This window comes from Burkholderiales bacterium, assembly GCA_015075645.1.
GTDB lineage: Bacteria > Pseudomonadota > Gammaproteobacteria > Burkholderiales > Casimicrobiaceae > VBCG01.
Map to the genome: position 1 here is coordinate 286,696 of JABTUF010000004.1, position 57,671 is coordinate 344,366.

A 57,671-nucleotide genomic window follows, 5' to 3' on the forward strand; every position below is an offset into this window, starting at 1 on the left:
CTCAACAAGACGCTGCACGCCTCCGTCGCCCTGGACGAAGGCATCGGGCTGCTGCTGTGCGTCAATCCGCTCGTGCCGTTCGACGCGCCCGGCGCGTCGCGGCGCGGCCGGCTCTCGGTCGACAAGCTCGACCACGGCGGCCTGCCGCTCGTGCTGTCGCAGACCTTCCGCGCGGTGATCCACTCGCGCATGAAGGTCGGCATGGAGAAGTACCACCGCCAGTATCCGGGCGCCGACGTCGTGCTGTTCGAGCCCGACCGCGAGGACGTCGACATGTTCTTCGCGAACATCTTCAGCTACTCGCAGCGCAAGCGCCTGTGCGCGACCGCCTACGCGACGACGCGCCAGAACCTCCGCGCGCGCGCGACGTCGCTCGCGCCCCTCCTCGCGCGCCACGGCATCACGATCCGCGAGGACCGCCTCGCCGACGCCGGGCGCGACGTGCGCGCCGCGCTCGTCGATCCGCGGCCGATCCGGGCGGATCCCGCGGCGCGGCGTTCGGTGCGCTCGACCGCGCGCGAACTCGAGCACACGCTCGACCACCTCGAGCGCTGGATGCGGGCGGGGCGGACCGGAGCGCGGTAGCGGCTCGAACTTCCGGCGTGGCGGAGCCTCTCCGGCCTTCGCGCCGCTGCGCTACACTTCCGGCAGTCCGGAGACGCGATGGCCGAGAAAAAACGTCCGCGCCGCACGCGCGAGCGCATCCTCGAGACCGCGCTCGCGCTGTTCAACCTCCACGGTGAGCCCTCGGTCACGACGGCGCACATCGCGGACGAGATGAACATCAGCCCGGGCAACCTGTACTACCACTTCCGCAACAAGGACGAGATCATCGGCGAGCTCTACGCCGGCTACGAGGCGGAGGTCGCGCCGCTCTTCGCCGCGCCGCCCGACCGGGCGCCCGACGTCGAGGACCTGTGGCTGCTGCTCCACCTGCTGTTCGAGCGAATGTGGGCCTACCGCTTCCTGTTCCGCGATCTGGGCGAGATCGCGTCGCGCAACCGTCGCGTCGCCACGCGCTACGCGGAACTCGCGCGGCGCGGCGAATCGACCGTGATAGAGTTGTGCAGGGGGATGGTGGCCGCGCGCGCGATGCACGCGAGCGAACGGGAGATCGCGACGCTCGCGCGAAACGTCGTCGTCGTCGCCACCTACGCGCTCGCGTACCAGGGGATCGGCGCGGGCGCGGCGGACGCGCCTCCCCGACTCGACCATGCGGCCTACCAGGTCCTCGCGCTCGTCGCGCCGTACCTGGCGAACGACGGACGAGCGCTGATCGAACGGCTCGGCGAGCAGTATCTCTGAACGGGAGAAGCGTCATGGCGAGGAAGTGGACGAAGTTCCCCTACCCCGACAAGTCGATCGATCGGGACGACGCCGCGGTGAAGAAGGCGTGGGCGCGATTGCATCGCGGAGACGCCGAACCCGCGCCGAAGGACGCCGCCGTACTCGCGGCGTGGACCGCGTTCCACGCCGGGCGGTTCGCCGACGCGGTCGAGGCCGGCCTCGACGCGGGCGACGCGGGGATCAACGCGGCGGTCAAGGCGCAGGTCGTCTACGCGAGCTACCTCGAGAAGAGCGAGAAGGCGAAGGTCACGCTCTACGAGGAGGCCGCGGGCTGGGCCGAGGCGCGGCGCGCCAAGGCGCCGAAGGACGCCAACGCGCACTACCTCTACGCCTACGCGCTCGGCCGCTACAGCCAGGGCATCTCGGTCGCGAAGGCGCTCGCGCAGGGCTACGGCGGCAAGATCAAGGACGCGCTCACCACCGCGATCAAGCTCGAACCGAAGCACGCCGACGCGCACATCGCCTACGGCGCCTACCAGGCCGAGGTGATCGACAAGGTCGGCGGCATCGTCGCCGGCGTCACCTACGGCGCGAAGAAGGATTCCGCGGTCGAGCACTTCCAGAAGGCGATCAAGCTCCATCCGGATTCCGCGATCGCGCGCATCGAGTACGCGAACGGACTCCTGCTGCTCTACGGCAAGGGGAAGATCGCCGACGCCGAGAAGCTCTACCGGGAAGCGGCGAAGATCGCGCCCGCCGACGCGATGGAGCGGCTCGACGTCGAGCACGCGAAGGCCGAACTCGAGTAGCGGGAAGCCCAGCGCGACGCCGCAGCGCGCGGCCTCGCGGCCGGGACTCAGCCGCGGTAGCGCACCACCATCTCGGGATAGTGGACCTGGCACGCGTAGTCGGCGTAGCCGGGGATGCGCGGGCCGCGCTCGCCGTAGCGGTTCCCGGCGAACGACCGCTCGACGTTCGTGAACGGCAGCGTGCGCTCGGCGATGCCCTGCGTGAGTTGGTCTAGGCCGCGTGCGGCGACCGCCGCCATCGCGTCGAACTGGTCGGCGCAGATCACCTGCAGCGCCGGCTCGGGAAAGTCGTACATCGGGCACCAGAACACGGTCCAGCCGGCGTCGAGCGCGTTCACGTGGTCGACGATCTTGCGCGAGAGCAGGTACGCGTCGGACTCGACGTGGACGATGCGGGTGAAGTCGAGCGCGCGCGCGATCGCGAGCGAGTGCAGGAAGCTCCGCCACCAGCCGCGATGGCCCTTCATGCCGGTGCGCCCCTCGCGCTGCGCGAACCGGTAGAGCCACGCCGCCGGTCCGGGATCGAGCGCAGCGGGGATCGCGTCGATCACGCGGAGGTCGGGGTCGGGAGCGAGGTACGGCGACGCGTCGTCGATGATGAAGATCGCGTCGCGCTCGAGCGGCACGCCGAGGTGGTAGTCGAGCCAGCGGCGCGCGCGCACGCGCCACTGCCCTTCGTTCTCGACGTAGGACGTGCAGAACAGCAGCGTCCTGCGGCCGCCGGCCACCGGACTCAGCCGCCTGCGCCGACCGCGCGCGCGACCTTGCGCGGATCGAGGTCGCCTTCGATGCCCCACGGGCACATGAGCGCGGTGAGCACGAGCGATTCGAACTCGCGCCCGAACCGCTCGATCACGCGCCCGGGGTCCGGGCAGAGCCCGCGATCGGCGATGAGGCCGAACTGCACCTTGCCGTCGTAGGACAGGATCGACGCGCCGATGCCGATGTCGCCGGACTGCGGCACCCAGAACATCAGGCTGTCGATGCGCGCGCCGGCGAGCCACAGCGGCTGCTGCGGACCGGGCACGTTGGTCATCACCGCGCTCGCGTTGCGAGCGAGGATCGACAGCAGCGTTTCCTGCAGGATCTTCGGGCCCGCGCCCATCGCCGCGAGGATGCCGAGCGCGAGCACCGGCTGGAAGCTCCCCTTCAGCGCGGCCATGTTGTCGCGCACCGCGTAGAGCCGCTCGACCGGATTGCGGATGCCGATCGGCAGGTCGAGGAACACGAGCCCGAACTGGTTGCCGAGCTTGTATGCCTTCTCCATCGGCCGCAGGTTCACCGGCACCAGCGCGCGCAGCGTCACGCCGTCGGTGTCGTCGCCCTTGTCGCGCAGGTAGTGGCCGAGCGCGCCGGCGACGCAGGCGAGGAGCACGTCGTTGACCGAGCCGCCCAGCGCGCGCCCGATCGTCTTCACTTCGTCGAGCGGCAGCGCTTCGGCCCAGGCGACGCGCTTGGCGATCGCCGGCTTGCCCTTGAAGCGGGTCGGCGAGTCCTGCTCCATCAGCGTGAGGTTCGCGATCTCCGCGGTCATCGCGCCGCCCTGGTTCGCGAGCGCGAGCGCCTTCGACGGATCGGTCCACAGCTCGACGCCCTTGTCGACCAGCGTGCCGCCGATCCAGCGCGCCGTCGCGAGGACGCCGGCGAACGGCTCCAGCAGTTGCGCGACCGGGTCGTCGTCGGGGGCGGCGCGCTTGCGCGCGGGCGGCTCGAACGGCATCGCCGGAGGACCGTGCTCCGCGGCGTCGGTCATCGACAGCATGACGCGCACCAGCGCGATGCCGTCCGCGTAGCAGTGGTGGATGCGCACGATCACCGCGCTGCCGCCGTCGAGGTTGTCGACGAGGTGGAACTGCCAGCGCGGATGGGCGGGATCGAGAGGGACGGCCGCGAGGCGGGAGACGAGCGACTGCAACTCGCGCCGGCCGGCAGGCGCGGGCAGCGCCGTGTGCACCACGTGGCGATCGAGGTCGAAGTCGCGCGCGGGCTCCCAGAACATCATGCCGGCCGCCGCGACCGGGCGCTGCCGGAAGCGCCGGAACACGAGGAAGCGCTCGTCGAGGAGCCGCCGCAACCGCGCGATCGGCAGCCGCTCCCGGAACAGGAGGACGCCGGTGATCATCATCAGGTTGTGCGGACGGTCCATCCGCAGCCAGGCGGTGTCGACCGCGGAGACCTTCTCGCGCCGGGACGTCGCTGCCATCGGGCGTGGGAATCGTGGCTTGGGAGGGAGTGGCGCCGTCGCGCCCGTGCGTTGCGGGTGCTTTCGCGTTCGCGCTAAAGTAGCACGAAACCCCGTGCATCCCGGGGCACGATCCGAGGGGAGACCACGATGGCCGCCGCGAAGAAGGACGATCTGAAGGGCAAGTTCGAGGCCGCGGCCGCCGCGGCGAAGCAGACGAAGAAGAAGCCCGACAACGCCACGCTGCTCAAGCTCTACTCGTACTACAAGCAGGCGACCGAGGGCGACGTCAAGGGCGACCGACCGGGCGGGTTCGACTTCGTCGGCGGCGCGAAGCACGACGCGTGGTCGAAGCTCGAGGGCATGAGCCGCGACGACGCGATGACGAACTACATCAAGCAGGTCGAGAAGCTCAACCGCGCATGACGCGGTCGCGGGCGCCGCAGGCGATCGGTCGCGCCCCCGAACAACGAGGCCCGCATGTCGCGGGCCGGGTGCCGGATGCCTGCGTGCGGAGCGTCAGCCCAGCGCGCCCTTGACCACCTTGCGCGCGGTGCGGACCGTGCGCTTCGCGGTGCGGGTGGCGGCGCCCACCGCGCCGCTCGCGGTCCGGGTCGCGGCATCGACCGCGCCGCTCGCCGTTCTCGCGGCGGTGCTGGCGGAACGCGCCGCCGTCTTCACCGCGCCCTTCACGATCTTCTTCACCGGCGAAGCGGGCGCCTTGCGCTTCGGCTCGACGCCGGTTGCCTTGAGGAGTTCGTTCACCGCCTCGGAGAGCGCGTCGACGCGTTCCGCGAGGCGCTCGACGTCGCTCTGCGTGTGCACGCCGAGCTTCGACAGCGCGCGCGCCACGCGGTCCTCGAAGACCTGCTCGAGCTTGTCCCAGGTGCCGCCCGCCATCGCCTGAACCTCCTTCGCCTTCGCCCTGGCGGCGCCACGCGCGACCGCCGCCGCATCCGCCGCGACGTGGCGCGTCTTCTTCTCCAGGACCTCGCCCTGCTCGACGAGCGTCTCGAACACCTTCATGCCGCCGGCCTGCGCCTTCGAGAAGGCGCCCAGGCCCGCGAGCCAGATCTGCCGCGACGAGTCGAGAATCGACTTCGGCAGGTCGGACAGCGCATCGTGCGCCCCGGAAGCGCCGGTCGACTCGGACTTCGCTTTCGCCTTCGCCTGCTTCAGCATCGCGTTCTCCCGCGGGCGTTCGCCGGACCGACGCGGTCGCGCCGGCCATCGACGCATTCTAGGAACCGCCGATAGAGCAATCATACTAAAGCGGGACTGCCGCAGCGGCGCGCTTCGGGGGGCGCGCGCCGCCCGTATAATCGGCGGCCCGGCCAGGGTGTCCGCGCGAGGCGGCGCCGCGGCGGCCGGGCGCGCGACCGCGCGAGCGCAGGAGGAGTCCATGGCCTACTTCGTCACCGGCGCGACCGGGTTCATCGGCCGCTACCTCGTCGAGAATCTGCTGAAGCGCGGCAAGCCGGTCTACGCGCTGGTCCGCAAGGGTTCGCAGAAGAAGCTCGACGCGCTCAAGCGTTCGCTCGAGGCGACGGACAAGCAACTGATCGCCGTGCACGGCGATCTCTCGGCGAAGAACCTGGGCGTCTCCGCCGCCGACACGAAGAAGCTCGCCGGCAAGATCGACCATTTCTTCCACCTCGCCGCGATCTACGATCTCAACGCCTCGGCCGAAGATCAGAAGCTCACCAACGTCGAGGGCACGAGGCACGCGGTGAAGTTCGCCGCGGCGGTGCGCGCCGGCTGCTTCCACCACGTCTCGTCGATCGCCGCGGCCGGCCTCTACGAAGGCGTGTTCCGCGAGGACATGTTCGAGGAGGCCGAGGAACTCGTCCACCCGTACTTCAGCACCAAGCACGAGTCCGAGGGCGTCGTGCGCAAGGAGCGCGAGGGCGCGTTCCGCGTCTACCGGCCCGGATTCGTCGTCGGCCACTCGAAGACCGGCGAGATCGACAAGATCGACGGCCCCTACTACTTCTTCAAGACGATCCAGAAGATGCGCGACCTGCTGCCGCCGTGGATGCCCACGATCGGCATCGAGGGCGGGCGCATCAACATCGTGCCGGTGGATTTCGTCGCGGACGCGATCGACCATCTCGCGCACAAGCCCGGACTCGACGGCAAGTGCTTCCACCTGACCGATCCCTCGCCGCACCGCATCGGCGAGGTGCTCAACATCTTCGCGAAGGCCGCGCACGCGCCGCAGATGACGATGCGCGTCAACGCGAAGATGTTCGGCTTCATCCCCGCGCCGGTCGTCTACGGCGTCGCGTCGCTCGCGCCGGTCAAGCGCGCGATCAAGGTGACGCTGAACGACCTCGGCATCCCGCGCGACGTGTTCCAGTTCGTCAACTGGCCGACCCGCTACGACAACCGCCAGGCGGCGAAGGCGCTCAAGGGCTCGGGCATCGAGGTGCCGCCGCTCGACAGCTACGCCTACCGGTTGTGGGACTACTGGGAGCGCAACCTCGACCCGGACCTCTTCATCGACCGCAGCCTGTCGGGCCGGGTCAAGGGCAAGGTCGTCGTGGTCACCGGAGGCTCGTCGGGCATCGGGCAGGCGACCGCGCACCGCCTCGCCGACGCGGGCGCGAAGGTGGTCATCGTCGCGCGCGACCCCGAGAAGCTGGAGGTCACGCGCAAGGAGATCGCCGCGAAGGGCGGCGCCTGCTTCACCTACTCCTGCGACCTGACCGACATGGCCGCGATCGACCTGCTCGCCAAGCGCGTGCTCGCCGACCACCACGGCGTCGATTTCCTCGTGAACAACGCCGGCCGCTCGATCCGCCGCGCGGTGATCAACTCGATCGACCGCTTCCACGACTTCGAGCGCACGATGCAGCTCAACTACTTCGGCGCGGTCAAGCTGATCCTCGCGTTCCTGCCCGCGATGGTCGGCAAGAAGCGCGGACAGGTCATCAACATCAGTTCGATCGGCGTGCTGTCGCGCGCGCCGCGGTTCTCGGCCTACGTCGCGTCGAAGTCCGCGCTCGACGCGTTCTCGGAGTGCGCGGCCTCGGAACTGCTCGACAAGGGCATCGCGTTCACCAACATCAACATGCCGCTGGTGCGCACGCCGATGATCGCGCCGACGAGGATCTACGACAACGTCCCGACGCTCTCGCCCGAGGAAGCGGCCGGCCTCGTCGTCGACGCGATCGTGCACCGCCCGGTCCGCATCGCGACGCGCCTCGGCATCTTCGGCGCCGTCTGCCACGCGATCGCGCCCAAGCTCACGCAGGTCCTGCTCAACACCGCGTTCAACATGTTCCCCGATTCCGCGGCGGCACAGGGCAAGAAGGACGGGGAATCACAGTCGCTCTCCGCCGAGCAGATCGCGTTCGCGCAGATCACGCAGGGTATCCATTGGTAGGTTTCAGTTGTCAGTTGTCAGTTGTCAGTGGCAGCGGAGTTTCCGGCGGCGGCGCATTGAGCGCCGTTGCGGGGTTCTTGTGGGTCAGGCTTCAGCCTGACGCCTTTCGCGTCGATGCAGCGAGAACCTCGTAGGTCCGGCTTCAGCCTGACGCCCTTCGCCTCGCCACCGTGTGGGTCCGGCTTCAGCCGGACGCTTTTCGCTTCGATGCAGCATCGTCAGACTGAAGTCTGACCTACCGCCTGACTCACCGCGGTATCGGGGCCGGAAGCCCGCAGTTCCTCGGCCACGCGCCGCGCGACCTCCGGATCGGTGAGGAGCGCGTTGTGGCCGACGCCGGTCAGCTCGATGTTGCGGCCGTATTCGAGGCGGGCGGAGGTCTGCGGCGCGACCATCGAGTCGTGCCACGACCACAGCGACACGAATGGCGGTGTGCTGTCGCGCGACGGAATCGGCAGCGCGGCGAGCCAGGCGTTGCCCGGCCGCAACTGCGCGAGCGAGACGCCGGGGAACATCCAGGCGTGCGCGCTGCCGGCGTGCGGCGTGCCGATCGTGATCACCTTCCGCAGCTTCGCGCCGCCGTAGCGGCGCAGGTAGGCGCGCGCGACGAGCCCGCCCATGCTGTGCGCGACGACCGACACCTGTGCCGCGCCGGTGGCCGCGAGGATCGCGTCGATCTTCGAGGCGACCTGCTCGGCGAAGAGGTCGATCGACGCGAGCGGCGGGCCGTAGGAGAGCGCGTACAGCGGGCCGATCCCCTGCGCGGACAGGCGCCGCTTCATCGACCGCCACACGCCGGCGTTGCATAGCACGCCGTGCAGCAGCAGCACCGGATCGCGCGCGGGCGCACGCGGCGGGTCGCGGCCGATCCGGCGGTAGGCCATGAGACGAGGCGTTGCGCCGGCGAGCGCCCAGAACTCGCGCGCGAACAGGCGCAATGAGGCCCGCATGCCGACCCGCCGGTCGCCCGGCCGTGGCGAGCGTCGCACCCAGGCGATCGCGAAATAGACCGCGGTCATCACGAACACGATCGCGAAGTAGATGACCGGAACCGCGACGATCCACGGCCACGCCGCGCCGCCGGCCGCGACCTGTCGCGCCGCGACGAAGACGTAGCCCGCGAGGAGCGCGCCGTTGATCGACCACAACGCGATCGCCGTCCACATCGCGCGAACGCGCCCGCGCGCGGATCAGCCGCGCCGCGCCTTCCAGCCGCGAAGTGCCGGAACCGTCGCCGCGAGATCGGACATGAGCGCCACGCCGGCGAGCGTCCTGCGCACTCGGCGCGTCATCTCGCCGCCGGCCCAGATCTCCATGTGCGCCGGCAGTTGCGCGCGCAGCGTCGCGAGCCCCTCGACCGCCGCGCGCATCGGATAGGCACCCGAGAACGAGAGCGCGACGATGTTCGCGCGGTGCGCGAGCGCGGCGCGCCGGATGTCCTCCACCGGGGTCTGCGTGCCGAGCGAGATGCAATACGCGCCCTCGGGCACGAGCAGCGCCTCGACCATCAAGAGGCCAAGGTGGTGGGGCTCGCGCGGGAACGTCGTCAGCAGCACGCGCGGCGAGTTCTCCGGCGTGCGCGGGAAGGTGTTGATCGCGGTGCGCAGCGCGACGTGCGCGGCTTCGGTGTACTGGTGCTCCTCGAACACCTGCAGGTCGCCGCGCATCCACGCCGCGCCGATCTCGCGGTTGAGCGGCGCGAGCGTCTCCAGCACGAACGGCTGCAGGCCCTGGCGCATCACGCGCTGGGCGAGAAGCTGCTGCAGTCCGCAGGCGTCGTGCGCCCGCACGAGCGCGACCACGTCGCGCACCGGTTCCGGCGAACTCTCGCCATGGCCCTCGCCCGCGCGCGCGCCCGCCAGCGCGTGGAGCGCGTCGAGCGACTGGTTGACGACCTTGCCTGGACGCATGCCCACGTCCATCAGCCGCTTGATCGCGCGAAGCTTCGACACCTCGTAGGGTGAATAGAGCCGCTCGCCGCCGGCATCGCGCGCCGGCCGGGGAAACCCGTAGCGACGCTCCCACACCCGCAGCAGGTCCTTCGACAGGCCGGTTTCCCGCTCGACGGCGCCGATGTTGAAACCCGGCGCGGGAGCAGAACCGAGGGGCGGAGTCATGGTCGCGGGCGGGTGCAGGTGCTTGACAGTCTCTCGGGCGAATTCTACTGTGGTCGGCGAAGGCGGAAGGCTCCCCACGACGTGAATCTTCGCGCGGATCACCATGCGTGCACCCAGCGGGCGTGCATCGTCACGCTGGCCGTGATCGCGCTCGTGACCTGCGCGGTGCCGGCGCAGGGTGCGGGCAGTGCAGCCTGCCCTGCGCTGCTCGACTACAGCTTCGAGCGGCTGCAGGGCGGCCAGACGCAGTCGCTGTGCGACTACCGCGGCAAGGTCGTGCTGGTGGTCAACACCGCGAGCTACTGCGGCTACACCCGGCAGTACGAGGGACTCGAAGCGCTCTACCGCAAGTACCGCGATCGCGGCCTCGTCGTGATCGGGTTCCCGTCGAACGACTTCGGCGGGCAGGAGCCGGGCACCAACCGCGAGATCGCCGAGTTCTGCCGCTCGACCTACGGCGTCGAGTTCCCGATGTTCGAAAAGTCGTCGGTGAAGGGCGTCGCGACCAATCCGGTCTTCGGCGCGCTCGCCGCGAGGACCGGCCAGCCGCCGAAGTGGAACTTCCACAAGTACCTGATCGACCGCCGCGGCACCAACGTCCGCAGTTTCAGGAGCGACGTCGAGCCGGGGAGCCCCGAACTCGTGGGGCAGATCGAGGCGTGGCTCGCCGAGCCGGCGCCGCCGGGCTGATCGGCCCTCAGCGTATCCGGCCCGAAGCGCAGTCCGCGGCACGCCGCCGCGTCGCGTCCGCGCGCGCCATCGCGCGCTCGACGATCGCAACGGCGGACAGGTCTGCGCCGCCGATCGACCTCGCGGCGCCGCCGGCGAACGCAATGCCGCACCGGCCGCGCGCAGCGCAGTCGGCCGGTGGCAGGAGGCAGGCGCAAATCTCGCCGGACGCGCCTTCGCCGTGTTCGCGAAGATGAGGCATGACCAGAACGCCGCGACGCCCGCGTGAACGGGCGTCGCGGCGGATCGATCGCGATCAGTTGAGGCGCGTGGCGCGCTCGAGCGGTTCGTAGCGCACGAGCACCGTCTCGACCGCGGGCTTCGCCTTCGCCGACACCGTCGCCTGTTCGGCGTGCATCGGGACCAGCGTCGCGGCGAAGAGCGTCGCGAGCGAGAGCGCCGCCGCGAGGGTCGCGAGGCCGGCGCGTTCGAACTTCGTCATCGGGGTATACATGGCGGGCTCCGGTTCGGGTGAGGTCTTGCGTATCGCCTCTTGTGGTGTCCGTCTCTTGGATGCGGAGTCTGGGCAAAACGGATTCACGCTGCGAGACGTTCGCGACGAACCGGCACCGTCTCCGGACGAATCGCCGGCGGCCCGGACGGAGCGGACCTGCCGGACGCGCCCCGGACTATGGCGTACTCCTCGATGGCGGGACGCGGCCGGCAGGGGCCTCGTGTCAGGTCGCTGCCTGCCGCGGCGCGCACAGCCCGGCGAGCTTGGGAACGAGCCAGCCGAATCCTTGCGCGCTGGCGAGCGCGACCGCTTCGGCGTGTGCCGCCTGAGCCTCGGCGCCGGCTGCCCACCGTGCCACCTGCTCGAGGCCCTCGCACACCCACTCGAGGAGTCCGGCGTCGCGAGCCGCGGCTACCAGACGACGGGCCGCCTCGAGCGCCACCGTGCGCCGACCCCGGCATTCTGCAACCACGATGCGCGCCCGCCAGGTCCGCGCATGGACGAGGGGGTGGTCGCTCCGTGCTGCCAGCGCGTCGAGCTGTTCGCATGGTCGTGCCGGGAAGGCTCCAGTCGCGCTGACCGTTGCGAGTACCTCCGCGAGCGCAAGCCCACTTCCGCGCAGCGGCTCGTCGAGGAGACCCGAAGCCTCGCGCGCCGCGACCGCCGACGCGACTGCCGCGCCCAGATCACCTTCGCACCACTGGGTGCGCGAGCGCCGGGCCAGCGCTTCACCGACGAAGAGCGCGGAGCCTTGACGTCGCCCAAGCGTCTCCGCGTGGTCCAACGCCTCGACCGCCTCCGCGAATCGCCCCATGCTCGTCAGCGCCGAGCCGAGAACGAGCGACGAGAGCGCCTCGGTGTGCGCGTTGCCCGCCCAGCTCCGCAGACTGCGCCGCGCCATCGTCTCGGCGGCATCGAGGTCGCCCAGGGCGTGGCACATGACCGCGAGGTCGTTCTCGATCGTGAGCCCGCGGCAATACTCGGGATGTCTCGCGAGCAGCACCTCGAACGCGCGCCGGGCCTCGCGCACCGCACCCAGGAACCAATGGATCTGCGCCTCGAACGACAACACGATCGCCGGTGCGGTCCGCGCCTCCACCAGCGCCCGGAGCGACGATCTCGCGGCGTCGCCATCGGCGAGCCGCATCGTCGCCTCGATCAGCACCTGATGCGCTTCGATCAGCACGTCGCGATCCGCACAGGGCAGTCGCTCACGCAGTGCTCGGGCGAGCCGACGTGCACGACCGAGATCGCCCGTGAATACGGCATTGTCGACGAGGCCTGCGAGCGCGTGCGCTTCTATTGCCCGCCGCTCCTCCCTCGAAGTGAGGCCGTGGGCCCGGGCGAGCGCCGACTCGAGCGCGGTCCGGCCCGCTGGCAGGTCGTCGAACAGATGCTCCTGCGCGAGCATGATCTCGGCGCGCAACGACAAGGCGGGATCCTGCGTCGACTCGCGCACTTCGCGCAGTGCCGCCACCGCCGCATCGCGTTCTCCACGATGCTTCAGCCGCTGGGCGACCCGCAGCACCCAAGGCCAGGCCGCCTCGGGACGGCCGCCCGCGCGCCAGTGATGGGCGACGTGCTCGGGCTCGGCGCCGGAGCGCGCAAGATAGTCGGCAGCGCGCGCATGCATCTCGGCGGCACGGCAGGGCAGGATCGCCGCGCGGACCGCTTCGCGCACCACGTCGTGCCGGCAAGCAGTGTCGCGAGTAAGGCCATGACGCTGCGAAGCTTCGAGCGAGGAGAGCGTCGCCGAGGGAGCCAGTCCGGTCATTGCCGCGAGCTGGGCAAGTGTCGGTACGCCAATCGTCAGCGCGCACGCGTCGACGACCGCGCGCGCCTCGGCGTCGAGCCGCTCCCAACGCCGCCGCACCATCAGCGCGACGCGTTCGGGCAGCGGAATCCGGTCGAGCCGCTCTGGTCGATCGTCGACCGACAACGTGTCGGCCAGTTCGATCGCGCAGAACGCGTTGCCGCCCGTGTAGGAACCAATCGCGTCGAGCCACGCGTGCGCCTGCGGAAAGCTCCGCCGGCCCGCAAGATCGGGCCGACGGTCATGGAGCAGCGCGTTCATGGCGTGGCGATCCAAGCCCTGCAACGGCAACTGCTCGAGGAGCCCTTTCGACAACAGCGCGTCGAGCGCGGACTGGGTCGAAGCAGGCATCTCCTCGCTGCGGGCGGTCGCGACCCAGCGCACGCGTCCGCGGTGCGCGAGCATCACGAGCCACTCGACGCTCGCGGGATCGGCCCACTGCAGATCGTCGACGGCGATCAGATCGGCACTGCGCTCGACGATCCTCGCGAGCGCCTCGAACAGCCTGACACGCGCGGTCAGCGCGTCCAGTGGAGGTAGCGGTTCGCCCGGTGCGACGTCCGGCAACAGGCGCGCCACGTCGAGTCGATAGGCACCGAGATCCTCCAGCCATTCGGGGTGGGTGGCGAACAGGTCGGCGACCGCCCCGAAGGACGCTTGGCGCAGGCCCTCCCGGCAGCTGAGCCAAATTGTCGGCCCGAGCGCCGCGGCGACGAGACGGCTCTTGCCCACGCCAGGCTCGCCTGCGACGACCAGGGCTTGCACTGTCGAGGCACGAAGCCTCGCCTGTTCCGTGCGCCGGCCGTAGAAGCGCTGCGCCAACGGGAGGCCCTGCTGCAGGTCGTCGTCATCGTCGGTGTCCGCGGCCCCGTTGTCCCTGCCGCACGCTGCGCGCCAGCCGTGCAGCCATCGTGCGAAGCGCTCGAATTCCGGGATCTCGAATCCCTCTGCCAGCGTCCCGCAGTCCGGATCTTCCTCGCCCGTGGTCACCCGGGGAGCCCATCGCATCCCTCTTCGGTCAGCCTCGATCGGGACCTCGACCCCGAGGCGCACGAGGAGGTTGCGCGCCTTGTGCAAGTTGACGCGCAGGTTGAGTTGCGCCCTCTCGGTGTCCGCCTCGGGCCAGAACATCGAGCACAACGCCGTTCGCGTTGTCCACTCTCCCCGGCGTGCTAGGACAAGGAGCAGCGCGACGGGCAGAGTGGAAGGCAGCCGCGTCGATTCACCGCGTTCACCTTCCCAGCGCACTCCTCGGTCGAGATTCAAGGTCATGTCTTCGACTGCGGACCCAAGACGACGTTCTCGGGAGTGTCCCTCTTTTCATCGTGGTTGTTAACGGTCGGTTAACGGCTGCTTGGCTACAAGAAGCCCGGCGGCACGTTTCACGATCGGCACGTCCGCGCTCACCAGGGCCCGCATGGCCAAGGAGAGCTCCGGGCAGGCAGACCGAGCCGCACGCGACCCGGCAGTCGAGGATGTCCGCACCTGAACTGCTCCGGCATTCCCGGGCGGACGAGCCTCGTCGGTCGTGCGTTGGATTCGCCCGCGCCCCGACCGCGGAGCGCGTCACCGACCCTTGACGGAGGTAGCAACCATGAATCGATTCGACACGCGTTTCGCGATTCCCCTTGCCGCACTCGCTTTCCTGCTGGCGGGTCCGTCCTTCGCCCAGATCACCGCGTCCGCCGACCCCGCGCGCTCCTCGAGCCGCTCGACGGCCGCCTCATTCGCGGATATCGAGCAGCGCGCCGCGCAAGGCGACCCCTTGGCTGCGGAAGCGGCCGGACGAGCGCTGTACGAAGGACGGGCGCCGGACGGCTCGCACGTCCTGCGTGACCTCACGCTTTCGCGTTACTACCTGGTGCAGGCTGCCAAGGCCGGTTCCGCGACGGCCCTCGCGCTGGTCGAACGCATCGACGCATCGACGGCTGCGGGCGGCAGCGCATACGTCCCGGGCCCGCACGGCTGCTGAGCCGAGGTCCTCCGCCAGGGTCCGGTGCGGCGTCAACAGCGTCGGACCTTCGAGCTCGCCACTCGGGACGCCCAAGATACGATTTGACGCAATTCAGGATGACTGCGATAATCGAAAGCTTTGGCGAGCTAGCTCAGCTGGTTAGAGCAGAGGAATCATAATCCTTTGGTCCGGGGTTCGAGTCCCTGGCTCGCCACCAATCACGAAGGCCCGCCCCAAGCGCGGGCCTTCGGCTTTCCCGGGACCCGCCCGCTATCGAGCCGGTCGCCGCCCCCGACGCGCACCGATCAGCCCTTCCCCTTCGTCGCCGCAGCCGCCTTGTCCTCGAGCGCCGCCCAGCGCTCGAACCGCACCGCGAGCAGGCGCTCGACCTCCTCCGCGCGCGCCCGGTCGCGCCGATGCGCCTCCGGTCCGTGGCGATGGTAGTCGGGCGCGCACATCCGGGCGGTGATCTCGTGCTGCTCGCGCTCGAGCGCCTCCAGTTCCGCGGGCAGCGATTCGAGTTCGCGCTGCTCCTTGAACGTGAGCTTCACGCGGACGGACATCGTCGACGCAGGCGCCTGATCTTCGCGCTCCGCCGTACCCGGTTCCGCTGACGACGCTCCCCGCGACCTGCGCGATTCGACAACCGTTCCGGCAGGAATGACGGCTCCGGCATTCGCTCCGGCGTCCGCGCCCCTCTGGCGCTGGACGACCCAGTCGCTGTAGCCGCCCGCGTACTCCTGCCACTTGCCTGCGCCTTCCGCGACGAGCGTCTGCGTCACCACGTTGTCGAGGAACGCGCGGTCGTGGCTCACGAGCAAGAGCGTCCCGGTGTAACCCTGCAGCGTCTCCTCGAGGAGTTCGAGCGACTCGATGTCGAGGTCGTTGGTCGGCTCGTCGAGCACGAGCAGGTTCGCCGGCCGCGCGAACAGCCGCGCGAGCAGCAAGCGGTTGCGCTCGCCGCCGGAGAGCGTCTTCACCGGCGCGTTCACGCGCTCCGGCGGGAACAGGAACTCGCCCAGGTAGGTGAGCACGTGCCGCCGCTGCCCGCCGATCTCGATCCACTCGGAGCCCGGGCTGATGGTGTCGGCGAGCGTGCGCTCGGGGTCGAGCTGTTCGCGCATCTGGTCGAAGTACGCGACCTCGAGGTTGGTGCCGAGCCGCACCTGCCCCTCGTCGGGCGCGAGCGCGCCGAGGATGAGGCGGATCAGCGTCGTCTTGCCCGCACCGTTCGGTCCGATCAGTCCGAGCCGGTCGCCGCGCATGACGACGAGCGACAGGTCGCGCACGATCGTGCGATCGCCGAAGCGCTTCGTGACGTTCTCCAGCTCCGCGACGAGCTTGCCCGAACTCGCGCCCGCGTCGAGCGAGAGCTTCACGTTGCCGAGGCGTTCGCGCCTCGCCGCGCGCTCCTCGCGCAGCCGCTCGAGGCGCTTGACGCGCCCCTCGTTGCGCGTGCGCCGCGCCTCGACGCCCTTGCGGATCCAGGCTTCCTCCTGCGCCCAGAACTTGTCGAACTTGCGGCGCTCGACCGCCTCGGCCGCGAGTTCTCCGGCCTTGCGTGCCTGACAGGCGGCGAAGTTGCCCGGGTACGAGCGCAACAGACCGCGATCGAGTTCGACGATCCGCGTCGCCACCGCGTCGAGGAACGCGCGGTCGTGCGTGATCACGATCGACGCGCCCGCGCGCCGCACGAGTTCCTCGAGTTGCGCGATCGCGTCGATGTCGAGGTGGTTGGTCGGTTCGTCGAGCAACAGCAGGTCGGGCTCGAGCGCGAACGCGAGCGCGAGCGCCGCCCGCTTGCGCTCGCCGCCCGACGCCGACGCCGGATCCGCCGCTTCGTCGAGGCCGAGCCGGTGCAGGAACTCGTTGAGCCGCGCCTCGACGCGCCAGCGCTCGCGCTCGTCGGCCATCCGCTCGACGTGGCCGCGCAGCACCAGGCTCTCGCGCAGCGATGACGCGACCGGCAGCACGGGCTCCTGCTCGACCATCGCGATGCGCAGGCCGTCGCGGCGCCGGATCTCGCCGTCGTCGAGCGCGAGGGTTCCGGCGATCGCCGCGAGGAGCGACGATTTGCCGGTGCCGTTGCGCCCGATGAGCCCGATCCGCTCGCCTTCGGCGACGGTCAGTCCGGCGCGGTCGAGCAGCGGATGGAGGCCGTAGGCGAGTTCGGCGTCCTGGATCGCGACGAGCGACATCCGTGAGGTCAGGCGACCTCGGCGACGCTCGGCAAGCCTGCCAACGCCATCGCGAGTTCGGACTCGTCGTAGTCGAGGTCCTGAAGCTTGCCGCCGAAGTAGTCGATGTAGGCCTGCATGTCGAAGTGGCCGTGGCCGGACAGGATGAACAGGATCGTGCGCGAGACGCCTTCCTCGCGGCAGCGGATCGCCTCGTCGATCGCGGCGCGCACCGCGTGATTCGCCTCGGGCGCGGGCACGATGCCCTCGGCGCGCGCGAACTGGACGCCGGCGTCGAACACCTTCGACTGGTGGTAGGCGATCGAGCGGATGAGGCCGAGTTCCTGCAGGTGCGACACCATCGGCGCCATCCCGTGGTAGCGCAGGCCGCCCGCGTGGAAGCCCGGCGGCGTGAAGGTCGAGCCCAGCGTGTGCATCTTGGTGAGCGGCGTCAGGTGCGCGGTGTCGCCGAAGTCGTAGGCGTAGCGCCCGCGCGTGAGCGAGGGGCACGCCGCCGGCTCGACCGCGACCACGTCGATCTTGCGTCCGCCGCGAAGCTGCGCGCCGATGAACGGGAAGGCGAGGCCCGCGAAGTTGGAACCGCCGCCGGTGCAGCCGACGATGACGTCCGGCCAGTCGCCGGTCAGCGCGAACTGCTCGATCGCCTCCTGCCCGACGACGGTCTGGTGCAGCAGCACGTGGTTCAGCACGCTGCCGAGCGCGTACTTGGTGTCGTCGTGCTGCGCGGCGATCTCGACCGCCTCCGAGATCGCGATGCCGAGGCTGCCCGGATGGTCGGGCCGCTGCGCGAGGATCGCGCGGCCCGCGTGGGTGAGGTTCGACGGCGAGGCGACGCACCTCGCGCCGTAGGTCTCCATCAGCGCGCGCCGGTACGGCTTCTGGTCGTAGGACACGCGCACCATGAACACCTGCACGTCGATGCCGAACAGCGCGCCCGCGAACGCGAGCGAACTGCCCCACTGGCCCGCGCCGGTCTCGGTCACGAGCTTGCGCACCCCGGCCTCGCGGTTGTAGAACGCCTGCGGCACGGCGGTGTTCGGCTTGTGGCTGCCGGCGGGCGAGACGCCCTCGTACTTGTAGTAGATGTGCGCCGGCGTCTGCAGCGCCTTCTCGAGCCGCCGTGCGCGGTAGAGCGGCGAGGGCCGCCACTGCCGGTACACGTCGCGCACGGGCTCGGGGATCGGCACCTCCCGCTCCTGCGTGACCTCCTGCAGGATCAGCTCCATCGGGAAGAGCGGCGCGAGGTCGTCGGGCCCGACCGGTTTCTTCGTGCCCGGATGCAGCACCGGGGGCAGCGGCTTCGGCAGGTCGGCCTGCAGGTTGTACCAGGCGCGCGGAATGCGCGATTCATCGAGCACGTACTTGACGGTGTCGTTCATGTCCCATCCTTCGGGTGCGTGGAGCGGAGCGGCCGGCGAGCGGTCGAGCGGTCGAGCGGTCGAGCGGTCGAGCGGCGAGTGTAGCGCTCCGAAAACCGGCGACACGGCCGGGACGGTCGAAGACGAACGCGCTTGATCCGGGTCAACCTGTCAGGCGCGCCAGCGGCGGGTTCCGCGCCGCAGCATCCGAGCGCACCCGTGGACGACCGGCCCCGCCTCCAGCGGTCGAAACGCGAAGATTCCCCTGTCCGGACGATTGCGACGCAGCGCGAACAGGGCCAGACTGCCGCCTGTCCGCTACAAGTTGTCCTGGGTTTCGATCAACCGTTCGACGGTCCGCCAACGCGGGCCACTCTCGGGGAGAACCGGACATGTCCATCTCGCGTCTGTCGTTCTGCGTCGGTGCCACGTTCCTCGTCTCTGCGTGCGCCACCGCGCCGCTTTCGGTACCGCTCGATGCCAAGTGGGTGCGCTGCGACACGTCGCGGCCCGGCGCGCACTGCGAGATACGCGTCGTCGAGGACTCGACCGGCCCGCACACCTGTGCGCTCGGCAGTTTCCGGGTCGAGCCCGGCGAGCTCGAACTCACGGGCCGCCGGCCGGTCTTCCTGCAGTGGGAGGCGCCGCGCGGCTTCGCGTTCTGCGACCGCGACAGCGTTACCCTGAAGCCCGGATTCGACGGTGCACGCGGCGACGTCTACGAGAGCTTCGGCGTCGACGACGCCGCCGGTTCGCGCAAACACCTCGACACCGAGACGCAGTGCCGGCCGTTCCGCTCCTGGCGCTGGGCGAACGCGAATCCCGGCAGCACGCACGCCTACCAGATCCGCTTCTCCGATCCGAAGAGCGGGCGGTCGTGCACGATCGATCCGTGGATCCGCAACGGCTGAGAAGGTGGGAGCCACGGACTTGCCGCAGCAACCTCAGGGGAGAACCGCCATGCCACGCATTCGCACGATTGCATTGGGGTCGGTCGGCGTCGCCACGCTCGCCGTGATGGTCGCCGCATGGAACACGCCGAGCGCGCAGGTTCCGCCGGTGCGCGTCAGCGCCATCGACTGCCCCAACGATGGCGATGACAAGTGCAAGATCGAGGTCCTCGTCAAGCTCACCAAGAAGAACCGCTGCGCGTTCAAGAACGCCAACGCCGCCGACGCCGTCAACGTGAACTTGACCGGGACGAAGCACAACGTGCGGATGGTGTGGATACTGAAGACCGACCAGGCCGACAAGGAGTTCCGGTTCTGCCCCGGCTCGGGCGACGGGGCGTTCCTCAAGGAGGTCGAGGACGATGGACAGTTTGGCGAGATGGGCACCACCGAGACCAACAACGGTAACGCGGATCCCAACCCCACGATGGCGTGCAAGCAGCGGTTCCGCTGGAAGAACGCGAACACGAACACCGAGACCTACGACTACATGCTGCGCTTTCGCGAGATGAAGTCCGGGGTCGTCTGCGAGTTCGACCCCTGGATCCGCAACGGCTGACGTCCTTCGCGATCACGAGGCGCGCATGAGCCACGAGCGCGCCTCGTCGATCGCCTCGTCGTAGGAGCGCCCCCGTCCCAGGCGCTCCGCCTGCTCGAACGCGGACGGGCCGAGTTCCTCGCGCGCGCGGCCGATGAGCGGCAGCAGGAACGCCTCGTCGGCCGGGTCGCGCTTGAGTCCGGTCTCGTCGACCTGCGCCTGCGCGGCGCCGAAGTACAGCGCCGCCCGCTCCCACTCGCCGCACCACGCGCCGAGCCCCGCCGACACGTCGAGCGCGCACTGCCCGACCTGCTTCGATCCGGTCTCGGCCGCGATCGCGATCACCTCGCGCAGCATCCCGGCCGCGCGCTCGCCCACGCCGCGCCCGATCGACACCATCGCGAGGTTCAGGAGTCCGATCGCGACGCTCTCGCGATCACCGATCTCGCGCGCGAGCGCCACGGCGTGGTCGTACAGCGGCTCGGCGGGCTCGAGCAGGCCCTCCACGCGATGGATCTGCGCGAGTCCGGTCAGCGCGGCCGCGAGTTCGCGCTTGTCGCCCATCTGGCGCGCGAGTTCCACGCCCTCCGCGAGGTAGTCGCGGGCCGCCTTCCGGTCGCCGCGGCCGAACGCCGCCATCCCGAGCGGCTGCAGCACGCGCGCGACCATCGCCTGGTCGCCGGACGCGCGCGCGATCGCCAGGCATTCCTCGAGGTGCGGCTGCGCCTCCGCGTAGCTTCCGGTGAAGCAGAGTTGCTGGCCGACGTCGAACAGCGTGCGGCAGCGGGCCGGCGTCGGCGCCTGCGCGTCGGGACGCGACAGGGCGTCCTGGCTGATGCGCAGCGCCATGCCCGGCTGCCCGCGGATGAACAGGTACGAGCCGCTCGCGTGCGCGAGGCGCAGACCCTTCTCGCCTCCTCCCTCGGAACTCGCCGCCCAACCGTAGGCATCGACGAGGTTCTCGCGCTCCGCGTCGTAGCGCGCGAGCGCCCGCGGACGTTCCGGACCGTTGAGCGCAGGCCGCATCTCTTCGGCGAACCGCACGAAGTGGTCGAGATGGCGCGAGCGGATGTCCGGCGCTTCGCCCGAGGCTTCGAGGCGCTCGCGCGCGTACGCGCGCACCGATTCGAGCAGCCGGTAGCGCGCGCCGTCGGCGTCCATCGCGACGAGCGACTTGTCGACGAGATGCGCGAGGAGGTCGAGCACGTCGCCGTCGGCGAGCGTCCCGCCGCCGCACACCGCCTCCGCGGATTCCAGCGTCCACCCGCCGGCGAACACCGACAGGCGCCGCAGCAGGACCTTCTCCGGTTCGGTGAGGAGATCGTGGCTCCAGTCGATCAGCGCGCGCAGCGTCTGCTGGCGCGGGAGCGCGGTCTGGTCGCCGCCGGAGAGCAGGCGGAAGCGATCGGAGAGCCGCGCGTCGATCGCCTCGACCGGCAATGCGCGCACGCGCGCGGCGGCGAGTTCGATCGCGAGCGGAATGCCGTCGAGCCGGCGGCAGATGTCGGCGATCGACGCGGCGTTCGCCGCGGTCGGCTGGAAGCGCGGATTCGCGGCCGCCGCGCGCTCGACGAACAATCGCGATGCTTCGTAGTGGCGCAGCGTCTCCAGCGTCACGGGCACGCGCGCGTCGGGCACCGAGAGCGCCGGCACCGGGTAGCTCGTTTCGCCCGCGACGCGCAGCGCCTCGCGGCTCGCCGCGAGGATCCGCAACTCCGCCCCCGCGCGCAGGAGATGCGTTGCGAGGTCGGCGCAGGCATGCAGCAGGTGCTCGCAGTTGTCGAGCACGAGCAGCAGCTGCTTGTCCTTCACGAAGTGGACCAGCGCATCGGTGTAGGTCGAGCCGGCCTCCTCGGCGACGCCCAGCGCGGTCGCGACGGTCTGCGGCACCAGCCGGACGTCGGAGAGCGGCGCGAGATCGACGAACCACACGCCGTTCGCGTAGTCGTCCATCACCTCGGCGGCGGCGTGCAGCGCGATGCGCGTCTTGCCGATGCCGCCTGCGCCGACGAGCGTGAGCAGCCGCGTGGTCGTCAGGAGGCGCTTGACCTCGGCGATCTCGCGCTCGCGCCCGACGAGCGTCGTGACCTGCTGCGGCAGGTTGTTCGGCGTCGCTTCGAGCGAGCGCAGCGCCGGGAAATCGTGGCGCAGCGCCGGGTGCAGGACCTGGAAGACGTGCTCGGGACTCGTGAGGTCGCGCAGGCGCACGAGCCCCAGGTCGCGCAGCGTCACTCCGTCGGGCAGGCGATCGACGACGAGCGCGACGACCGACTGCGACAGCAGCACCTGGCCGCCGTGCGCGACGCTCATGATGCGCGCCGCGCGATTGACCGCGCTGCCGAAGAAGTCGCCGTCGCGGCGCTCGACCGCGCCGCAGTTGAGCCCGCTGCGGATGCGCAGCGCGAGTCCGCCTGCCGGCGGCGGCTCGCCCATCGCGAGCTGCAGCGCGACGATCGCCTCGATCGCATCGGCCGGATCATCGAACGCTGCATGCACGCCGTCGCCCAGCATCTTGACGACGGTGCCGCGATGGCGCCCGACGGCGCCGCGGATCAGCGCGTCATGACGCGCGAGCGCCGTGCGCATCCGTTCCGGTTCGGTCTCCCAGAGACGGCTGGAGCCCTCGATGTCGGTGAACAGGAACGTGACGAGGCCGGCGGCGGCGGTCATGGCGGGCGGATTCAGGAATCAGGAGTCAGAGGACAGAAGACAGATGCGCCGATATCTCCGGTGGCGGCGCATTGAGCGCCGTTGCGGCAGCCTTGTGGGTCGAACGTTAGCCTGACGAGGTTCGATCCGTCGAGGCGAAAGTCGTTCGGGTGGGGCCGAACTCACGGCAATCTCGCAACGGCGCTTGATGCGCCGCCACCGGAGTCGTCGGCGCTTCTGGCCTCTGGCCTCTGTCCTCTGACTCCTGACTCCTGCCCGGGACCAGCCGAAGCCGAGCTCCGCGAACTACGCGACGGCGAAGAACGCCGTCAGTCGACTTGCGTTTGCGCGAGTTGCGTCGCGGTCGCGCGGCGCGGCAGGTCCGCGCGGGGCGCAGGCACGAGGATGCGCGGACGCGCGGGATACGCCGTCGCCATCGGCTCGCTGCGCGATGCGGGCGCGCTCGCCTTCACGTAAGGCGAAGCAGCCGACGCGGTAACGTCATAGCCGCGCGACGCTCCGGCGGGCGCCGCCGGAGCCCCGTAGGGCGCGCGCGATTGCGGCGTGTCCGACTGCGGTGCGTAGGGTTGCGGCGAGGGCGCGGCCGGTTGCGGCGAATTCGACTGCGGCAGTGTGCCGCCCGCCGGTCCCGGCAGCACCTGCACCCAGGTCTGCGAGCACTGCGTCACGTCGGGATAGAACGCCTGCGTCGTCGGGCAGAAGAGCCGCACCATCGGCGCGTTGCCCGAAACGGATGCCGGGGGCGGCTCGCGCCGGACGATCTGTCCGGACGGCATCGACGCGTCCCAGCCGCTCGACGGCACAACGACCGTCGTCGTCGCGGGCGCCACGACCGTCGTCGTGCCCCACCACGGCCAGGTCGCGCCGATCGCGACTCCGGTCCCGACGCCCCAGGCGGGCCACCACCAGCCGCCCCAGGGACCCCACCATCCGGTGTTCCATCCCCAGCCCCAGCCGCCGCGCCAGCCCCAGCCGCAGTTCCAGCAGGTGCCGCCGCGCCAGCCGCCGTTCCACGAGCCGCCGTGCCATCGGCCGCCGGTGTTCTGCCAGCCGCCGTTCCAGGATCCGCCGCCGCCGCTCCACGAACCGCCGCCCGAGCCGCCCCAGCTGCCGTGGCCGCCGTTCCAGGAGCCGCCGCCGTTCCACGAGCCGCCGCCCCACGATCCGCCGCCCGAGCCGCCGTGACCGCCGCCGCTCCATGAGCCGCCGCCGCGGCCACCTCCACCACCACCCCCGCCTCCGGGACCTCGTGCATCGGCTATGCCGGCGATCGCGAGCGCCGCGGCTGCGAGGACGAGGGTGGGAACGAGGGCTCGGCGCATGGTGTGCTCCACGGGAGGGAACCGGCTTCCGGGTCCGGCGTCGCGGGCAAGGTGCCGGGAGATCACGAATCCGCCGGCACACGGCGCATTCTGCTCCCGGACGAGCATCGCCTCAAACGCACCGCCGGGCCGGCCCGTTGACGGGGGATCGCCCCGCTGCGGGCCGCGCAGGTCGCTGCGCGGCCCGTCCCGCGATGCTCAACCCACGACAGCGAACGACGTGCTCCATTCGTCGACGACGCCCCGGACCGCGTTGCGAAGCTCCGGTGTCGAGCGGCGCGCCGCCAGGCGATGCCGCAGCGCGCGCGGCGTGAGCCACGCGAGCGGCGACGCGCTCCTGTCGCGTCGAACAGCCTCCGCGACGAACGCCGCGACGACGTCCGCTTCACTCGCATCGCTACCGACGAGCGTTGCGATGCGCTCGACGATCGCCGCGGGCACGCCGAGATCGAGCAACTCCCGCAGCGTCGTCGGCACCCGCTGCGCATGGTCCGCCGCGAGGCGCCGGAGGAACGCGTCGAGCGTGTCGGAGGCGCCCTGCGCATCCGGAGCGGAAGCGTTCGAGCGTCCCTCGGAAACCTCGGGTGGGCGCGGATCGGAATGGACGTACAGGCCGCACGTCGAAGCGCTGCGACTGGTCAGGTCGCCAAAGTTGGGCAACCGGTCCAAGCAGGCGAAGTCAACGACTGCGCTATCGACACTCATGCTGGCGAGTCGGCGCACGCTGCCGACTCCATGCCACCCCGCCGCGTGCATCTGCGCGACCTGCGCGAGTTGCGGCAGGTCGGCGGCCTTCTCCTCCGCCGCGCGCTCGTGCACGACCAGCAGGTTCGTGCGCGCGGTCAGGAGTTCGTAGTCGAGCGCGAGACGCAGCGCTTCGTCCTCGCTCGCCGACTCGATGCGCCGCGCCGCCGCCATGCGCGCGAGCGTGCGATCCTCGACGATGGTCGCGCCGATCTCCGTGGCGGCAGTGAGCGGAGGTGTTCCGGCCTTCGCGTGCAGCGCGATCGCGACGGCGCCGGTGGGCGCGGTGTCGAATCCCGCGTACGCGTGAACCGTCTCGCCGCCGAAGAGCCCGCGCGGCAGCGGCGTCGCCCAGCCGGGCGTCGCCGGCCAGGTTACGTCGGCGCGTTCCACGCGCGGCGCGCGCAGGCGCGAGAACATGCGCAGGATCGCGGCTTCGGCGTCCTCGTTGGGCGCGACGAACTCGCAGGCGCCGCCGGTCGCCTCGGCCAGCTTCGACAGCACGCCTTCCGCGGGCGCGCTGCCGATGCCGACGACGAACACGCGCTGATGCGCGCCGCGCGCTTCCGCGATCAGGTGCTCGGCATTCCAGACCTCGCCGTCGGTCAGCATCAGCACGTCGGCGGCGCCGTCGCGTCCGCCGATCGCGAACACTTGTCCCAGCGCGGATTCCATCTCGGTCCCGCCGAGATCGGCGTCGGTCTGCCCCACGCGAAGCGCCGCGGCGCGCACTGCGGCTTCGTCGGCGCGCACGAGGCCCTGCGTTTCGTGGACGACGCTCGAGCCGAAGCGCGAGTACGAGAAGCGGTCGCGCGCGTCGAGGTTCGCGAGGATACGGTGCAGGGCGCGCCGCGTGGCGTCGATGCTGTCGCCGCCCATCGAACCCGAACAGTCGACGAGGAGCTTCACGGTCAGCGGCAACTCATCCGCCGCCTTCGGCACGTCGGCGCAGAAGCTCGCGAGCGCGACGTAGCGCTCGCCGTCGCGCGCGACCACCGCGAGCGAGCGGCCTTCGAGGCCGGCGACGGTCAGCACGAAGTCGCGGTCGAGGAACGCACCGCCCGCGAGGCCGACGTGCATGCCGGTCGCGGTCGCCGCAATCGAAAGCGCGTGCGACGGCGAGGCGAGCGTGCCGGCGGCGATCTCGCCTTCGAGGTCGATCGCGAGCGTGAACGGGTAGGCGACCGCGAGGTCGCTCGCCGGCGCCTGGTGGGGCGCGAGGCCCCCCGCCTGCGGATCGCCGTAGCGTGGCGCGATCACGGTGGGCACGGTGATGCGCACGCTGCCGTGCTCGAAGCGCAGGAGCCGTGCGTAGCGGTAGCGGATCGTCGCGCGCTCGCCCGCCATCAGGTTGCCGAGGTTGAGCGTGCACAGGCCGTCGGCCGCGCGCTCGAGCATGATCGCGGAGTCGCCCTTGTCGATCGCCTCCTCGTAGCTGCGTTCGGCGGCCTTGCGCTCGACCACCGCGGCGACGAGTTTGCGGTCGTTCAGCGTGACGTCGAGCCCGAGGATCACCGCGTCGCTCGGCAGCGGGAAGGTGTAGATCGCCTCGACGTTGGTGTCGCGCGGATTGCGGTAGCGCTGCTCGACGTCGAGTTCGAACAGCAGGCCGCGTACGCGGCCCTTCGCGTCGACGCCTTCGAGCGTCATCGTCTCGCCGGTGGTCGAACGGAGCATCGCGGGTTCGTCTCTCATGACTCGCCTTCCTTCTTTCGGATGTCTTCGTAGAGCGCCATCACGCCGCGGAAGAGCGCGCGCGTCGCCTCGGGCGAGAGCCCCGCGCGCCCCGGCTCGAGCGTGAGTTCGAGCCCGTCCGCGATCGTCAGATGGCTCACCACTTCGACCGATCCGGCCGCGCGCGGTCGCGGCGGGACCGGCGGGGTCTCCCCCGCCAAGAGTTCGCGGATGCGCTCCAGCGACACGCCCGCGTCGGTCCACTTGCGGACCTGCAGCAGTTGCTCGACGTGCCGCGCGCCGTAGCGGGCCGCCCGCGTCTCGCCGTCCGGGCGGTCGACCAGGCCGAGCTGGATGTAGTAGCGGACCGTGCGCTTCGGCAGGTCGACCAGCGCGGAGAGGTCGTCGAGCGAGTGCGTGGGCGCGGAGGGCGATCCGGGGTGCGGCGCGTTCATGCCGCAGATAATGCCACTTTTACTGTCGTAATCAACTGCCGTTCGTCGGAAATGGGACCGAGGAATACAAATGCAGGCCCCAAGCGGCCGCAACTCGCTGCTCTGATTGAACATACCCGATTTCGGTCGTAAAGTACCCGAAATGGGTACGTCGCAATCGGATTCGAACCGGACCTCCCGCCCCAAGGGCCTGGCCGACGCCTTGTTCGCGTCGTCCGAGCAGCGGGTACTCGCCCTGCTCTTCGGCCAGCCCGACCGCAGCTTCTTCTCGACCGAGCTCATCGGGCTCGCCCGTGCAGGACGAGGGGCGGTGCAGCGCGTCCTCGGCCGCCTCGAGCAGAGCGGACTCGTCACGGTGCGCCGCATCGGCACGCAGAAGCACTACCAGGCCAATCGCGACTCGCCGATCTTCGAGGAACTCGCAGCGATCGTTCGCAAGACGTTCGGACTGGCGGAGCCGCTGAAGGCCGCGCTGGCGCCCTTCGCGGGCGCGATCGCCGCGGCGTTCGTGTACGGCTCCGTGGCCAAGCGGCAGGACACCGCGTCGAGCGACATCGACCTGATGATCGTCGGCGACTCGATCGGCTATGCCGAGGTGTTCGCCGCGCTCGAAGCAGCGAGCGAAGAGCTCGGCCGCAAGGTCAATCCGACGATCTACGACCGCGCGGGCTTCGCGCAGGCGCTGCGCGACGAGAGCGCGTTCGTCACGCGCGTCGTGCAGCAACCGAAGCTGTGGCTCATCGGATCCGACGATGTCCTCGCCGCTTGAGAATCTCGTGAAGGCCGGCAGGTCGCTCTCCGCGGAGCCTCCCGACCGCAAGGAGTTCGACCGCCTGGTGCGGATGGGCCGCGTCCGGCTCACGGATGCGGCCAACCCCACGCTCGGCATCGAGAGCCGGTTCGACCTCGCCTACAACGCGTCGTTCTCGCTCGCCCTCGCGGCCCTGCGCCGAACCGGCTATCGCGCGAAGGAACGCTACATCGTCTTCCAGGTGCTGCCGCACACGCTCGGGCTCGGACCTGAAGTGTGGCGAGTCCTGGACAAGGCGCACGCGCACCGGAATCTCGCCGAGTACCGCGGCGACATCGGCGTGGAGCCCGCGCTCGTCGATGCCGTGATCGTGGCGGCCGGGAAGGTGTTGGACGCGCTGGACCGCCTGCCTCCGCCGTGAACGCACCTATCCTGAGCTCTCGACGAAGCACGACGATCACGAGCGTTCCAGTGCAGCGAGGTCGCCGGCGCGATGAAGCGCGGAGCCGCGACGGATCGATGCGGCGCCGCATCGTGCGAGCACGTCGACCGATGCGGGCGGAGCGTGAGCGACCCGGCCGATTTCCCGTCCGCCCCCGCGGGACTACCATCGACCCTGCGGCACGCCTCGGAGACGACCATGAACCCCGCGAATCCTCCCGACCTCAACGACACCGAGCCCGACCTGCGTCTATCGTCAGACGATGTATCGGCCCATCGCGGCGCGGCCGGCGGACGCCCGTCGTCGGGCGGATGGCTGATCGCGATCGGACTGCTGCTCCTGATCGGCGGCATCGGCTGGTACTTCTGGTCGACGACCTTCGCGCCGAAGCCCGCGCCGGTCGCCGCCGTCGCGCCGCCCCCGGCTGCACCCACCGAACCGCCGAAGGAAGAGCCGCGCGACACCGCGCCGCAGTTCCCGATCGAGACCACCTCGCCGGCCGAGCCGCTGCCCGTGCTCGCGGAGAGCGACAAGGCGCTCGGCGAGGGGCTCGCCGGCGCGATCGACCGCGACGCGATCGCACGCTACCTGATCTCGCAGGACTTCATCCGCCGCGTGGTCGCAACCGTCGACAACCTGCCGCGCAAGACCTACGCGCAGCGGCTCTCGCCGTTGAAGCCCGTGCCCGGCAAGTTCGAGGTCGGCACCCGCGACGGCCACCTCGCGATCAGCGCACAGAACGCCGCGCGCTACACGCCGCTCGTGCGCGCGCTCGAAGCGGTGAACTCGGAGAAGCTCGTCGCGCTCTACGTGCGCTTCTACCCGCTGTTCCAGGAAGCCTACCGCGAGTTGGGCTACCCGAAGGGCCACTTCAACGACCGCCTGGTGCAGGTGCTCGACCTCCTGATCGCGACGCGCGAGCAGCCTGGCCAGCTCGCGGTGGTCCAGCCGAAGGTGTTCTTCGAGTACGCCGACCCGGCGCTCGAGGCGCTGCCCTCGGGCCAGAAGATCCTGCTGCGCATGGGACCGGACAACGCGGCGCGCACCAAGGCGAAGCTGAAGGAGATTCGCGCGCTGGTGGCGAAGGAGGGCGCGGCGGCGAAGGAGGCAGCGAAGTAAGCTCGGGTCGTACCCACGCGGGCGCCGCGGCGACGCTGCGCCCGCATCGAAGGCGCGTCGACTCGACGCGGCCCGCCGTTCGGAATCCCAGTCCCAGGCGATGGGTCGGGGTCCACGAGACCAACCGCCCGGGGAATGTGCGGGCATCGGAGGAGCGTCGATGGTTGCGAAGCTGGCCCGCGGGGTCGTCCGGGGATTCGAGATCCTCATCGTCGCGTCCCTCGCGCTCATGGGGATCCTCGTCTTCGGCAACGTGGTGCTGCGCTACGCGTTCAACTCCGGCATCGCCGTCTCCGAAGAGCTCTCGCGGCTCCTGTTCGTCTGGCTGATCTTCCTCGGCGCGGTCCTCGCGTCGGCGCGCCACAGCCACATCGGCTTCGACACGCTTCACCGCTGGGTCGGGCCGCGCGCGCGGCGCGGGCTCATCGCGTTCAACGGCGCGCTGATCCTCGTCGGCTGCGTCATCTTCATCGTCGGCGGCTGGCAGCAGACGACGATCAACCTCGGCAACAGCTATCCGGTGCTCGGGATCTCGTACGCGTGGCTCTACGGCGTCGCGCTGGTGTTCGGCGTGGCGCTGATCTTCCCGGTGTGCAACAACGTGCTGCAGGCGCTGCGCGGCCGCGACGACGATCTCACCCGCGACCTCGGCGACCGCATCGAGGACCTCGCCGAACGCATCGAGCATGAAACGGCTCGCCCGTCGCGCTCGAACAAGGAGCCGTCGTGACCGCCGTCGTCTTCCTCGCGACGCTCCTCGGGCTGATCGCGCTGGGGCTTCCGATCGCGTTCGCGCTGATGTTCGCGGGCGTCGCGCTGATGCTCGTGACCGGCCAGTTCGACGCGCAGATCGTGGTCCAGAACGCGATCTCGGGCGCCGACAACTTCGTCCTGATGGCGGTGCCGTTCTTCATCCTGGCCGGCGAGTTCATGAACGCCGGCGGACTGTCGAAGCGCATCGTCGAGATGGCGAGCGCGTTCGTCGGCCACCTGCGCGGCGGCCTGGGATACGTCGCGATCTCGGCCGGACTCCTGCTCGCGAGCCTGTCGGGCTCGGCGGTCGCCGACACCGCGGCGCTGGCGGCCATCCTCGTGCCGATGATGCGCCGGGCCGGCTACGACCCGGCGCGTGCCTGCGGGCTCATGGCCGCGAGCGGCATCATCGCGCCGGTCATTCCGCCGTCGATCGGCTTCCTGATCTTCGGCGTGGTGGCGAACGTGTCGATCACCCGCCTGTTCCTCGCCGGCATCGTGCCGGGGGTAATGATGGGGCTCGCGCTCGTCATCGCCTGGTGGTTCGTGGCGCGCAGCCAGAACGTGGCGCTGACGCCGCGCGTGCCCTGGGGGCGCCGCCTGCGTCTGCTGGGGCAGGGGGGCTGGGCGCTGATGCTGCCGGTGATCATCATCGGCGGCCTGCGCTTCGGCATCTTCACGCCCACCGAGTCGGCGGTCGTCGCGGCCGCCTACGCGCTGTTCGTCGGCCTGGTCGTCTACCGCGAACTCACCTGGCGCAGCATCTACCACTGCCTGCTGTCCACCGCGCAGACCACCTCGGTCGTGCTGCTCCTGGCGGCGCTCGCCATGGTGGCGTCGTACATGATCACCGTGACCGACATTTCCGGTCAGGTCGGGTCCTGGCTGCAGACCATTTCGGACCACCCGCTGGTCCTGATGGCGGCCATGATGATCGTGGTCTTCCTCGCCGGCATGGTGCTGGACTTCATCCCCATCGTGCTGATCTTCACGCCGGTTTTCTTGCCCATCGTCAAAGCGGCGGACATCGATCCGGTGTATTTCGGCGTGGTGTTCATCATGAACTGCTCGATCGGCATGATCACGCCGCCCGTCGGCGTCGTGCTCAACGTCGTCAGTTCGGTGGGCAAGGTCACGTTCACGGAGGCGGCGCGCGGCATCGGGCCGTTCCTGCTGGCGCTCGTCGGCCTCCTGATCCTCCTCATCCTGTTCCCGGCGCTGGTGACCGTGCCGGCCGAGTGGTGGCGCTAGCATTTCGATCCCCATTTCCAAGGAGGCACCCATGAAGTCCCGCAGCACTCTCCTCGCCGGCCTCCTGGCCGTCGCGATGTCCTGCCCCGCCGCGGCGGTGGTCACCGGCAAGTTCGCCGTCACGCTGCCCGAGAAGTCGCACCAGGGACAGGGCGTGGCGAAGTTCGTCGAGCTGGTGAAGGCCAAGAGCAACGGCGAGATCGACATCAAGCCCTACTACAGCGGCGCGCTGGGCGACGACGTGAAGGTGACCTCCGCGCTGCAGGGCGGCACGGTCGAGTTCACGGTGCCGCAGACGACGACGCTCACCGGCATGTCGAAGCCCTACGAGATCCTCGACTTCCCGTTCCTGTTCAGGAATTCCGAGGAAGCGGAGAAGGTCCTCGACGGCCCGATCGGGCAGAAGCTGATGGACACCCTGCCGGCGCACGGGCTCGTCGGCCTCGCCTACTGGGAGAACGGGTTCTTCAACGCGACCAACAGCAAGCATCCGATCGCGCGCGTCGAGGACTTCAGCGGGCTCAAGTTCCGCTCGATCCAGGCGCGGATCACGCAGGAGACGATCAAGGCGCTCGGCGCGAACCCGGTGCCGCTGGCGGTCCCCGAGCTCTACACCGCGCTCGAGACCCGCACGATCGACGGCCAGGGCACGCCCAACGCCGTGATCGCCGCGCTCAAGCTCTTCGAGGTCCAGAAGTACCTGTCGATCACGCGCCACAGCTACGGCGCGTTCATCCCGCTCGTGTCGAAGAAGTTCTGGGACAAGCTCACGCCTGCCCAGCAGAAGATCCTGAAGGACGCCGCGATCGAGGCCCGCACCTACCAGCGGCAGGTCGCGCGCGCGCAGTCCGACTCGGCGCAGAAGATGATGGCCGAACGCGGCATGCAGGTGAACGAGGTGACCGACGCCGAGCGCGCCCGCATGCGCGCCCGCGTGCAGCCGGTGTGGGACATGTTCACGCCCGACGTCGGCGCGGATCTCGTCAAGCAGGTGGAGGCGACGCTCAGGAAGTGATTGGGCGCGGCATCGACGGACAAGGGCGCCTTCGCGGCGCCCTTGTCGTCTTGCGGACTGCGTGAACGCGAGCGCGCCCCACGCGGATCACCGGCCGGATGCTCGCTGCGGACGCCGCGGCCCGCTGCGCCCCGGCTGACGACCTACTCCTTCCAGGAGTCGAGGTAGCCGTGCACCTTGACGGCCTCCGTGCGGGCGTCGAGGTCGAGCGGATAGCGCGAGTCGATCATCACCGCGACCTCGTCGGTGTACCGGCGTTCGCCCTTGTTGTTGGCCGCCGCCGCCGCGAACGCCTTGGGGTGCGGGCCGTGGTGGAAGCCCGACGGGTGCAGCGTGAACATGCCGGGCTTGATGTTGTCGCGGCTGAAGAAGCTGCCCTGGTGGTAGAAGATCGCCTCGTCGAACTCGTCGTTGTTGTGGAAGAACGGCACCTTGAGCGCGCCCGGGTCGCTCTCGATCGGGCGCGGCGCGAACGTGCACACGATGATCGTGTTCGACAGGAACGTCGCGTGCACCGTCGGTGGCAGGTGGTAGCGGTCCGACAGCAGTTCGCGGATGTCGCGCCAGTTGAGCTTGACCGGCACGCAGTCGCCGTGCCAGCCGACCGCGTCGAGGAAGTTGAAGGGGAAGGTGATCGTCGTGACCTGCTGGCGCCGCTTGGCGAGCACCCGCGACTCCTTCTCGCTGTACTGCGCCTTGAACGCGTCGTCGATCTTCGGCGTGTCGAGCACGGCGAGGTCGAACTGCGCGTGGTGGCCGAGGATCCCGCGCTCGGGCAGCACGAACAGGTCCTCGGTCGCCTCGATGGTCAGGACCTCGTTGCGCACCTGGGTCTCGAGCCGCCAGGTCGTGCCGCGCGGGATGTTGATGTAGTCGCCCTCGCGGTAGGCCATGTGCCCGAAGTCGCAGTAGAAGTCGCCCTCGCCCCGGTGGAAGAACAGGATCATGTCGCCGTCGCCGTTCCGCGCGAGGTCGGGCATCGAACTGCCGAACTTCCAGAAGTGCACCTGCGTCTGCCCGTTGTGCATGAAGCGCTGCGCCTTCCACGGACAGGCCGCGCTGTCGCCGAGCTTGTTCAAGTCGAGCAGCGTCAGCTCGAGCGGACCCTCCCATTTCGTCCACGCCGTCGGTTTGTGCTTGTGCAGGATGTGGCTCGCCGGGCCGAAGAACCCGTTGCGTCCGTGCTCGCGCTCGAAGAGGCCGTCGGGGATGTCGCAGTGCGCCTGGCGCGTGTGGACGCCTTCGCGCAGCGGGAACGAGATGTACTTTTTCATGCGGGCCTCCGGAGGGCGGGTCGATCGCGTGCGCGCGCGTCGCGGCGGGTGCGATGGGGAACGGAGAGCTTCCCGCGTTCGGGGGCGGGGCGGGCTGATCTGGATCAACTACCCGTGCGGTGCGTGCGTGACCGAAGCCTTGCCGCCATGCGGACCGGGTCGCGGCGCGGCCGATGCGTGTCCGTCAGCAACGTCCGCCCGGTCAGCCGGGCGGCGCACCAAGGCGCCGTCAGTACACGACGACCCGGTCTCCGATCCGGACCTGTTCGTAGAGCCACTTCGCCGCCCGATAGTCGCGCATCTGGCTGCACCCGTGCGAGCCGCTGTCGTAGCCCTTGTCGGAAAAGTCCTGCGAGTAGTGGATCGCGACGTTGCCCTGATAGAAGATCGCGTAGGGCATGGGCGTGCGCTCGCCGAAGATCTTCGAGACCGTGTCGGCGTTCATGTGCCAGATGCGGAAGTCTCCTTCGGGACTCTCCCAGCCAGGCATGGCGAAGCGCGCCTCGCGGGTAAAGCGCACGCTGCCGTCGACGACGTAGGACATCATCCGCTGCTTCCTGGAGATGCACACCACCCTGCCCCTGGTGCACCTGGGATCGAGCGCCTGCACCAGCGTGCTCTCCGGCGGCGCGGAGAACAGCTCGGCGTAGCGCGGGTTTCGGGTGCGGCGTATCAACTGCGCCCAGGTGCGCTCGTCCATCACCTCGCTCGCCGGCAGGCCAATGCGCGTGCGCCATGCGGCGACCGCCTGCCGCGTGGCGGCGTCGAACGTTCCGTCGATCGCGCCCGAGTACGCGCCCACCTGCTGGAGTCGATGCTGCAGCTCCATCACGAAGGCCGGCTGCGTGGGCGCAGTGAACCAGGGCCCGACGTCGACGTTGTCGAGTTCGGCCTGCGTCGGCGCACGCGAGCGCATGAGCAGCGCCGACCAGGTCCGCTGATCGACTACTCCCGTCGGAGGCAGCCCGCTGTCGCGCTGCAGCTTGATCACGGCCTCGCGCGTGACCATGCCGAAGCGGTCCTCCACATCGTAGACGGCCAGGTACTTCGCGTGCCGCAGCCGTACCTGCAGCTCGCGCACCTTCGGCGAGTTCGTCCGATAGCGCAGCTCCTGCACAAGCGGCGCGTCCGCTCCCGTCGGTTGCGTCGCGCGGTCCGGCACCTGCGCGCGCGCCCAGGGGGCCGCGAGCGCGATGGCCGCGAGCGCGGCGGCAGCAATCGCGCGCAGGGAGTGGGAGTCGGACATGATCCGGGATTATGCGACCGGGGCGCGGTGCACGGCGCATTCGTCGCGGTCACGATGCAGAACGTGGCGCCCTGCGAGTGTCGACGCGTCTCGGCCCCGGCGGGCGCCGCGGATCGACCACGGATTCGCGCCTCGTCGCCTACGAAACCTGATCTGCATCATGGCGTGCCGTGGCTCCAGACTGATTCGCGCTGACGCGGATCTCCGGTTTCCGGTGCATCGAAATGGCGGATCCCCATCGCGGCCACCTTGTCGCTGCGGGGATTTGTCGAACGAACCCTCGACGCACCAGCGCGCCAAGGATTCCTCGAAGTCCAACCTGACGGCTCCCCCATGCCGGTCACGGGCGAACTCGATGCGCTGACTACCGACGACGGCCTAGGCCTTTCGGACGATTGCGCACAGGCGTACCGTTTCCGATGATTCGGTCGCATGGAGGGCCACGCTGCAGAAGCCCGGCCTGCGACTCGAACGGAAGTCTTGTGGGTCGTTCAGACGCGCTTCGCCGGAGGTGACCCGTGAAGGCTGCTGCGATTGCCGGGCTGGTGCTCGCTCCGTTGCTGGGGGGGTGCGGGTTCGATGTGATGTATGCGGATTGGAAGGTGGATCGGCTGTGCAGGGTGGATGGAGGGGTCAAGATCTATATTCGCGACCCGCTACCCGACTTCTTGCGGCGCGAAGACGGAAAGATCGACGCTCACCAGCTCTTGCAAGGCAGGCCAGACCACCCTTACTACTTGTCTAACACCCAGACCGACATCATCGGCAGCGGCGCGCGAATATTTCGATGGGAGTATCGACTCTATCGGCGCGCTGACGGAGCGCTGCTGGGAACTACGGTCACGTACAACCGGGTCGCCCAGAACGTGAGCGGCCCCCTTTTGTCAAAGGGTCCTTACGTGTGTCCATCCGGGGACGATCTAACTGAGTTGGTGAAGGGCGCATTCCGCACCAACGGCTCTACTTCATAGGGCGCAAGTCAATGGTCAACGAGTCCACCATGCTCCGCAACGCGAGTCTTGCGTTCGCCGCATACGCGACGTTGCCTGCGTCAATTATCGACCCGCGCGCTCTGCAAAGAGTGGATTTCTCAGCTCGCCAGGCTGAGGAGTTTGCAAATGGATGGCGCGTAGGCGACCAGTTCGAGCATTCGAGTGAGCCGTACTACTTCTACGACCTGATGACCGGACTGCCTTACGGGCCTATTACCGACACCAATGGCTTGTCCGTAACGGTCTTCAAAGATAATGGCTCGGGTGAAGTTGTCCTCGCTATCCGCGGCACCGACGATGCCGCCGATCGCGTAACGGACATCGTAGACATCGCCCTGCTCGGCTCACCCAAGTATCAGGGTCAGTACCAATCGCTCCGCCAGCAGGTCCAGGCGTGGATCAAGAACGAGGTGCTCCCGGAGCACTTCACGGTAACGGGCCACTCTCTCGGCGGCTTCCTCGCCCTCGGCCTCGCGTTGGAGTTCCCTAACCGCGTCGACCACGCCTACCTGTACAACGCGCCCGGCCTCGGCGGCATCACCAATCGCCCCGTGCTCGACGAGATCGCGCGCGTCTACCACATCACCGGCGGCACCTACGATCCCGCGAAGTTCACCAACGTCCGTGCGAAACCCGGGTGGTCGATGATCGCGGGGCTCGGCGCGCATCCCTCGCCACCGGTCTTGGTCGAAGGCGAGGACAAGGGCGGTTGGCTTGTAGGCACGAACAACCACAAGATCGGACATCTCGTCGAATCCCTCGCGATTCACGACGCATTCAACCGCCTCACTGGCGAAGAGTCGCTCGAGACCAGCGGCCGGATCATCAAAGGCGCGAGCGATCGCGGCCTCGGCAAGCTCGAAGGCGCGCTCGACGCCTTGCGCACGACGCTCTCCGGAACACGCGCGACACCCACGCCCCAGGAAGTGCGAGACGCGCTCTACGCGAACCTCTACTCGCTGACGGACTCAGCGACCTACCAAACGCTCGTCGGCCGCGCGTCGATCGCGCCGATCGCGCGTCTCGGCCTGGACGCCCTCGCCTCGTCCACGTCGGGGACGCTCGCCTCGCTCGTCGCGCTGCGGTGGCTCACGCCGTTCCAGTTGAACGGTGCCGAGGCGCAGCTCGCCGCGGCGCACGGCGGATTGCGCTCCTCGCTGCTGCACGACGCCGCCCTCGGGCCAACGCGCGTCGCAGATGCCGACTACAGCGCAGCGTGGCGCACCGAGCGCGCGAGGATGCTCGCGGCACTCGTCGCCCGCAACGAGGCCGACGGATCCTCGCAGGTCTCGCGCCGCTCCGGGCCGGCGCGCCAGTACCTCGACGTCGAGGCGCAACTCAACTTCAGCACCCGCACCGTCGACTCGCTCGGCAATCCGCCCGAGCGGGTACTGTTCGGGAGCGAAAGTGTCGCCAACACGATCACCGGGTTCAGCACGCGGGACACGCTCTTCGGCGGCATGCTCGCCGACGCGATCGACGGCGGCGCCGGCGACGATGCGCTGGAAGGCCGCCGCGGCAACGACACGCTGCGTGGCGGCGACGGCGCGGACCGCCTGGTCGGCGGCGAGGGCGCGGACCAGCTCGACGGCGACGCGGCGGACGACACTCTGCTCGGCGGCGACGGCGCCGACATCCTCGACGGCGGCACGCACGACGATCGCCTCGACGGCGGCCTCCTCGCCGACCAGTTGCGCGGCGGCAGCGGGTACGACACCTACGTCGTTCGCGCGGGCGAAGGCAAGGACACGATCGTCGACAGCGACGCGCGCGGGCGCATCGACTACATCGACGCTTCGGGCCGCACGCTCGCGCTCGCCGGCGTGGGCCTCGTGGACCGCGCGGCGGCCAACCGCTGGTCGGTGCTCATCGGGCGCGACGTCGAGGTCGTCGCGACGCGCAACTCGCCGCTCACGCTCACGCTGCCTGACGGCACAGAGGTCGTGGTCGACGACGACCGCGCCGGGGCGCTGGGTCTCACGTTGCTCTCCGACATCCCCGACCAGGCGACGACGAACACGATTGCGGGCGACGGCAACAGCGACAAGCGCGACACCATCATCGGGACCGCGGTCAACGACCGCATCGACGCGGGCGCCGACACCGACACCGTGCTGGGCGGCCTCGGAGCCGATCGCATCGCGGGCGGCGCGGGCCGCGATCGTCTCGACGGAGAAGCGGGCGACGACATCGTCGAAGGCGGGAGCGAGGCGGACATCGTCGAGGGCGGCGCGGGCCGCGACCGGCTCTTCGCGGACGTCGCATCCTCGTTCGATCCGCTCGTCGCGCTGCGTGCCGCGCTCGCGTCGTCGGGCACGCCGACCGGCACGCAGGGCGACTGGCTCTCCGGCAACGACGATGCCGACCTCCTCGTCGGCGCGCTCGGCAACGACGGCCTCGCCGGCGGCCCGGGGACCGACATCCTCGTCGGCGGCGCAGGCGACGACTCGCTTCTCGGCGATGCGGACGTCGCTCCGGTCAACGGCACCTGGGCCTGGTCCGACGTCGAGGTGAACGGCACGATCACGCGCACGTTCACCGGGATGGACGACGGCGCGCCCGATCCGTCCGGTGGCGCGGCCGACAGCCTGTACGGCGGCGCAGGCAACGACTTCGTGCTCGCGGGCCGCGGCGACGACGCGCTGTTCGGCGAGGCAGGCAACGACTTCCTGCAGGGCGATGCGGGCAACGACGCGATCGCGGGCGGCGCGGGCGCGGATCGGCTCGCCGGCGACGGCTCCGCGACGACGACCGGCACCGACCAGGGCGACGACTTCCTCGACGGCGGCGACGGCGACGATCGGCTGACGGGCGGCGGCGGCAAGGACGATCTTCTCGGCGGCCTCGGCAACGACACGTTGATCGGCGACGACGCGCTCGATCGCGTCCCCGCGGCGTTCCAGGGCGCCGATCGCCTCGACGGCGGCGACGGCGACGACACGCTCTCCGGCGGACTCGGCGATGACGAGCTCATCGGTGGCCTCGGCAACGACACCATTGCGGGCGATCTCGTCGGCGGCGCGGGCGGCGGCAACGATCGCATCGAAGCGGGCGAGGGGAACGACGTCGTCGACGCGGGCGAGGGCGACGATCGCGTCAGCGGCGGCGCGGGAAGCGACCAGATCGTGGGCGGCGCGGGCGCGGACGAACTCGCGGGCAACGCCGGCGCCGACCTCCTCGCGGGCTCCGAGGGCGACGACTGGCTCGACGGCGGCGCCGACGACGATTCGCTCCTCGGCGGCGACGGATCCGACGTGCTCGACGGCGACGACGGCAACGACGTGCTCGCAGGCGGCGAGGGCGATGACGAGCTCGCCGGCGCATCCGGGAACGACGCGCTGCACGGCGACGCAGGCAGCGACCGGATCTCAGGCGAGGACGGCACCGACTGGTTGAACGGCGCGACGGGCGACGACGACCTCCACGGTGGCGAGGGCTCCGACGCGCTCTCCGGCGGCGACGGTGACGACATCCTCGACGGCGGAGGCGGCAAGGACCTGCTGATGGGCGGGCCGGGCATCGATCGCTATCTCCTGGGCAGCGACGGCGCGCCCGACTTCCTCGCCGAACTCGACCCGGGCGATCACATCATCCTGCCCGAGGGCATCGAGGCCTCGTCGCTCGACTTCCAGCGCGCCGAGGACGAAACGGGCAACACGGGACATCTCGCGATCCTCGCCGGCAACACGCTCCTCGCCGTCGCGCTCGACTGCCCCGACGATGCGCGCCCCGCGATCGAACTCGCCGACGGCGCGACGATCGCGAAGACCACCATCGACGCCGCGCTCTCGCGCCACTCGACGATGTTCGTGCCGATCACGCTGCCCGGATTCGGCGCGTCCGGCTCGTCCGCGATCGACCACATCACCTCTCCCGGCGGCGCGTCCGACTTCTCCGGCGGCATCGGCGACGACGTGCTCGAAGGCGGCGTCTCGCCCGATCGCCTCGCCGGCGGCGAGGGCAACGACGCGCTCACCGGTGCAGGCGGCCGGGACAGCCTCGACGGCGGTGCGGGCAACGACGTGCTCGATGGCGGCGACGATGCCGACACGATCGAAGGCGGCGACGGTGACGATCGCCTGCTCGGAGGTCACGGCGACGACACGCTCGCAGGGGGAGCGGGAAGCGACACGCTCGCGGGCGACGCGGGATCCGACCGCCTCGCAGGCGGCGAGGGCAACGACACGCTCGCAGGTGGCCTCGGTCGCGACACGCTCGCGGGGGATGCAGGCAACGACACCCTCGACGGCGGCGACGGCAACGACGCGCTCGATGGGGGCACGGGAAGCGACACGCTCACCGCGGGTGCGGGCAACGATTCGCTCGCGGGCGGCGCAGGAGACGATCTCCTCGTCGGCGGCACCGGCGACGACACCTACCTGCTCGACGGCCTCGGCGTCGATCGCGTGCGCGACGCGGGCGGCATGTCGACCGTGCGCTTCGCCGCGGGCATCACCGCCTCCTCGATCGCGCTCTCCCGCGGAGCCGCAGGCGGCGCCGACGAGCATGCCCTCGTCATCGACTTCGGCGGCGGACGACGCACGGTCATCGAGGACGGCCTGCGCGGCGGACCGGTGCGCTACGCGTTCGACGATGGCACGACGCTGACCCGCGCCCAATTGTTCGACGCGCGTCTGCCCGCCGCGCTCGATCTCGCCGCCGACGCGGCGCACCGCGCGATCGCCGGCGGCGCGGGCGCCGACCGGATCACCGCCGGATCCGTGGCCGCGGTCGACCTGCGCGGGGGCGCGGGCGACGACACCGTCACCGGAAGCGCGCTCGCCGATCTGCTCGCGGGCGACGCGGGTCGCGACCGGCTCGACGGCTACGCCGGCAATGACCTCATCTCGGGCGGCGCCGACGATGACACCATCGACGCCGGCGAGGGCAACGACCTCGTCTCGGGCGGCGAAGGCAACGACATTGTCGCGCCGGGAAGCGGCGACGACCTCAGCTTCGGCGCGGCGGGCAACGACACGTTCGGATTCGACGCGGGCAACGACTTCGCGTTCGGCGGGACGGGCGACGACCTGTATCGGTTCGGCGCCGGCGCGGGCTACGACGTGGTCATCGATGGAGAGGGCGCCAATCGCGTCCGGTTCGCGTCCGGCATCCGCTCTGCGGACGTCGCGTTCCGCACCGACGGCACCAGCCTGATCGCCGCGCTCGCCGACGGCAGCCGCTTGCGCCTGCCCTACGCGGTGTCCGCTCCCGAAGGCATGACCGCGACGCGCATCGACGCCTTCGACTTCGACGGCGAATCGCTCACCCTCGCGCAGGCGATCGCCCGCGCAAGCGCGACGATCACCGGCGATTCATCACCGCTGCTCACCCCGGGCGTCAGCACCACGGCATCCGGCGACCTCGACCTCGACGGCGCGGCGCGACTCCATTGGAGCGGTCGCGCGTACGGCGGTCCGGGGGACGATATCTGGTTCGACGGCGGCCAGTTCCTGTTCGGCCGCGGCGACGGCCACGACACGATCACGCTCTACAACCCGGCGTCGAAGCGCACCCCGGACACCCTGCCGTACTGGGTCGAGATGCAGCCGGGCATCACCGCGGCCGACCTGTCGTTCGGCCTCGACGGCAGCGAGCTCCTCGTCACGATCCGCGACACCGGCGACTCGATCCGGGTCGCCTCGCATTTCGCACGCACCGGCGCCTACCCCAACTACAGCTACGCCAACGCGCTCGGCGGCGTGCGCTTCGCCGACGGCAGCTCGTTCGGCTTCGACGAGATCGCGGAGGCGATCAGCGTCGGCACCGACGGCGACGATCGCCTCGGCAGCATCGCCGTCCTGCTCGACGACATCCAGGCCGGCGACGGCGACGACGTCGTGAGGCTGCGCGAGACCAACGCGTACGTGTTCGGCGGCGACGGCGACGACACCCTCGTCGCCGACCCGTACCTGCCCGGCGACGCGTCGCGCCTGTACGGCGAAGGCGGCGACGACCTGCTCGTCGCCAGTTCCGCGAACAACGCGCGCACCGAACTCTACGGCGGCGAGGGCGACGACCGCCTGGTCGGCCACCCGGGCACGCTCGCCGACGGCGGGGCCGGGAACGATCGCATCGAACTCTGGAGCGGCGCCTCCGGCGGCCCGATCGACGTCGCGTTCGGGCGCGGCAGCGGACGCGACTCGATCACCTTCGGCGGCGAGGAATCGAACTTCTCCGGCCCGGCGCGCTTCGACCTGCGCGTGCCGTTCGCCGACTATCGCAGCCTCGTCGTCGAACGCGAGGGCGAGGACCTGGTGCTGCGCGTCCGCGACCGCGACGACCGCATCGCGATCCCCGACTTCTTCGCCCCCGGCGCGGCTCGCTCCGGCCTCGAACACGTCGACCTCATCGAGCCGGGCACCGGCTTCGTTCTCGCCGGCTCGCCCGATGCCGAGGCGATCGCCAAGAAGGCGGTCACCGTCTCGGCACCGGCCGAATCGTGGACCGGGACCGACGCGAGCGACCTGCGCGTCGGCCGCGGCGGAAACGATGCGCTCGACGCGGCCGGTGGCGACGACGAACTCGACGGCATGTCGGGCGACGACACGCTCACCGGCGGGGCGGGCGACGACAGGCTTCTCGGCCGCAGCGGACACGACACGCTCGACGGCGGCGAGGGCCGCGACCATCTGGAAGGCGGCCGCGGCGACGACGTCCTGCGCGGCGGCGGCGGTGACGACAGGCTCGTCGACGCGTTCGGCGACAACGTGGCGGAAGGCGGCGACGGCGCCGACCGCATCCTCTTGTCCGGCAGCCGGGGACTCGCGCGCGGCGGCGCCGGCGATGACACGATGTTCGCGTCGGCGGGCAACCACCTGCTGCTGGGCGACGAAGGCCGCGACAACCTGTCTGTGTACGCCGGCGAAGCGGAACTCGATGGCGGCGCCGGGGATGACACGCTGCTCGTGAACGCCGGCGCGAAGGCCGTCGTCCACTTCGCGCGCGGCGGCGGCGCGGACGAGGTGTCGATCGGAACATTCCGTGCAGATGCGATCGACGAGATCCGCCTCGGCGCCGGCATCGCGATGGCCGACGTCGACCTCCGCCGCGACGGCGCCGATCTCGTGCTGTCGCTCGCCGGCGTACCGGACACGCTGCGCGTGGGCGGCGGCTTCCAGGGAAATCTCGTCGCGGTAAATCGGATCACGCTCGCCGACGGAGGCTCGCTCGACACCGCGGCGATCCTCGCGCTCGCGAGCGGAGGCAGCGACGCCGACGACATCCTCTTCGGCACGCCGGGCGACGACACGCTGTCCGGACGCGCAGGCGATGACCAGTTGAACGCCGGCGCGGGCAACGACCGTCTCGACGGCGGCTCGGGGAACGACGCGCTCGACGGCGCGGCCGGCAATGACTACCTCGACGGCGGCACCGGGGCGGACACGATGACGGGCGGCGTCGGGAACGACGTGTTCATCGTCGATGATCCGGGCGACGTCGTCGTCGAGTTCGACGGCCAGGGGACCGACGAGGTGCGTGCGTCCGTGACCTCGTACCAGGGCCCCGGCATCGAGCGCCTGCGCCTCACGGGCAGCGCCGACATCGATGCGTGGGGCAGCGTGCGCGACGACGACATCGAAGGCAACGCGGGGAACAACCTTCTCTACGCGTACACCGGCGCCGATCGGCTCGCGGGCGGCGCGGGCGACGACACCTACGCGGTCGATGACGGCGGCGACACGCTGATCGAGCTCGCGAACGAAGGACGCGACACGCTCGTCTCCGCCGTGAGCGCGACGCTCGGCACGAACTTCGAGAACCTGCATCTGTCGACGTCCTCGGCGGCGAACGCGACCGGCAACGCGCTCGACAACGAACTCCAGGGGGGTGGCGGCACGAACGTGCTGACCGGGCTCGGCGGCAATGACACGCTCGACGGCGGAGCGGGCGCCGACCAGCTGGTGGGTGGCAGCGGCAACGACCGCTACGTGGTCGATCACGCGAGCGACGTCGTCGTCGAGCGCGCGGGCGAGGGTGTCGACACCGTGGAGGCCTCGGTGGCCTACGTGCTGCCCGCGGATGTCGAGAACGCGCTGCTCCGCGGCGGTTCGGCGCTCAACCTCACCGGCAACGCACTCGCGAACACCCTCACCGGCAACACCGCCGCGAACCTGATCGACGGCCGCGCCGGCGCGGACACGATGGCCGGCGGCACCGGCAACGACACCTACGTCGTCGACCACCTCGGCGACACGATCGCCGAGAGCGCCGCCGCCGGGACCGATGCGGTGCAGGCATCGGTGAGCCACGTGCTCGGCGCGAACGTCGAGAACCTGACGCTCACCGGAGCGCTCGCGATCAACGCCACCGGCAACACGCTCGCGAACGTCCTCGTCGGCAACGCCGCCGCGAACGTGCTCGACGGCGGCGCGGGCAGCGACACGATGCGCGGCGGCGCGGGCGACGACACTTACGTGGTCTCGGCCACCGGCGACGTCATCGCCGAGAATGCGTCCGAGGGGACCGACACCGTGCTCGCGGCGGTGTCGCTCACGCTCGGCAACAACGTCGAGCGGCTGACGCTCACCGGCACGAGCGCGATCAACGCCACCGGCAACACGCTCGCGAACACGCTCGCCGGCAACGCCGCGAACAACGTCCTCGACGGCAAGGCGGGCGCGGATGCGATGAGCGGCGGCGCCGGCAACGACACCTACGTCGTCGACGCCGCGGGCGACACGACGGTCGAGGCCGCGGCTTCGGGCACCGACCTCGTGCAGGCCGCGATCTCGTGGACGCTCGCGGCCAACGTCGAGAACCTGACGCTCACCGGGTCGGCGAGCATCAACGGCACCGGCAACACGCTCGCGAACGTCCTCACCGGCAACGGCGGCAACAACGTGCTCGACGGCGGGGCGGGCGCCGACAGGCTCTCCGGCGGCGCGGGCAACGACAGCTACGTCGTCGATCTCGCCACGGATGTCGTCGTCGAGAGCGCAAGTGCGGGAACCGATGTCGTGCGCGCGTCGGTCGGCTGGACGCTCGGCGCGAACCTCGAGAACCTCGTGCTGACCGGGACGTCGGCGATCAACGGCACCGGCAACACACTCGCCAACGCGATCACCGGCAATGCCGCCGCGAACGTCCTGAACGGCGGCGCCGGCGCCGATGCCATGAGCGGCGGCGGCGGCGACGACACCTATCTCGTCGACCATGTGTCGGACATCGTTACCGAGGCGGCGAGCGCCGGCAGCGACCGGGTCGAGACCGCCCTCGCCTGGGCGCTCGGCGCGAACGTCGAGGACCTGACGTTGACCGGCGCCTCCGCGGTCAACGGCACCGGCAACGCGCTGTCGAACGCGATCGTCGGCAACGCCGCAGCGAACGTCCTCACCGGCGCGGACGGCCACGATCTCCTGTTCGGCGCCGTGGGCAACGACACGCTCGCCGGCGGCAACGGCAACGACGTCGTGCAGGGCGGCGACGGCAACGACACGGTCGGCGACACGGCCGGCAACAACCTCCTCGACGGCGGCCTCGGCGCCGACGCGCTCGCCGGGGGCGCGGGGCGCGAGTTCATCGCCGGCGGCAAGGGCGACGACACGATCTCCGCGGGCGCCGGCACGGACGTCTTCGCGTTCAACAAGGGCGACGGCAGGGACACGATCGTCGCCGCGGCCGGCGCGGACGACGTCCTGTCGCTCGGCGGCGGCATCCGCTACGCCGACCTCGGCCTGCGGAAGTCCGGCAACGACCTCGTGCTCGACGCCGGCGCCGACCAGGTCACGCTGAAGGACTGGTACGTCGCGACGTCGAACCGCAGGATCGCCCGGTTGCAGGTGGTGACCGACGCCTCGACCGATTACCTCGCCGGCTCGACCGACCCGACCCGGAAACACCGGGTGACGCGGTTCAACTTCGCGGCGATCGCCTCGGCGTTCGACGCCGCGCGCGCCACCAATCCGAACCTCACCCGCTGGACGCTCGCCGGCACGATGTCAAGCGCCTACTCCGACAGTTCGGACAACTCGGCGCTGGGGGGCGATCTGGCCTATCGGTACGGCCATGCCGGGAGCCTCGCCGGCATCGGATTCGGCGCGGCGGGGACGATCCTCGGCGATGCGGCGTTCGCATCCGGGGCCCAGGCCTTCCTGCCGCCCGCGACGCTCACCGCGGGGCCGCGGCTGTTGCGCTGACCGCCGCGCCGGGCGCCGCTCCGGCCCGCGCGGCCCCAGGGTTCGTCGTCCTCCGATACCGAAGGTGGCTCACGCCACGAGCCCATGCGGGCGCAGCATCGTGCCTCGACCGGCCGATCGAGAGGCGCCGATGCGGGCGATCCGGGCTCGAGCGCGGCCATGACCGGCACGATTCCTGCGTCGCTCCTTCTCCCCGCGCCAACCGCCCCCGACGATGGACCGCACCGAACGCTTCTACCGCATCGACCGCATGCTGGCCACGGGCAGGCCGGTCGCGAAGCGCGAGTTCCTCGACGAGCTCGAGGTCTCGCACGCGACGTTCAAGCGCGACATCGAGTACCTGCGCGACCGCTTCCATGCGCCGATCGAATGGGACCGCGAGGCCGGCGGCTACCGGTACTCGACCCGGACGGGCGCCGCGCCGTTCCAGCTCCCGGGTCTGTGGTTCAGTCCCTCCGAGATCGAGGCGCTCCTCACGATGCACGCGATGCTCGACGAAGTGCAGCCCTCGCTCCTGGGCGCCCACGTCGCGCCGCTGCGCGCGCGCCTCGAGGCGCTGCTCGAGGAAGGCAAGGTCGAGGCGTCCGAGGTCCGCAAGCGCGTACGCATGCTGCCGCAGGCCGCGCGCGCGATGGCGTCGGGCGTGTTCGAGACGATCGCGGCGGGCACGCTCAAGCGCCGTCGCGTCGACGTGGTCTACGGCGCGCGCAGCACCGGCGAGACCACGCGACGGACGATCTCGCCGCAGCGCCTCGTCCACTACCGCGACAACTGGTACGTCGATGCGTGGTGCCACCTGCGCAACGGCCTGCGCAAGTTCGCGATCGACGCGATCGCACAGGCGCAGTTGACCGATGCGAGGGCGAAGCCGGTCGACCTCCGCGAGGTCGAGCGCGAGTTCAATTCGGGCTACGGCATCTTCGCCGGGACGAAGATCGCGTGGGCGAAGCTGCGCTTCGCGCCGTCGCGTGCGCGCTGGATCGCGCAGGAGCGCTGGCATCCGGACCAGCGCGGCCGCGCGGAAGCCGACGGCTCCTACGTGCTCGAGGTCCCGTACACCGATCCGCGCGAACTGATGATGGACATCCTCAAGTACGGCGCCGACGTCCGGGTGCTCGCCCCGCCGACCCTCGTCGGGATCGTCGGCGCGGAGATCCGGCGCATGATGGCCGCCGCCTGACCCGGGCGGGAAAGGCTACGACCCGGTCTTGCGCCAGGTCGAATCGGGGTTGAACGAGGTCATCGCCGGCGCGCGTTCCGGCGTGCGCGACCCCAGGTCCTTCTCGAACACCACGCCGTCGTGGTTGCAGACGAAGGTCATCACGCCCGACACGCCGTACCGCGCCGGCCAGGCGACCAGCGCGAATCCGCCGATCATCTTCCCGTTGACGATGTAGTCGTACGCGCCGCCCCGCGCGTCCTTGCCCTGCCGGGTCAGGATCTTGTAGCGATAGCCGTGGAACGCGCTGCCGCCTTCGCTGCGCTTCGATGCGGCATCGCCCTTGGCGTAACCCTGCGCACGCGCCGCGCCGACCAGCGGACCGAGCGGCGAGGGCGGCTCGCCGGCCGCGGTCGGCCAGTAGAGACCGTCCTTCCGGCCCGGGCTCGACAGGAACTTCTGCGCATAGGCCATCACGCCGTCGCGATCGCGGTCGCGCAGGACGTACTCGCGCTGCGCGTCGACGTAGGCGAGGCACACCTCGATCGCGGAAAACTCGTTCTCGCCGATGCGGCGGTTGATCACCTCCTCGGCGCCCGCCTTCGCGTCGAACCGCCAGCCTCCCGCGCCCTGCACGAGCGGGAACGGGAACGGCGTGCCGTTCGGGCCGACGAGTAGCGTCGCCTTCGTGTCGCTCCCGGAGCGATCGATCGTCATCGCCTTGTCCCATGACGAGACGAGGTCGTTGCGCATCGCGTCGTCGGCGACGCGATCGCCGCTGAAGATCACCGCGCCCGAGCCCGGGCCCAGCACCGCGTAGATCGACCGGAGGTCGTCGGACTTGACCGCGTCGTAGAGAGCCTTCGCCGCGTCCTCGGGCGACGCGTACGTCTTCTGCGCCGGCAGGTTCTTCGCCGGCGCGGGCCTGGCCGCGGCCTGCGCGTGAGCGTGCGGGGCCGCGAACGCGAGCGCCAGCGCACACGCTGCCGTCGCGGCCAGGCGCAACGCCCGAGGATGCCAGGATCCGCTTGCGTCGGTCGCGACCGCAGCGAGCACCGCGCGTGACGCGCGCGAACGGGAGCGCAGGTTCATGGTGTCGAGGAACTCGTGAACGGTGGTCATCGTGGCCTCCTTGCGTCAGCGACGACCGCCGCCGCCGCGTCCGCCGCCACCACCACCGCGCGCGCCGCCGCCTCCTCCGCTCATCGACGAGCGGCTCGACGCGCCGCGGTTGCTGTAGCTCTGCGTCTGCGCACGGCTCTGCCCCGAGTTGAACGAACCCGCTCCGGACGAACGGTTGTAGCTGCCGCCGCCACCACCGAACGACGAGCCGCCGCCGCGATCCATCGTGCCCGCGCCCGCACGATCGCCGCCGCGGCCGGCACCCGGACCGTCGCCGCGGTCGATGCCGCTCGCGCGATCCATCGAGCCGGCGCTCGGGCCGGCGCGATCGCCTGCACCTCCCGGCCGGTCCATCGTTCCTGCGCTCGCACCGGCGCGGTTGCCGGCGCCCGGCCGGTCCATCGTGCCCGCACCGGCGCGATTGCCCGCGCCTCCGCCGTCGTAGCCGCGGTAGTCGCGGCGTGCCGAGGCCGCTCCGGGGTCCGACTTCGCGAACTTGTCCCGCGTCCCCTGGTCGCGGTAGGCGACGCCCTTGCGCTGGTTCGCGTTGTGCTGCCAGTTGCCGTTCTGGACCTTGTTCTTGAACTCCGCGTTGTTGTTGTTCCGCACGAAGTTGTTGTCGACGTCGATGTTGATGTCGTTGTTGCCCCAGTGCGGCGACGCCCAGCAACAGGCCGATCCGACCGCGACGCCGAGGCCGAACCCGATGAGTCCCGCACCGACGCCGTAGCCCGGGTAGTAGTAGGCCGGCGGCGGCCAGTAGTACGGCGGGTAGGCCGGCGCCCACCACGTGCCGTAGACCACCGACGGGTTGTAGGTCGGCACGTAGACCGTCTGCGACTGGGCCGGCTCGATGATGATCGTCTTCTCCTGCTGGACCACCTTCTGCTGCTCGCTGCTCTTGAGGTTGCCCGACGCCATCGCCTTGGCGCGCAGCCCCTGCACCGTCTTCATCACGGCCGCCTCGTCCGCGAGCACGGCGTCGCCGAGTTCTTGCGTCCAGTCGAGCTTGTCGTTCATCATCTCGAGGACCTGCGGGTACGCGGTGAGCGATTGCACCGACGGATCCCAGTTCTTCGCCTCGGCCGCCTTCACCATCGCCTCGCCCTTGAGTTCCTTGTTCGCCTTGACGAAGCGGGACGCCTCGACGACGTCGAGCGGGTAGGTCGACGCCATCAGCGTCTGGACGAGCAGCGAGTCGGGGTAGAGCGCGATCGGCGCGAGGAGGCTGTCGAGCTTGTCCTGCGGAATCGCAGGCTGCGTGCCGCTCGCCTTGGCCGGCGCGGCGCCTTGCGCGGTGGCGGGGGTCTGCGCGCCCAGCGGTGTTGCCGCAGCGACGCACAGCGCCGCGGCCAGGGCGACGAAACTTCTGGTGATCCGGTTCATCGGTGCTCCCGGGGCGCGCATCGGCGCCCGTCTGCGTCGGACCTCGCACGCGCGAGAGGCTGAAGCTGACGCCCGCCGCACGCGCGCGCCTCGCAGTTCTCGACAACGGGATCGGGAGGCGCCGGGCGATGCGGGATCCGCCCGGCTGGGCTACCATGCTCCCGACGCCCCTGCGAAACCCCGTGGACGCCGCCCGCTTCGCCTCCGAGATCGAGACCCACCGGCGCTACCTGCTGCGCGTCGCGCAGCTCCAGTTGCGCGACCTCGACCTCGCGCAGGACGTCGTGCAGGACACGCTCGTCGCCGCGCTGGCGGGCGCGGGGAGCTTCGACGCGCGCTCGAGCCTCAAGACCTGGCTCACCGGCATCCTCAAGCACAAGATCGTCGACGCGATCCGGGCGAAGCAGAAGGCGCCGGTCCCGCTGGCCGCGCTCGACGACGAGGGCTCGCTCGACGACTTCGACGCGCTGTTCCGGGGAAACGGCGCCTGGGAGACGCCGCCCGCCGACTGGGGCGACCCGGAGGCTGCGCTCGGGCAACGCGAGTTCTTCGACGTGATGGAATTCTGCCTCGAGAAGCTTCCGCCACAGACCGGGCGGGTGTTCGTGATGCGGGAGGTCATGGGCCTCGAAACCGGCGAGATCTGTAAGGAACTCGCGATCACCGCGAATAACCTCTGGGTGATCCTGTACCGCGCGCGGATGGCCCTGCGCGTCTGTCTCGAGGAGCATTGGTTCGGCGCTGGACGTTCGCGCCCGGCCTGAACACAAGACCGGCGATGAGACGCCTTCTCGGCCACCTGTTGATGTGCAAGGAAGCGACGCGCCTGGTCTCGCGCAGCCAAGACGCGGAGCTCACGTGGTTCCAGCGGTGGCGCCTGCGCGCCCACCTGTCGGCGTGCGCCATGTGCGCGCGCTTCGACGCGCAGATGCGCTTGCTGCGCGAGGCGATGGAGCGCTACCGCTCATGAGCGCCTCGCCCGCCGGAGGCGCGACGATTCTCGTGAACGGTGTCGCGCGCGCCCTGCCGCGCGAGGCAACGGTCGGCGCGCTGGTGCGCGAACTCGCGCTCGAAGGCAAGCGCATCGCGGTCGAGAAGAACGGCGAGATCGTGCCGCGCAGCCGCTACGCCGGAACGGCTCTCGCGCCCGGCGACCGGCTGGAGATCGTCGGCGCGGTCGGCGGAGGGTAGGCGCGCGCCGCGGGCGTACAATCGCGGCATGAACGCCCCGCAACACGCCGCGATGGCCGACCCGCTCGTGATCGCCGGGCGCGCGTACCGCTCGCGGCTCCTGGTCGGCACCGGCAAGTACCGCGACTTCGGCCAGACGCGCGAGGCGATCGACGCGTCGGGCGCCGAGATCGTGACCGTCGCGATCCGGCGGACCAACATCGGGCAGGACGCGCATGCCCCGTCGCTGCTCGACGCGTTGCCGCCTTCCGAGTTCACCTATCTGCCGAACAGCGCGGGCTGCTACAACGCCGAGGACGCGGTGCGCACCTTGAGGCTCGCGCGCGAACTCCTCGACGGTCACAGGCTCTGCAAGCTCGAGGTGCTGGGCGACAGGGATTCGCTCTACCCGGACGTCCGCCAGACGATCGCCGCCGCGGAGACGCTCGTCCGCGACGGCTTCGACGTGATGGTCTACACCTCGGACGACCCGATCGTCGCGCGCGAACTGGAGGCGATCGGCTGCGTGGCGATCATGCCGCTCGCCTCGTTGATCGGCTCGGGCATGGGCATCCTCAACCCCTGGAACCTGCGGCTCATCCTCGAGCAGGCCAAGGTGCCGGTGCTGGTCGACGCGGGCGTCGGCACCGCGTCGGACGCCGCGGTGGCGATGGAACTGGGCTGCGCGGGCGTGCTGATGAACACCGCGATCGCGCAGGCGCGCGAACCGGTGCGCATGGCGCGCGCGATGAAGCTCGCGGTCGAGGCCGGCCGCGAGGCGTTCCTCGCCGGGCGCATGCCGCGCAAGCTCTACGCCGGCAGCCCGAGTTCGCCCACCGCAGGCGTCATCGGATGATCGCCCGCCCGAGGCGCGCGCTCGCCGTCGCGGCGATCGCGTGCGTGTCCGCGGCCGCGCTCGCGCTGCCTCCGTCGCGCGAGGAAGTCGTCAAGTGGTGCACCGACGCCGACGACATGGCGCACTGCGGGCGCCTGATCGAGGCGCAGCAGATGAAGCGGCTGCCCGGTCTCGCGAAGCGCGAGGGCGTCGACCTTCGAATCGCGCTCTTTCCCAGCGGCACCGCGACGTTCACCGACGTCGAGAACCCGCTGCAGCCGCTCTCGTACAGCTTCTACGACACGATCGACCCGATCAACGGCGTGCTGGTCTTCAAGACCGACGGCGAGAAGGCGACCTTCGTGCTGCTGCAGCGCACGAGCAACCGCACGACCGACCTGCCGTCGGAGCCGAAGCTCTCGCCGGACCGCCAGCACCTCGTGACCGCCGACTTCTGCGCGTCGGACTGCGCGAACGAACTCGCGATCTGGCGCGTCGCGCGCAACGGCGTCACCAAGGCGCTCGTGTTCCGCACGACCGACGACTGGACCGACGCGATCCCCCGGTGGAAGGACACCGAGACGGTCGTCGTCGACTACCAGCCGGCCGGCGGCGGCCCGCGCCGCACCTTCGAGCGCAAGCTGTCGGCAGGCGGCTGGCTCGAGCCGCGCTAGTCCGCGCATGGGCGGCGCCGACTCGACCGGGCCCGTGCATCATCGTCCGGTCCGCAGTTTCGTGCTGCGCCAGGGCCGCCTGTCGCCGGCGCAGGCGCGAGCGCTCGAGAACCTCGCACCGCGCTTCTGCCTGCCGTTCGCGCAGGCGCCGATCGACTTCACCCGCACGTTCGGCCGCCGGGCGCCCATCGTGCTCGAGATCGGCTGCGGCATGGGCGAGACGACCGCCGCGATCGCCGCGGCGCAGCCGGGCCTCGACTTCGTCGGCGTCGAGGTGCATGGCCCGGGCGTGGGCGCGATCCTCAACCGCATCGAGCAGGGCGCGCTCACGAACCTGCGCGTGATCCAGCACGATGCCGTGGAGGTGGTCGACGCGATGATTCCGCAGGCCTCGCTCGCGGGCATCCACGTCTACTTTCCCGATCCCTGGCCGAAGAAGCGCCACCACAAGCGCCGTCTGCTGAAGCCCGCGTTCGTCCATGCGCTCGCGCTGCGGCTCGCGCCGGGCGGCTATCTGCACGCCGCGACCGACTGGGCGCCGTACGCCGAGGAGATGCTCGCCACGTTCTCGTCGGAGCCGCTGCTCGCGAACACCGCCGAGGGCTACGCGCCGCGTCCGTCCTGGCGGCCGCAGACGAAGTTCGAGACGCGGGGCCTGAAGCTCGGACACGCGGTGTTCGACCTCGTGTTCAGGCGGAACTGACCATCGGTAACCGACGCGCGCCGGGCACGGCAGGCGTGCCACCGATGATTCCCGGCTACCGGGGCGCGACGATGCGCTCGAGCGACTGCCTCGCGGCCGCGCGCGAGAAGTGGCGCCGGACATTGACGACGCCGGCCTGCGAGAGCTGCATCCACGCCGCCCTGTCGTCGTGCGCACGCACGATCGCGTCGGCGAAGGCTTGCGGTGATTCCGCCAACAGCACGTCCTCGCCGTCGACGAGGTGCATGCCTTCGACCGCGGCCGGCGTCGCGACGACCGGCACGCCGTAGCTCATCGCGAGATTGACCTTGCCCTTGACGCCGGCGCCGTAACGCAACGGCGCGACCGAGACGCGCGCGGACCCGAACAGCGGATCGAGATCCTCGACGTAGCCCGCGATCACGAGGTCGGGCGCGGCCAGCGCGCGCACGCTCGCGGGGGGGTCGGCGCCGACGATGGTCGTGACGACGCCGGGCATCCGGGCGCGCAGCAGCGGCAGCACTTCGCGCGCGTACCAGGCGACGGCGTCGGCGTTGGGCGGGTGCCGGAAGCTGCCGATGAACACGATGCCGCGGCGCTGCGCGAACGTCTTGCCGCGCGAGCGGGGCTCGTGGATGTTGGTCAGCACCTCGACCCGCGCCGAGGGCACGAGCCTCGCGAGCAGGTCGCGCTCGACCGGCGACACGACGAGCGTCAGGTCGGCGCGCCGCACCAGGTCGAGCTCCTGCTCGCGCTCGCGATCCGAAGCCGGCTGTGGTGCGCCGTCCTTCGCTTCGAGCTCGGAGCGCCGCTCGTTGCGCAGGAAATGGAGGTCGACGGTGTCGAAGACCACGCGCGCGCGCGGCGCGAAGCGGCGCACCGAGGCGAGGTGCTTCGCCGCGACGTAGTGGCGCGACAACACGACGACGTCGAATTCGCGCCCGCGCTTCGCCAGCAACTCCGGAATCGAGCGGACCCACGGCCGCGACAAAACCTCGACGCCCGCCTCGCGCAGCGCCGACACATAGGGCTCGCGGAACTCGAGGTTGTCGGCGACGAACGTCGCCTTGGCACCGAGTTCGACCAGGAGTTCGAGGATCGCCTGCATGCGCATCGATCCGGAATCCCGGTCTGGGGTCAGCATGTTCGCATCGATCACGAGCACGCGCGCGCGCGCGGCGCGGTCGGCCTCGAGCGAGGGCGCATCGCCGTTCGAGCGGTGGCGGGCGAGAACGTCCGCCCAGCGCTTCGCGAACACGGCGCGGTTCGTCGCCTGGTGTCTCTTCGCGCCCGCGGTCTCGTCGGTGCCCGACGTGGTGCCCTCGAAATGCACGACGGACGCACCCGGCTGGTACCAGACCGAGCGGCCCGCCGCGCGCACCTTGAACGCGAGGTCGGTGTCCTCGTAGTAGGCGGGCGCGTAGGCGGCGTCGAATCCGCCGAGCGAGGCGAACAGGTCGCGGGGAATCGCGAGGCAGGCGCCGGAACAGTAGTCGACGCGGCGCGCGTAGTTGAACTCGGGCCGGTCGGGGTTCGCGCCGCGGCCGTGGTTCCACGCCGACCCGTCGCGCCAGACGATACCGCCGGCTTCCTGCAGCCGGCCGTCCGGGTAGACGAGTTTCGCGCCGACGAGCCCGGCGTCGGAATGCCGCTCGAAGGTGCGCGCGATCGCGTCGAGCCAGCCTGCGGTCACGATCGTGTCGTTGTTGAGGAACACGAGGTGCGCGCCGCGTGCTTGCGCAGCGCCGAGATTGCACGCCGCGATGAACCCGCCGTTCGTCACCGCGCGCAGGACGCGCACGCCGGTGACCGGCGCGAGCGCGCGTTCGAGCGGCTCCGGCGAGGCGTCGTCGACCACGATCACCTCGACGTCGTCGTGACGGACGGTCGCGTGCACGCTCTTCAGGCAGCTGAACGTGGCGAGCGGCTCGCCGTACGCCGGCACGACGATCGTCGTCGACGGCGACGCCGACGGCCGGAACGCGAGCGGCGCGATCGCGGATTCCATCGCGTAGCGGCGGCGATGCGCCGGCGGGACGTAGCCCGGTCCGCGCAGCTTGTCGGAAACCCGGCGCAGCAGCGCCACCGGTCCCTGCTCGCGCAGGATCGTTGCGGCGGTGGATGCCTGCCGCGGCAGTTGCCGGAAGGCCGACGGCAATGCCTGGAGCCGCGCGTGGGTAACGCGCGAACGTCCGAGGGCCTTGCGCAGCGGCGCGGTGAGTCTCCAGCTCGTCGAGGATTCGAGCTCGGCGATGCGTTCGCGCGCCGCCGCGAGATCGCGCTCGACCGCGCTCGCGTTCCCGGGAAGCGCGGACGGCGCGGCGTCCAGCAGGGCCGCGCGGCTCACGAGTTCGGCGCGCGCCTCCGCCTCGCCGCACAACGCGCCGGCGCGCACGAGCGCGGAGAACGTCATCATCGCGCCGGCGTCGGCGCGCGGCGCGAGGTGGCGCGGTTCGAGCGTGGGCATCGGACCGGGCGCACCGGAAGGCGCGGGGGCCCACCCCGCGGCGAGTCTCGAGGCGTAGTCGCGCCACGACACCGGCGTGCCCCTCGATGGCGACGGCGAGCCGGCGCGCGCGCCCGCGGCCGCGATCAACGCGTCGTTCCACGCGGCCGCCGTGGCATCCCAGGCGACCAGCGTCGCGACGGGGATGCCGGCGAGGCGCTCGGTGAACGCGCCGAGCGCGGACGCGACGATCGGCAGCCCGGTCGCGAGCGCGGCTGACAGCGTGTACGACCAGGTCTCCGGCCACTGGGCGGGGAACATCCAGACATCGAGCGCCTCGGATGCGATCAACTGCGGCAGTTCCGCATCCGAGTACTCGCCCGCGAGCGACAGGCGCCCCGCGGGCAGCGGCGGCAACGGCGCGCCGCTCGATCCCAGGATGCGAAACGCGAGCGGCAGGCCGCGCGCTTCCGCGTCGCGCGCGCACGCGACCGCCACGTCGAAGCCCTTGTCGCGCGAGAGCTTGCCGATGAGGCCGACGCGGAACGCCGCCGGCCGGGCATCGAACGACGCCTCCGGATGCGGCCAGACCTCGATCGCCGCGTCGGGAAAATGTCGCGCGAAGCGCGCCGCGGTGTCGCGCGTCGGCGCGATCACCCGCGCACCGCGCGCGAACGTCGCGCGAAACGCGTCGCGCCAGGCGGCGATGTCGAGCGGCCACTGCGCGGGTCGCCGCGCGAGGCACGCGTCGCAGCCGGCCTCGTCCGGTTCGCCGCAGTAGCGGCCCTCGCCGCGGTCGAGGTGGTAGCGCGGGCACCAGGGGTACGCGTCGTGCAGCGTGACGTCCTGCGACACGCCGAGCGCGCCGGCGATGTCCAGCACTTCCTGCGGCAGGCCGTCCACGTGGTGCAGGTGGACGTGCGACACGGCCAGCGCACGCAGCGTCGCGATGAGCGTGTCGCGATCGCCGGGCAGGTCGAACGCGAGGTCGAGATTCGCGCCTTCATGGACCCGCGCGAGGCGAACCGAGCCTCGCCCGCCCGGGCGGAGCGTCAGGACCTCCGCGCGATCCTCGAGCGCCGCGCGAAGCTCGTCCACGTGGCGCCGCACGCCGCCCGCCCAGCCGTGGGTCACGAGCAGGATGCGCCGTCGCGGCGAGCGCGCGAGGGCGGCGAGCGTGGCGGAGACGTCCGGCATCGAGGGTGGGAGCGCGTAGCCTCGCCCGTGCGGACCGGGCCGAGGGGGCGATTGTATCGAGCCCGCCCGGGAGGCGGCGCCTCAGCGGTCGACGAACGACACGACGACCGGCTGGTGATCGGACAGGCGGGTGTCCGAATCGACCTCGGCCGAGCGCACGCGTCCCGCGATCTCGTCGCTCACGAAGACGAAGTCGCAGGCGACCGGCTCGGATTCCGGCGTGTAGCGGTCGTGGACGTTGAAGGTCGCGGGCTGCGGCGTCGCTCCGTGGACCAGACGCCATGCGTCGTGGAAGCGCGAGGTGCCGTCGTCGAAGGGCGCGAGCATCCGCGCGTGCTCCGCGTCCTGCGGACCGAGGTTGAAGTCGCCGGTAACGAGCGTCGCCTTCGGCATCGCGAATCGGCGGAACGGGCCGTCCTCGCGATCGGTTCCGCCCAGCCGCGCGTGCGCGTGGGCCTCGGCGTGTATCTCGCGCAGGCGCGCGACCTGCGCCCTGCGCTGCAGCGGCGACCAGTACTCGAGGTGCGTGGTGATCACGCGCACGGCGCCGAAACGCGTCGTGACCACGGCCTCGACCGCGACGCGCGGCATCGACGGCACCGAAGGATCTGCCGGCCACGGCAGCGAGTGCCTGCGCACGGTCCCGACCGGGAGCCGCGACGCGATCGCGTTGCCGAAGCGCCGGCGGCGCCCGTTCGGGCCCGGGTGATCGGCGCCGGCACCATGCACGATCGTGTAGCCGGGCAGGAGCTCGGAAAGCAGCGCGAACTGGTCGCGATCGTCGTTGCCCGCGAGGCCGGGGTCGGGAAAGTGGTCGGCGACCTCCTGCACGCACAGCACGTCGAAATCGGCGAGCGCTCGCGCGTGCGCGATCACCCGCGCCGGGTCGACGCGGCCGTCGAGGCCGCGGAACCACTGCACGTTCCAGGTGACGACGATCATGCGTTCACCCGCGGCCTCGACGGCTGCGCGCCACGCGCGCTTCGGGGGGAGGTCCCCCGCGTCCGACGGGCCGCCCCGAGGACGCGGTGCCCCCTGGGGGGAGGCGCGCAACGCGCGCTTCGGGGGGATGTCATCCCGTGCTATCGAATGCCGGCACGCATGAACGACGCGACGAATTGCCGCTGGAACAGCAGGAACGCGATCAGGAGCGGCGCGGTCGTGAGCAGCGTCGCCGCCGTGATGATCGACCAGTCGATGCCCTGGTCGGTCGACGCGAACACCTGCAGGCCGACGGTCACCGGGCGCGACTCGACCGAGTTGGTGATGATGAGCGGCCACAGGAAGTTGTTCCAGTGGTAGCTCACCGAGACGAGCGCGTACGCGAGATAGGTCGGGCGCGCGAGCGGCACGTAGACCTTCCAGAGCACGGCGAG

44 protein-coding genes and 1 tRNA gene (2 of these 45 only partly in view) are annotated in these 57,671 nt (G+C 70.6%); 25 read left to right on the forward strand and 20 right to left on the reverse strand.

Annotation, left to right across the window (positions count from 1 at the left end; translation table 11 throughout):
* The 3 genes from HS109_11655 to HS109_11665 all read left to right on the forward strand — a co-directional run.
* Window positions 1-585, forward strand: the final stretch of a protein-coding gene (locus HS109_11655; GenBank protein MBE7523027.1) for a patatin-like phospholipase family protein. Its footprint begins 711 nt before the window's first position; the window shows 585 of its 1,296 coding nt (coding positions 712-1,296); its start codon lies beyond the left edge, outside the window; the stop codon is at window positions 583-585.
* A gap of 78 nt (window positions 586-663) precedes the next feature.
* Window positions 664-1,305 carry a TetR/AcrR family transcriptional regulator gene (locus tag HS109_11660; GenBank protein MBE7523028.1) on the forward strand — a complete coding sequence of 214 codons (642 nt, stop codon included), beginning with the start codon at window positions 664-666 and terminating at the stop codon, window positions 1,303-1,305.
* A gap of 14 nt (window positions 1,306-1,319) precedes the next feature.
* Window positions 1,320-2,096 (forward strand): hypothetical protein, encoded by a 777-nt coding sequence (locus HS109_11665; protein MBE7523029.1) that lies wholly within the window; start codon window positions 1,320-1,322, stop codon window positions 2,094-2,096.
* 47 nt (window positions 2,097-2,143) lie between these two features.
* Here the strand turns inward: HS109_11665 and HS109_11670 are convergent, their stop codons facing one another.
* Window positions 2,144-2,824 (reverse strand): hypothetical protein, encoded by a 681-nt coding sequence (locus HS109_11670; GenBank protein ID MBE7523030.1) that lies wholly within the window; start codon window positions 2,822-2,824, stop codon window positions 2,144-2,146.
* A gap of 5 nt (window positions 2,825-2,829) precedes the next feature.
* Complete coding sequence (locus HS109_11675; GenBank protein MBE7523031.1) at window positions 2,830-4,299, reverse strand: wax ester/triacylglycerol synthase family O-acyltransferase; 1,470 nt, start codon at window positions 4,297-4,299, stop codon at window positions 2,830-2,832.
* A 129-nt stretch (window positions 4,300-4,428) separates the two neighbouring features.
* Here HS109_11675 and HS109_11680 point away from each other — a divergent pair, with 129 nt between their 5' ends.
* Entirely contained in the window at window positions 4,429-4,704 is a 276-nt protein-coding gene (locus tag HS109_11680; protein MBE7523032.1) for an acyl-CoA-binding protein, read from the forward strand.
* Window positions 4,705-4,797: 93 nt separating this feature from the next.
* Here HS109_11680 and HS109_11685 read toward each other — a convergent pair whose 3' ends face one another.
* Complete coding sequence (locus HS109_11685; protein ID MBE7523033.1) at window positions 4,798-5,460, reverse strand: phasin family protein; 663 nt, start codon at window positions 5,458-5,460, stop codon at window positions 4,798-4,800.
* 220 nt (window positions 5,461-5,680) lie between these two features.
* Between HS109_11685 and HS109_11690 the strand changes: the two genes are divergently transcribed.
* Entirely contained in the window at window positions 5,681-7,666 is a 1,986-nt protein-coding gene (locus tag HS109_11690; GenBank protein MBE7523034.1) for an SDR family oxidoreductase, read from the forward strand.
* Window positions 7,667-7,884: 218 nt separating this feature from the next.
* Here HS109_11690 and HS109_11695 read toward each other — a convergent pair whose 3' ends face one another.
* The gene (locus HS109_11695) at window positions 7,885-8,832 is read right to left on the reverse strand and encodes an alpha/beta fold hydrolase (GenBank protein MBE7523035.1); all 948 of its coding nucleotides are present in this window, start codon (window positions 8,830-8,832) and stop codon (window positions 7,885-7,887) included.
* Window positions 8,833-8,856: 24 nt separating this feature from the next.
* Window positions 8,857-9,783, reverse strand: coding sequence for a MerR family transcriptional regulator (locus tag HS109_11700; protein ID MBE7523036.1), 927 nt, complete (start codon window positions 9,781-9,783; stop codon window positions 8,857-8,859).
* Between the two features lie 12 nt (window positions 9,784-9,795).
* Here HS109_11700 and HS109_11705 point away from each other — a divergent pair, with 12 nt between their 5' ends.
* Window positions 9,796-10,473 (forward strand): glutathione peroxidase, encoded by a 678-nt coding sequence (locus HS109_11705; GenBank protein ID MBE7523037.1) that lies wholly within the window; start codon window positions 9,796-9,798, stop codon window positions 10,471-10,473.
* A 295-nt stretch (window positions 10,474-10,768) separates the two neighbouring features.
* Here the strand turns inward: HS109_11705 and HS109_11710 are convergent, their stop codons facing one another.
* Both HS109_11710 and HS109_11715 read right to left on the reverse strand, forming a co-directional pair.
* A complete protein-coding gene (locus HS109_11710) occupies window positions 10,769-10,966 on the reverse strand; it encodes a hypothetical protein (GenBank protein MBE7523038.1) in 198 nt (65 codons plus the stop codon).
* 223 nt (window positions 10,967-11,189) lie between these two features.
* Window positions 11,190-13,910 (reverse strand): AAA family ATPase, encoded by a 2,721-nt coding sequence (locus HS109_11715; protein MBE7523039.1) that lies wholly within the window; start codon window positions 13,908-13,910, stop codon window positions 11,190-11,192.
* 463 nt (window positions 13,911-14,373) lie between these two features.
* Between HS109_11715 and HS109_11720 the strand changes: the two genes are divergently transcribed.
* Together HS109_11720 and HS109_11725 are read left to right on the forward strand one after the other, a co-directional pair.
* A complete protein-coding gene (locus HS109_11720; protein ID MBE7523040.1) occupies window positions 14,374-14,751 on the forward strand; it encodes a hypothetical protein in 378 nt (125 codons plus the stop codon).
* Between the two features lie 122 nt (window positions 14,752-14,873).
* A tRNA-Met gene (locus HS109_11725) sits at window positions 14,874-14,950 on the forward strand.
* Window positions 14,951-15,038: 88 nt separating this feature from the next.
* Here the strand turns inward: HS109_11725 and HS109_11730 are convergent.
* Both HS109_11730 and HS109_11735 read right to left on the reverse strand, forming a co-directional pair.
* Window positions 15,039-16,931 (reverse strand): ATP-binding cassette domain-containing protein, encoded by a 1,893-nt coding sequence (locus HS109_11730; GenBank protein ID MBE7523041.1) that lies wholly within the window; start codon window positions 16,929-16,931, stop codon window positions 15,039-15,041.
* A gap of 8 nt (window positions 16,932-16,939) precedes the next feature.
* Window positions 16,940-18,310, reverse strand: a complete 1,371-nt coding sequence (locus HS109_11735; protein MBE7523042.1) for a TrpB-like pyridoxal phosphate-dependent enzyme — start codon at window positions 18,308-18,310, stop codon at window positions 16,940-16,942.
* 371 nt (window positions 18,311-18,681) lie between these two features.
* Between HS109_11735 and HS109_11740 the strand changes: the two genes are divergently transcribed.
* Both HS109_11740 and HS109_11745 read left to right on the forward strand, forming a co-directional pair.
* On the forward strand, window positions 18,682-19,200 hold the full coding sequence (locus HS109_11740) for a hypothetical protein (GenBank protein ID MBE7523043.1): 519 nt from the start codon (window positions 18,682-18,684) through the stop codon (window positions 19,198-19,200).
* A gap of 49 nt (window positions 19,201-19,249) precedes the next feature.
* Window positions 19,250-19,798 (forward strand): hypothetical protein, encoded by a 549-nt coding sequence (locus HS109_11745; protein ID MBE7523044.1) that lies wholly within the window; start codon window positions 19,250-19,252, stop codon window positions 19,796-19,798.
* Between the two features lie 12 nt (window positions 19,799-19,810).
* Here HS109_11745 and HS109_11750 read toward each other — a convergent pair whose 3' ends face one another.
* From HS109_11750 to HS109_11765, 4 genes are all read right to left on the reverse strand, one after another.
* Window positions 19,811-22,447, reverse strand: coding sequence for a tetratricopeptide repeat protein (locus HS109_11750; protein ID MBE7523045.1), 2,637 nt, complete (start codon window positions 22,445-22,447; stop codon window positions 19,811-19,813).
* A gap of 308 nt (window positions 22,448-22,755) precedes the next feature.
* Window positions 22,756-23,769, reverse strand: coding sequence for a hypothetical protein (locus HS109_11755; GenBank protein MBE7523046.1), 1,014 nt, complete (start codon window positions 23,767-23,769; stop codon window positions 22,756-22,758).
* A gap of 198 nt (window positions 23,770-23,967) precedes the next feature.
* Window positions 23,968-26,208: a VWA domain-containing protein gene (locus tag HS109_11760; protein ID MBE7523047.1), complete on the reverse strand. Its 2,241-nt coding sequence runs from the start codon at window positions 26,206-26,208 to the stop codon at window positions 23,968-23,970.
* Window positions 26,205-26,642 (reverse strand): MerR family transcriptional regulator, encoded by a 438-nt coding sequence (locus HS109_11765; GenBank protein ID MBE7523048.1) that lies wholly within the window; start codon window positions 26,640-26,642, stop codon window positions 26,205-26,207. Before HS109_11765 ends, HS109_11760 begins: the two co-directional genes overlap by 4 nt.
* A 142-nt stretch (window positions 26,643-26,784) precedes the next feature.
* Between HS109_11765 and HS109_11770 the strand changes: the two genes are divergently transcribed.
* From HS109_11770 to HS109_11795, 6 genes are all read left to right on the forward strand, one after another.
* Window positions 26,785-27,411 carry a transcriptional regulator gene (locus HS109_11770; protein MBE7523049.1) on the forward strand — a complete coding sequence of 209 codons (627 nt, stop codon included), beginning with the start codon at window positions 26,785-26,787 and terminating at the stop codon, window positions 27,409-27,411.
* On the forward strand, window positions 27,395-27,814 hold the full coding sequence (locus HS109_11775; protein MBE7523050.1) for a hypothetical protein: 420 nt from the start codon (window positions 27,395-27,397) through the stop codon (window positions 27,812-27,814). Before HS109_11770 ends, HS109_11775 begins: the two co-directional genes overlap by 17 nt.
* A gap of 219 nt (window positions 27,815-28,033) precedes the next feature.
* Entirely contained in the window at window positions 28,034-28,954 is a 921-nt protein-coding gene (locus tag HS109_11780) for a DUF3014 domain-containing protein (GenBank protein ID MBE7523051.1), read from the forward strand.
* A 160-nt stretch (window positions 28,955-29,114) separates the two neighbouring features.
* Entirely contained in the window at window positions 29,115-29,684 is a 570-nt protein-coding gene (locus tag HS109_11785; GenBank protein ID MBE7523052.1) for a TRAP transporter small permease, read from the forward strand.
* Window positions 29,681-30,958: a TRAP transporter large permease subunit gene (locus tag HS109_11790; GenBank protein ID MBE7523053.1), complete on the forward strand. Its 1,278-nt coding sequence runs from the start codon at window positions 29,681-29,683 to the stop codon at window positions 30,956-30,958. The genes HS109_11785 and HS109_11790 overlap by 4 nt, the downstream gene beginning before the upstream one ends.
* 31 nt (window positions 30,959-30,989) lie before the next feature.
* Window positions 30,990-31,973, forward strand: coding sequence for a TRAP transporter substrate-binding protein (locus tag HS109_11795; GenBank protein ID MBE7523054.1), 984 nt, complete (start codon window positions 30,990-30,992; stop codon window positions 31,971-31,973).
* 143 nt (window positions 31,974-32,116) lie between these two features.
* Here HS109_11795 and HS109_11800 read toward each other — a convergent pair whose 3' ends face one another.
* Both HS109_11800 and HS109_11805 read right to left on the reverse strand, forming a co-directional pair.
* Window positions 32,117-33,247 (reverse strand): homogentisate 1,2-dioxygenase, encoded by a 1,131-nt coding sequence (locus tag HS109_11800; protein MBE7523055.1) that lies wholly within the window; start codon window positions 33,245-33,247, stop codon window positions 32,117-32,119.
* Window positions 33,248-33,476: 229 nt separating this feature from the next.
* The gene (locus HS109_11805) at window positions 33,477-34,493 is read right to left on the reverse strand and encodes a peptidoglycan-binding protein (protein MBE7523056.1); all 1,017 of its coding nucleotides are present in this window, start codon (window positions 34,491-34,493) and stop codon (window positions 33,477-33,479) included.
* A gap of 518 nt (window positions 34,494-35,011) precedes the next feature.
* Between HS109_11805 and HS109_11810 the strand changes: the two genes are divergently transcribed.
* From HS109_11810 to HS109_11820, 3 genes are all read left to right on the forward strand, one after another.
* Window positions 35,012-35,464, forward strand: coding sequence for a hypothetical protein (locus HS109_11810; protein MBE7523057.1), 453 nt, complete (start codon window positions 35,012-35,014; stop codon window positions 35,462-35,464).
* 110 nt (window positions 35,465-35,574) lie between these two features.
* Window positions 35,575-45,624 (forward strand): hypothetical protein, encoded by a 10,050-nt coding sequence (locus HS109_11815; GenBank protein ID MBE7523058.1) that lies wholly within the window; start codon window positions 35,575-35,577, stop codon window positions 45,622-45,624.
* A gap of 214 nt (window positions 45,625-45,838) precedes the next feature.
* Window positions 45,839-46,804 (forward strand): YafY family transcriptional regulator, encoded by a 966-nt coding sequence (locus HS109_11820; GenBank protein MBE7523059.1) that lies wholly within the window; start codon window positions 45,839-45,841, stop codon window positions 46,802-46,804.
* Window positions 46,805-46,819: 15 nt separating this feature from the next.
* Here HS109_11820 and HS109_11825 read toward each other — a convergent pair whose 3' ends face one another.
* Both HS109_11825 and HS109_11830 read right to left on the reverse strand, forming a co-directional pair.
* On the reverse strand, window positions 46,820-47,905 hold the full coding sequence (locus HS109_11825; GenBank protein ID MBE7523060.1) for a DUF2950 domain-containing protein: 1,086 nt from the start codon (window positions 47,903-47,905) through the stop codon (window positions 46,820-46,822).
* Window positions 47,906-47,920: 15 nt separating this feature from the next.
* Window positions 47,921-49,291, reverse strand: a complete 1,371-nt coding sequence (locus HS109_11830) for a DUF3300 domain-containing protein (protein MBE7523061.1) — start codon at window positions 49,289-49,291, stop codon at window positions 47,921-47,923.
* Between the two features lie 155 nt (window positions 49,292-49,446).
* On the opposite strand from HS109_11830, the gene HS109_11835 reads away from it, so the two are divergent.
* Genes HS109_11835 through trmB form a run of 6 tightly spaced genes read left to right on the forward strand, consistent with a single transcriptional unit; the run spans window position 49,447 to window position 52,673 of the window.
* Complete coding sequence (locus tag HS109_11835; protein ID MBE7523062.1) at window positions 49,447-50,055, forward strand: sigma-70 family RNA polymerase sigma factor; 609 nt, start codon at window positions 49,447-49,449, stop codon at window positions 50,053-50,055.
* 35 nt (window positions 50,056-50,090) lie between these two features.
* Window positions 50,091-50,261, forward strand: coding sequence for a zf-HC2 domain-containing protein (locus HS109_11840; GenBank protein MBE7523063.1), 171 nt, complete (start codon window positions 50,091-50,093; stop codon window positions 50,259-50,261).
* A complete protein-coding gene (gene thiS / locus HS109_11845) occupies window positions 50,258-50,482 on the forward strand; it encodes a sulfur carrier protein ThiS (GenBank protein ID MBE7523064.1) in 225 nt (74 codons plus the stop codon). Before HS109_11840 ends, thiS begins: the two co-directional genes overlap by 4 nt.
* Window positions 50,483-50,534: 52 nt before the next feature.
* Window positions 50,535-51,317, forward strand: coding sequence for a thiazole synthase (locus HS109_11850; protein MBE7523065.1), 783 nt, complete (start codon window positions 50,535-50,537; stop codon window positions 51,315-51,317).
* Window positions 51,314-51,970: a hypothetical protein gene (locus tag HS109_11855; protein MBE7523066.1), complete on the forward strand. Its 657-nt coding sequence runs from the start codon at window positions 51,314-51,316 to the stop codon at window positions 51,968-51,970. The genes HS109_11850 and HS109_11855 overlap by 4 nt, the downstream gene beginning before the upstream one ends.
* 7 nt (window positions 51,971-51,977) lie before the next feature.
* A complete protein-coding gene (trmB, locus tag HS109_11860; protein ID MBE7523067.1) occupies window positions 51,978-52,673 on the forward strand; it encodes a tRNA (guanosine(46)-N7)-methyltransferase TrmB in 696 nt (231 codons plus the stop codon).
* Window positions 52,674-52,728: 55 nt separating this feature from the next.
* Here trmB and HS109_11865 read toward each other — a convergent pair whose 3' ends face one another.
* The 3 genes from HS109_11865 to HS109_11875 form a co-directional block, all read right to left on the reverse strand.
* The gene (locus HS109_11865) at window positions 52,729-56,295 is read right to left on the reverse strand and encodes a glycosyltransferase (GenBank protein MBE7523068.1); all 3,567 of its coding nucleotides are present in this window, start codon (window positions 56,293-56,295) and stop codon (window positions 52,729-52,731) included.
* An 81-nt stretch (window positions 56,296-56,376) separates the two neighbouring features.
* On the reverse strand, window positions 56,377-57,237 hold the full coding sequence (locus HS109_11870) for an endonuclease/exonuclease/phosphatase family protein (GenBank protein MBE7523069.1): 861 nt from the start codon (window positions 57,235-57,237) through the stop codon (window positions 56,377-56,379).
* A 140-nt stretch (window positions 57,238-57,377) separates the two neighbouring features.
* Window positions 57,378-57,671, reverse strand: partial view of a carbohydrate ABC transporter permease gene (locus HS109_11875; protein MBE7523070.1) — the 3' portion only. It continues 543 nt past the right edge of the window; only the last 294 of its 837 coding nucleotides appear in the window; the start codon falls outside the window, past its right edge; it ends in the stop codon at window positions 57,378-57,380.

Excerpts from the sequence above, each read along its gene's own strand:
- HS109_11660 (MBE7523028.1), top strand. The coding sequence starts at position 664 with ATGGCCGAGAAAAAACGTCCGCGCCGCACGCGCGAGCGCATCCTCGAG.
- HS109_11780 (MBE7523051.1), top strand. The coding sequence starts at position 28,034 with ATGAACCCCGCGAATCCTCCCGACCTCAACGACACCGAGCCCGACCTG.
- HS109_11755 (MBE7523046.1), bottom strand. The coding sequence starts at position 23,769 with ATGCGCCGAGCCCTCGTTCCCACCCTCGTCCTCGCAGCCGCGGCGCTC.
- HS109_11665 (MBE7523029.1), top strand. The coding sequence starts at position 1,320 with ATGGCGAGGAAGTGGACGAAGTTCCCCTACCCCGACAAGTCGATCGAT.
- HS109_11850 (MBE7523065.1), top strand. The coding sequence starts at position 50,535 with ATGGCCGACCCGCTCGTGATCGCCGGGCGCGCGTACCGCTCGCGGCTC.
- HS109_11805 (MBE7523056.1), bottom strand. The coding sequence starts at position 34,493 with ATGTCCGACTCCCACTCCCTGCGCGCGATTGCTGCCGCCGCGCTCGCG.
- HS109_11835 (MBE7523062.1), top strand. The coding sequence starts at position 49,447 with ATGCTCCCGACGCCCCTGCGAAACCCCGTGGACGCCGCCCGCTTCGCC.
- HS109_11675 (MBE7523031.1), bottom strand. The coding sequence starts at position 4,299 with ATGGCAGCGACGTCCCGGCGCGAGAAGGTCTCCGCGGTCGACACCGCC.
- HS109_11690 (MBE7523034.1), top strand. The coding sequence starts at position 5,681 with ATGGCCTACTTCGTCACCGGCGCGACCGGGTTCATCGGCCGCTACCTC.
- HS109_11715 (MBE7523039.1), bottom strand. The coding sequence starts at position 13,910 with ATGTTCTGGCCCGAGGCGGACACCGAGAGGGCGCAACTCAACCTGCGC.
- HS109_11825 (MBE7523060.1), bottom strand. The coding sequence starts at position 47,905 with ATGACCACCGTTCACGAGTTCCTCGACACCATGAACCTGCGCTCCCGT.
- HS109_11740 (MBE7523043.1), top strand. The coding sequence starts at position 18,682 with ATGTCCATCTCGCGTCTGTCGTTCTGCGTCGGTGCCACGTTCCTCGTC.
- HS109_11735 (MBE7523042.1), bottom strand. The coding sequence starts at position 18,310 with ATGAACGACACCGTCAAGTACGTGCTCGATGAATCGCGCATTCCGCGC.
- HS109_11745 (MBE7523044.1), top strand. The coding sequence starts at position 19,250 with ATGCCACGCATTCGCACGATTGCATTGGGGTCGGTCGGCGTCGCCACG.
- HS109_11730 (MBE7523041.1), bottom strand. The coding sequence starts at position 16,931 with ATGTCGCTCGTCGCGATCCAGGACGCCGAACTCGCCTACGGCCTCCAT.
- trmB (MBE7523067.1), top strand. The coding sequence starts at position 51,978 with ATGGGCGGCGCCGACTCGACCGGGCCCGTGCATCATCGTCCGGTCCGC.
- HS109_11720 (MBE7523040.1), top strand. The coding sequence starts at position 14,374 with ATGAATCGATTCGACACGCGTTTCGCGATTCCCCTTGCCGCACTCGCT.
- thiS (MBE7523064.1), top strand. The coding sequence starts at position 50,258 with ATGAGCGCCTCGCCCGCCGGAGGCGCGACGATTCTCGTGAACGGTGTC.
- HS109_11830 (MBE7523061.1), bottom strand. The coding sequence starts at position 49,291 with ATGAACCGGATCACCAGAAGTTTCGTCGCCCTGGCCGCGGCGCTGTGC.
- HS109_11785 (MBE7523052.1), top strand. The coding sequence starts at position 29,115 with ATGGTTGCGAAGCTGGCCCGCGGGGTCGTCCGGGGATTCGAGATCCTC.
- HS109_11870 (MBE7523069.1), bottom strand. The coding sequence starts at position 57,237 with ATGATCGTCGTCACCTGGAACGTGCAGTGGTTCCGCGGCCTCGACGGC.
- HS109_11760 (MBE7523047.1), bottom strand. The coding sequence starts at position 26,208 with ATGAGAGACGAACCCGCGATGCTCCGTTCGACCACCGGCGAGACGATG.
- HS109_11865 (MBE7523068.1), bottom strand. The coding sequence starts at position 56,295 with ATGCCGGACGTCTCCGCCACGCTCGCCGCCCTCGCGCGCTCGCCGCGA.
- HS109_11685 (MBE7523033.1), bottom strand. The coding sequence starts at position 5,460 with ATGCTGAAGCAGGCGAAGGCGAAAGCGAAGTCCGAGTCGACCGGCGCT.
- HS109_11770 (MBE7523049.1), top strand. The coding sequence starts at position 26,785 with ATGGGTACGTCGCAATCGGATTCGAACCGGACCTCCCGCCCCAAGGGC.
- HS109_11710 (MBE7523038.1), bottom strand. The coding sequence starts at position 10,966 with ATGTATACCCCGATGACGAAGTTCGAACGCGCCGGCCTCGCGACCCTC.
- HS109_11775 (MBE7523050.1), top strand. The coding sequence starts at position 27,395 with ATGTCCTCGCCGCTTGAGAATCTCGTGAAGGCCGGCAGGTCGCTCTCC.
- HS109_11820 (MBE7523059.1), top strand. The coding sequence starts at position 45,839 with ATGGACCGCACCGAACGCTTCTACCGCATCGACCGCATGCTGGCCACG.
- HS109_11855 (MBE7523066.1), top strand. The coding sequence starts at position 51,314 with ATGATCGCCCGCCCGAGGCGCGCGCTCGCCGTCGCGGCGATCGCGTGC.
- HS109_11680 (MBE7523032.1), top strand. The coding sequence starts at position 4,429 with ATGGCCGCCGCGAAGAAGGACGATCTGAAGGGCAAGTTCGAGGCCGCG.
- HS109_11750 (MBE7523045.1), bottom strand. The coding sequence starts at position 22,447 with ATGACCGCCGCCGCCGGCCTCGTCACGTTCCTGTTCACCGACATCGAG.
- HS109_11695 (MBE7523035.1), bottom strand. The coding sequence starts at position 8,832 with ATGTGGACGGCGATCGCGTTGTGGTCGATCAACGGCGCGCTCCTCGCG.
- HS109_11700 (MBE7523036.1), bottom strand. The coding sequence starts at position 9,783 with ATGACTCCGCCCCTCGGTTCTGCTCCCGCGCCGGGTTTCAACATCGGC.
- HS109_11800 (MBE7523055.1), bottom strand. The coding sequence starts at position 33,247 with ATGAAAAAGTACATCTCGTTCCCGCTGCGCGAAGGCGTCCACACGCGC.
- HS109_11765 (MBE7523048.1), bottom strand. The coding sequence starts at position 26,642 with ATGAACGCGCCGCACCCCGGATCGCCCTCCGCGCCCACGCACTCGCTC.
- HS109_11795 (MBE7523054.1), top strand. The coding sequence starts at position 30,990 with ATGAAGTCCCGCAGCACTCTCCTCGCCGGCCTCCTGGCCGTCGCGATG.